The 54,140-nt window shown below is 62.0% G+C and carries 58 protein-coding genes and 1 pseudogene (2 of these 59 running past the window's edge); 30 read left to right on the forward strand and 29 right to left on the reverse strand.

Annotated elements, in window-relative coordinates:
• From V3W39_RS12710 to V3W39_RS12720, 3 genes are all read left to right on the forward strand, one after another.
• Positions 1-515, forward strand: partial view of a diguanylate cyclase gene (locus tag V3W39_RS12710; RefSeq protein WP_177078630.1) — the 3' end only. It extends 544 nt beyond the left edge of the window; 515 of the gene's 1,059 nt are visible here — the last part of the coding sequence; the start codon falls outside the window, past its left edge; the stop codon is at positions 513-515.
• Positions 516-754: 239 nt separating this feature from the next.
• Positions 755-2,074, forward strand: coding sequence for a methyl-accepting chemotaxis protein (locus tag V3W39_RS12715; protein WP_177042879.1), 1,320 nt, complete (start codon positions 755-757; stop codon positions 2,072-2,074).
• An 80-nt stretch (positions 2,075-2,154) separates the two neighbouring features.
• Positions 2,155-2,670: a DUF1003 domain-containing protein gene (locus V3W39_RS12720; RefSeq protein ID WP_177078631.1), complete on the forward strand. Its 516-nt coding sequence runs from the start codon at positions 2,155-2,157 to the stop codon at positions 2,668-2,670.
• A 101-nt stretch (positions 2,671-2,771) separates the two neighbouring features.
• Here the strand turns inward: V3W39_RS12720 and V3W39_RS12725 are convergent, their stop codons facing one another.
• Positions 2,772-3,662 (reverse strand): LysR family transcriptional regulator, encoded by an 891-nt coding sequence (locus V3W39_RS12725; RefSeq protein ID WP_177042877.1) that lies wholly within the window; start codon positions 3,660-3,662, stop codon positions 2,772-2,774.
• Positions 3,663-3,741: 79 nt separating this feature from the next.
• On the opposite strand from V3W39_RS12725, the gene V3W39_RS12730 reads away from it, so the two are divergent.
• Positions 3,742-4,437 carry a CTP synthase C-terminal region-related (seleno)protein gene (locus V3W39_RS12730; RefSeq protein ID WP_330212711.1) on the forward strand — a complete coding sequence of 232 codons (696 nt, stop codon included), beginning with the start codon at positions 3,742-3,744 and terminating at the stop codon, positions 4,435-4,437.
• Entirely contained in the window at positions 4,434-4,757 is a 324-nt protein-coding gene (locus tag V3W39_RS12735) for an antibiotic biosynthesis monooxygenase family protein (protein WP_177042875.1), read from the forward strand. The genes V3W39_RS12730 and V3W39_RS12735 overlap by 4 nt, the downstream gene beginning before the upstream one ends.
• Before the next feature lie 282 nt (positions 4,758-5,039).
• On the opposite strand, the gene V3W39_RS12740 is transcribed toward V3W39_RS12735, so the two are convergent.
• Positions 5,040-5,363, reverse strand: coding sequence for a DUF2025 family protein (locus tag V3W39_RS12740; protein ID WP_177042874.1), 324 nt, complete (start codon positions 5,361-5,363; stop codon positions 5,040-5,042).
• 232 nt (positions 5,364-5,595) lie between these two features.
• Between V3W39_RS12740 and V3W39_RS12745 the strand changes: the two genes are divergently transcribed.
• Positions 5,596-6,723, forward strand: a complete 1,128-nt coding sequence (locus tag V3W39_RS12745) for a glycerophosphodiester phosphodiesterase (RefSeq protein ID WP_177042873.1) — start codon at positions 5,596-5,598, stop codon at positions 6,721-6,723.
• Positions 6,724-7,401: an AraC family transcriptional regulator gene (locus V3W39_RS12750; RefSeq protein ID WP_330212712.1), complete on the forward strand. Its 678-nt coding sequence runs from the start codon at positions 6,724-6,726 to the stop codon at positions 7,399-7,401.
• Here V3W39_RS12750 and V3W39_RS12755 read toward each other — a convergent pair.
• Complete coding sequence (locus tag V3W39_RS12755) at positions 7,342-8,271, reverse strand: sterol desaturase family protein (protein WP_330212713.1); 930 nt, start codon at positions 8,269-8,271, stop codon at positions 7,342-7,344. The two genes, V3W39_RS12750 and V3W39_RS12755, sit on opposite strands and share 60 nt — an antisense overlap.
• Before the next feature lie 139 nt (positions 8,272-8,410).
• Here V3W39_RS12755 and V3W39_RS12760 point away from each other — a divergent pair, with 139 nt between their 5' ends.
• The 4 genes from V3W39_RS12760 (at position 8,411) to V3W39_RS12775 (ending at position 12,991) form a co-directional block, all read left to right on the forward strand.
• Complete coding sequence (locus tag V3W39_RS12760) at positions 8,411-8,716, forward strand: PepSY domain-containing protein (RefSeq protein WP_177042870.1); 306 nt, start codon at positions 8,411-8,413, stop codon at positions 8,714-8,716.
• Between the two features lie 186 nt (positions 8,717-8,902).
• Entirely contained in the window at positions 8,903-10,078 is a 1,176-nt protein-coding gene (locus tag V3W39_RS12765) for a GAF domain-containing sensor histidine kinase (RefSeq protein ID WP_330212714.1), read from the forward strand.
• Positions 10,079-10,178: 100 nt separating this feature from the next.
• Positions 10,179-11,201, forward strand: coding sequence for a transporter (locus tag V3W39_RS12770; protein WP_177113739.1), 1,023 nt, complete (start codon positions 10,179-10,181; stop codon positions 11,199-11,201).
• A 173-nt stretch (positions 11,202-11,374) separates the two neighbouring features.
• On the forward strand, positions 11,375-12,991 hold the full coding sequence (locus V3W39_RS12775) for an inorganic phosphate transporter (RefSeq protein ID WP_177078638.1): 1,617 nt from the start codon (positions 11,375-11,377) through the stop codon (positions 12,989-12,991).
• 154 nt (positions 12,992-13,145) lie between these two features.
• Here the strand turns inward: V3W39_RS12775 and V3W39_RS12780 are convergent, their stop codons facing one another.
• The 3 genes from V3W39_RS12780 to V3W39_RS12790 form a co-directional block, all read right to left on the reverse strand.
• Complete coding sequence (locus V3W39_RS12780; RefSeq protein ID WP_177113741.1) at positions 13,146-14,120, reverse strand: biotin-dependent carboxyltransferase family protein; 975 nt, start codon at positions 14,118-14,120, stop codon at positions 13,146-13,148.
• Positions 14,117-14,995, reverse strand: coding sequence for a 5-oxoprolinase subunit B family protein (locus V3W39_RS12785; protein WP_010169810.1), 879 nt, complete (start codon positions 14,993-14,995; stop codon positions 14,117-14,119). The genes V3W39_RS12780 and V3W39_RS12785 overlap by 4 nt, the downstream gene beginning before the upstream one ends.
• A gap of 76 nt (positions 14,996-15,071) precedes the next feature.
• Positions 15,072-15,830 (reverse strand): 5-oxoprolinase subunit PxpA, encoded by a 759-nt coding sequence (locus tag V3W39_RS12790; protein ID WP_177042864.1) that lies wholly within the window; start codon positions 15,828-15,830, stop codon positions 15,072-15,074.
• 106 nt (positions 15,831-15,936) lie between these two features.
• Between V3W39_RS12790 and V3W39_RS12795 the strand changes: the two genes are divergently transcribed.
• A complete protein-coding gene (locus V3W39_RS12795) occupies positions 15,937-16,854 on the forward strand; it encodes a LysR family transcriptional regulator (protein ID WP_177042863.1) in 918 nt (305 codons plus the stop codon).
• Here the strand turns inward: V3W39_RS12795 and V3W39_RS12800 are convergent.
• Positions 16,775-17,746: a LysR family transcriptional regulator gene (locus tag V3W39_RS12800; RefSeq protein ID WP_177042862.1), complete on the reverse strand. Its 972-nt coding sequence runs from the start codon at positions 17,744-17,746 to the stop codon at positions 16,775-16,777. The genes V3W39_RS12795 and V3W39_RS12800 overlap by 80 nt on opposite strands.
• Before the next feature lie 112 nt (positions 17,747-17,858).
• Here V3W39_RS12800 and V3W39_RS12805 point away from each other — a divergent pair, with 112 nt between their 5' ends.
• Complete coding sequence (locus tag V3W39_RS12805) at positions 17,859-18,617, forward strand: SDR family NAD(P)-dependent oxidoreductase (RefSeq protein WP_330212715.1); 759 nt, start codon at positions 17,859-17,861, stop codon at positions 18,615-18,617.
• 57 nt (positions 18,618-18,674) lie between these two features.
• Positions 18,675-19,583 carry a LysR family transcriptional regulator gene (locus V3W39_RS12810; protein WP_330212716.1) on the forward strand — a complete coding sequence of 303 codons (909 nt, stop codon included), beginning with the start codon at positions 18,675-18,677 and terminating at the stop codon, positions 19,581-19,583.
• A 146-nt stretch (positions 19,584-19,729) separates the two neighbouring features.
• Here V3W39_RS12810 and V3W39_RS12815 read toward each other — a convergent pair whose 3' ends face one another.
• Entirely contained in the window at positions 19,730-20,173 is a 444-nt protein-coding gene (locus V3W39_RS12815) for a multidrug/biocide efflux PACE transporter (RefSeq protein ID WP_177042859.1), read from the reverse strand.
• Positions 20,174-20,262: 89 nt separating this feature from the next.
• Here V3W39_RS12815 and V3W39_RS12820 point away from each other — a divergent pair, with 89 nt between their 5' ends.
• The gene (locus tag V3W39_RS12820; protein WP_177042858.1) at positions 20,263-21,117 is read left to right on the forward strand and encodes a LysR family transcriptional regulator; all 855 of its coding nucleotides are present in this window, start codon (positions 20,263-20,265) and stop codon (positions 21,115-21,117) included.
• Between the two features lie 137 nt (positions 21,118-21,254).
• Here V3W39_RS12820 and V3W39_RS12825 read toward each other — a convergent pair whose 3' ends face one another.
• Positions 21,255-22,097 (reverse strand): LysR family transcriptional regulator, encoded by an 843-nt coding sequence (locus V3W39_RS12825; RefSeq protein WP_177131121.1) that lies wholly within the window; start codon positions 22,095-22,097, stop codon positions 21,255-21,257.
• Positions 22,098-22,208: 111 nt separating this feature from the next.
• Here V3W39_RS12825 and V3W39_RS12830 point away from each other — a divergent pair, with 111 nt between their 5' ends.
• Positions 22,209-22,934 carry an SDR family oxidoreductase gene (locus tag V3W39_RS12830; protein WP_330212717.1) on the forward strand — a complete coding sequence of 242 codons (726 nt, stop codon included), beginning with the start codon at positions 22,209-22,211 and terminating at the stop codon, positions 22,932-22,934.
• Here the strand turns inward: V3W39_RS12830 and V3W39_RS12835 are convergent.
• From V3W39_RS12835 to V3W39_RS12850, 4 genes are read right to left on the reverse strand one after another with little or no spacing between them, the layout of a single operon-like run.
• Entirely contained in the window at positions 22,922-24,178 is a 1,257-nt protein-coding gene (locus tag V3W39_RS12835; protein WP_330212718.1) for an RNA polymerase sigma factor, read from the reverse strand. The two genes, V3W39_RS12830 and V3W39_RS12835, sit on opposite strands and share 13 nt — an antisense overlap.
• The gene (locus tag V3W39_RS12840; RefSeq protein ID WP_177042854.1) at positions 24,175-24,657 is read right to left on the reverse strand and encodes an SRPBCC family protein; all 483 of its coding nucleotides are present in this window, start codon (positions 24,655-24,657) and stop codon (positions 24,175-24,177) included. Before V3W39_RS12840 ends, V3W39_RS12835 begins: the two co-directional genes overlap by 4 nt.
• A 29-nt stretch (positions 24,658-24,686) precedes the next feature.
• Positions 24,687-25,031, reverse strand: a complete 345-nt coding sequence (locus V3W39_RS12845; protein ID WP_177042853.1) for a YciI family protein — start codon at positions 25,029-25,031, stop codon at positions 24,687-24,689.
• 42 nt (positions 25,032-25,073) lie between these two features.
• A complete protein-coding gene (locus tag V3W39_RS12850; RefSeq protein WP_330212719.1) occupies positions 25,074-25,505 on the reverse strand; it encodes a YybH family protein in 432 nt (143 codons plus the stop codon).
• A 146-nt stretch (positions 25,506-25,651) separates the two neighbouring features.
• Between V3W39_RS12850 and V3W39_RS12855 the strand changes: the two genes are divergently transcribed.
• Genes V3W39_RS12855 through V3W39_RS12870 form a run of 4 tightly spaced genes read left to right on the forward strand, consistent with a single transcriptional unit; the run spans position 25,652 to position 28,304 of the window.
• Positions 25,652-26,167, forward strand: a complete 516-nt coding sequence (locus V3W39_RS12855; protein ID WP_330212720.1) for a GNAT family N-acetyltransferase — start codon at positions 25,652-25,654, stop codon at positions 26,165-26,167.
• A gap of 42 nt (positions 26,168-26,209) precedes the next feature.
• On the forward strand, positions 26,210-26,464 hold the full coding sequence (locus V3W39_RS12860) for a helix-turn-helix domain-containing protein (protein WP_259200662.1): 255 nt from the start codon (positions 26,210-26,212) through the stop codon (positions 26,462-26,464).
• Positions 26,457-27,665 (forward strand): type II toxin-antitoxin system HipA family toxin, encoded by a 1,209-nt coding sequence (locus V3W39_RS12865; RefSeq protein ID WP_330212721.1) that lies wholly within the window; start codon positions 26,457-26,459, stop codon positions 27,663-27,665. The genes V3W39_RS12860 and V3W39_RS12865 overlap by 8 nt, the downstream gene beginning before the upstream one ends.
• Positions 27,666-27,698: 33 nt before the next feature.
• Positions 27,699-28,304, forward strand: coding sequence for a pyridoxamine 5'-phosphate oxidase family protein (locus tag V3W39_RS12870; protein WP_330212722.1), 606 nt, complete (start codon positions 27,699-27,701; stop codon positions 28,302-28,304).
• 46 nt (positions 28,305-28,350) lie between these two features.
• On the opposite strand, the gene V3W39_RS12875 is transcribed toward V3W39_RS12870, so the two are convergent.
• Complete coding sequence (locus V3W39_RS12875; protein ID WP_177078646.1) at positions 28,351-28,836, reverse strand: GyrI-like domain-containing protein; 486 nt, start codon at positions 28,834-28,836, stop codon at positions 28,351-28,353.
• A 196-nt stretch (positions 28,837-29,032) separates the two neighbouring features.
• Here V3W39_RS12875 and alaC point away from each other — a divergent pair, with 196 nt between their 5' ends.
• A complete protein-coding gene (gene alaC / locus V3W39_RS12880; protein WP_177042846.1) occupies positions 29,033-30,259 on the forward strand; it encodes an alanine transaminase in 1,227 nt (408 codons plus the stop codon).
• A gap of 110 nt (positions 30,260-30,369) precedes the next feature.
• Here alaC and V3W39_RS12885 read toward each other — a convergent pair whose 3' ends face one another.
• Together V3W39_RS12885 and V3W39_RS12890 are read right to left on the reverse strand one after the other, a co-directional pair.
• The gene (locus V3W39_RS12885; protein WP_177042845.1) at positions 30,370-31,725 is read right to left on the reverse strand and encodes a GntP family permease; all 1,356 of its coding nucleotides are present in this window, start codon (positions 31,723-31,725) and stop codon (positions 30,370-30,372) included.
• A gap of 84 nt (positions 31,726-31,809) precedes the next feature.
• Positions 31,810-32,343, reverse strand: coding sequence for a gluconokinase (locus V3W39_RS12890; protein WP_177042844.1), 534 nt, complete (start codon positions 32,341-32,343; stop codon positions 31,810-31,812).
• 212 nt (positions 32,344-32,555) lie between these two features.
• Between V3W39_RS12890 and V3W39_RS12895 the strand changes: the two genes are divergently transcribed.
• The 6 genes from V3W39_RS12895 (at position 32,556) to V3W39_RS12920 (ending at position 37,784) form a co-directional block, all read left to right on the forward strand.
• Positions 32,556-33,587, forward strand: coding sequence for a LacI family DNA-binding transcriptional regulator (locus V3W39_RS12895; protein WP_177043103.1), 1,032 nt, complete (start codon positions 32,556-32,558; stop codon positions 33,585-33,587).
• Positions 33,588-33,928: 341 nt separating this feature from the next.
• Positions 33,929-34,165, forward strand: a complete 237-nt coding sequence (locus V3W39_RS12900) for a DUF6124 family protein (protein WP_330212723.1) — start codon at positions 33,929-33,931, stop codon at positions 34,163-34,165.
• 176 nt (positions 34,166-34,341) lie between these two features.
• The gene (locus tag V3W39_RS12905; RefSeq protein ID WP_330212724.1) at positions 34,342-34,974 is read left to right on the forward strand and encodes a glutathione S-transferase family protein; all 633 of its coding nucleotides are present in this window, start codon (positions 34,342-34,344) and stop codon (positions 34,972-34,974) included.
• Between the two features lie 9 nt (positions 34,975-34,983).
• The gene (locus V3W39_RS12910; RefSeq protein WP_177113771.1) at positions 34,984-35,721 is read left to right on the forward strand and encodes an NAD-dependent epimerase/dehydratase family protein; all 738 of its coding nucleotides are present in this window, start codon (positions 34,984-34,986) and stop codon (positions 35,719-35,721) included.
• A gap of 11 nt (positions 35,722-35,732) precedes the next feature.
• Complete coding sequence (locus V3W39_RS12915; RefSeq protein ID WP_294739781.1) at positions 35,733-37,142, forward strand: MFS transporter; 1,410 nt, start codon at positions 35,733-35,735, stop codon at positions 37,140-37,142.
• 135 nt (positions 37,143-37,277) lie between these two features.
• Positions 37,278-37,784, forward strand: coding sequence for a hypothetical protein (locus tag V3W39_RS12920; protein ID WP_177042839.1), 507 nt, complete (start codon positions 37,278-37,280; stop codon positions 37,782-37,784).
• Positions 37,785-37,958: 174 nt separating this feature from the next.
• Here the strand turns inward: V3W39_RS12920 and V3W39_RS33780 are convergent, their stop codons facing one another.
• From V3W39_RS33780 to V3W39_RS12930, 3 genes and pseudogenes are all read right to left on the reverse strand, one after another.
• Positions 37,959-38,531 carry a methyl-accepting chemotaxis protein gene (locus V3W39_RS33780; protein WP_371131994.1) on the reverse strand — a complete coding sequence of 191 codons (573 nt, stop codon included), beginning with the start codon at positions 38,529-38,531 and terminating at the stop codon, positions 37,959-37,961.
• A gap of 18 nt (positions 38,532-38,549) precedes the next feature.
• Positions 38,550-39,278: pseudogene (locus V3W39_RS33785) on the reverse strand (PAS domain-containing protein); the annotation flags it as partial.
• Between the two features lie 167 nt (positions 39,279-39,445).
• Positions 39,446-40,315, reverse strand: a complete 870-nt coding sequence (locus V3W39_RS12930; protein WP_177042837.1) for a LysR family transcriptional regulator — start codon at positions 40,313-40,315, stop codon at positions 39,446-39,448.
• A gap of 98 nt (positions 40,316-40,413) precedes the next feature.
• On the opposite strand from V3W39_RS12930, the gene gstA reads away from it, so the two are divergent.
• The gene (gene gstA / locus V3W39_RS12935) at positions 40,414-41,016 is read left to right on the forward strand and encodes a glutathione transferase GstA (RefSeq protein WP_177131144.1); all 603 of its coding nucleotides are present in this window, start codon (positions 40,414-40,416) and stop codon (positions 41,014-41,016) included.
• 107 nt (positions 41,017-41,123) lie between these two features.
• Here gstA and V3W39_RS12940 read toward each other — a convergent pair whose 3' ends face one another.
• From V3W39_RS12940 to V3W39_RS12980, 9 genes are all read right to left on the reverse strand, one after another.
• Entirely contained in the window at positions 41,124-42,518 is a 1,395-nt protein-coding gene (locus V3W39_RS12940; protein ID WP_330212726.1) for an aromatic amino acid lyase, read from the reverse strand.
• A complete protein-coding gene (locus V3W39_RS12945) occupies positions 42,515-43,519 on the reverse strand; it encodes an ornithine cyclodeaminase family protein (RefSeq protein WP_294739323.1) in 1,005 nt (334 codons plus the stop codon). The genes V3W39_RS12940 and V3W39_RS12945 overlap by 4 nt, the downstream gene beginning before the upstream one ends.
• Before the next feature lie 203 nt (positions 43,520-43,722).
• Positions 43,723-44,649, reverse strand: coding sequence for an aliphatic sulfonate ABC transporter substrate-binding protein (locus tag V3W39_RS12950; RefSeq protein WP_177042833.1), 927 nt, complete (start codon positions 44,647-44,649; stop codon positions 43,723-43,725).
• Positions 44,649-45,662, reverse strand: a complete 1,014-nt coding sequence (locus V3W39_RS12955; RefSeq protein ID WP_330212727.1) for an ABC transporter substrate-binding protein — start codon at positions 45,660-45,662, stop codon at positions 44,649-44,651. The genes V3W39_RS12950 and V3W39_RS12955 overlap by 1 nt, the downstream gene beginning before the upstream one ends.
• Positions 45,663-45,742: 80 nt before the next feature.
• On the reverse strand, positions 45,743-48,382 hold the full coding sequence (locus V3W39_RS12960) for a TonB-dependent receptor (RefSeq protein ID WP_330212728.1): 2,640 nt from the start codon (positions 48,380-48,382) through the stop codon (positions 45,743-45,745).
• Positions 48,383-48,635: 253 nt separating this feature from the next.
• Complete coding sequence (locus V3W39_RS12965; RefSeq protein ID WP_259201274.1) at positions 48,636-49,571, reverse strand: FecR domain-containing protein; 936 nt, start codon at positions 49,569-49,571, stop codon at positions 48,636-48,638.
• Positions 49,568-50,077, reverse strand: coding sequence for a sigma-70 family RNA polymerase sigma factor (locus V3W39_RS12970; protein ID WP_177042829.1), 510 nt, complete (start codon positions 50,075-50,077; stop codon positions 49,568-49,570). Before V3W39_RS12970 ends, V3W39_RS12965 begins: the two co-directional genes overlap by 4 nt.
• A gap of 108 nt (positions 50,078-50,185) precedes the next feature.
• Positions 50,186-50,965 (reverse strand): phosphate/phosphite/phosphonate ABC transporter substrate-binding protein, encoded by a 780-nt coding sequence (locus V3W39_RS12975; RefSeq protein WP_177078660.1) that lies wholly within the window; start codon positions 50,963-50,965, stop codon positions 50,186-50,188.
• 9 nt (positions 50,966-50,974) lie between these two features.
• Complete coding sequence (locus tag V3W39_RS12980) at positions 50,975-51,916, reverse strand: fatty acid desaturase (RefSeq protein WP_259201276.1); 942 nt, start codon at positions 51,914-51,916, stop codon at positions 50,975-50,977.
• 334 nt (positions 51,917-52,250) lie between these two features.
• On the opposite strand from V3W39_RS12980, the gene V3W39_RS12985 reads away from it, so the two are divergent.
• Both V3W39_RS12985 and V3W39_RS12990 read left to right on the forward strand, forming a co-directional pair.
• Positions 52,251-52,688, forward strand: coding sequence for a GNAT family N-acetyltransferase (locus V3W39_RS12985; protein ID WP_259201282.1), 438 nt, complete (start codon positions 52,251-52,253; stop codon positions 52,686-52,688).
• A gap of 60 nt (positions 52,689-52,748) precedes the next feature.
• Positions 52,749-53,567, forward strand: coding sequence for a class I SAM-dependent methyltransferase (locus V3W39_RS12990; RefSeq protein WP_177078662.1), 819 nt, complete (start codon positions 52,749-52,751; stop codon positions 53,565-53,567).
• Positions 53,568-53,825: 258 nt separating this feature from the next.
• On the opposite strand, the gene def is transcribed toward V3W39_RS12990, so the two are convergent.
• Positions 53,826-54,140 carry the 3' portion of a peptide deformylase gene (gene def, locus V3W39_RS12995; protein ID WP_003213049.1) on the reverse strand. 225 nt of this gene lie beyond the right edge of the window, so only the last 315 of its 540 coding nucleotides appear in the window; its start codon lies beyond the right edge, outside the window; the stop codon is at positions 53,826-53,828.

A 54,140-nucleotide genomic window follows, 5' to 3' on the forward strand; every position in this document is an offset into this window, starting at 1 on the left:
CCCTGAGCCGCACCGACAGCCTCACCGGGCTGCTCAACCACGGTTCGTGGAAAGACCTGCTGCACCTGAAGTTTCACAAGTGCCAGCAACAGCAGGTCCACGCCACCATCGCGCTGATCGACATCGACCACTTCAAGCAGATCAACGACAGCTACGGGCACATCATCGGTGACCAGGTATTGCGCCAACTGAGCCTGGAGCTACGACGCAACCTGCGGGAAAACGACCTGGCAGGGCGTTATGGCGGCGATGAGTTCTGTGTGATTCTTCCGGACATGCCCCTGGAACAGGCTGCGCAGGTCATGGAGCGCATGCGCGAAGTGTTCAGCAACTACCGTAGTCCGGAAATCCCCGAGCTGCGGGTCAGCCTGAGCATTGGCCTGGCTTCGTTCCAGCCCGCCTTCAGCGACGCGGCCATGTGGCTCAACGCAGCGGATCGGGCCCTGTATGCCGCCAAAGACACCGGTCGTAACCGGGTCAATATCAGCGACTACGTGGTCGCCCACACCGCCTGAATCCCGCCCGCTACAACTCGTCTGAATTAAACGCAGCCGTCACCGACCGATAGCATAATGCCGCCATTGGTCGGCCGTCGTAGAACTTCTTGCCGGCCATACGACTCTGAATCCGCTGTTCCACCCTTCTGCCCGCACAAGGAAGCTGGCAATGAGCACGTTTGCCGTAGGCTTGAGCCCTACGGTGGCAGGCGCCCCCATGGAAATCCCTGACGCTTGCTTCCCCCGAGCACACGACCATGCTATTCAACGCCCATAAAAAAACCATCAGTACCTTGCAAGCCACGATCACCCAGCAAGCCGGCCTTCTCGACGCCATCGACCGCTCCATGGCCGTGATCGAATTCGACCTGCAAGGCACTGTCCTTCGGGCCAACGAAAATTTCCTCAAGGCCATGGGCTACACCGCCGACCAGGTCGTGGGCCAGTCCCATCGCCTGTTCTGCACCCCGGCCTTTGCCCGCAGCGCCGAGTACGGCCAGCTGTGGACGCACCTGCGCAATGGCCAGTTCCAGTCGGGCACCTTCGAACGAGTGACCGGCGCCGGCCAGCCGATCTGGCTGGAGGCCAGCTACAACCCGGTGCGCGACGCATCCGGCAACGTGGTGAAAGTGGTGAAGTACGCCATGGACGTCACCCCGAAAATGCAGGCCGAGAGCGAAGCCAACGCCAAGTTGCAGGCCATCGACCGCGCCATGGCGGTGATCGAGTTCAACCTCGACGGCACCATCATCAGCGCCAACCAGAACTTCCTGCATCGCATGGGCTACACCCTGGCGCAGGTCCAGGGCAAACATCACCGCATGTTCTGCAAACCCGAACTGGCCAACAGCAGTGCCTACAGCGATTTCTGGCAGCGGCTGAACCAGGGTGAGCTGTTCAACGGCCAGTTCGAACGTATCGACAAAAACGGCCAGGTCCTGTGGCTCGAAGCCAACTACAACCCGGTGTACGACGCCAGCGGGCGCCTGTGCAAGGTGGTGAAATACGCCTCCGACGTCACGGCCATGGTGGAGAAACACGCCGCTGATGCGCACAGCGCGACCCAGGCCTATCACATCTCGCTGCAAACCCGGGACATCGCCGAAAAAGGCGCCGAAGTGATCCAGCAGACCGCCACGGGCATGCGCGAGATTGCCGCCAATATCGACGGTTCTTCCGCGCTGATCGCCAAGCTGGGCGAGCGTTCACAACAGATCACCGCCATCGTCAACACCATTCGCGGGATTGCCGACCAGACCAACCTGCTGGCGTTGAACGCGGCCATCGAAGCCGCGCGGGCCGGTGAGCAAGGCCGCGGGTTTGCGGTGGTGGCCGACGAAGTGCGGCAACTGGCGGCGCGCACCAGCGGTTCAACGGCGGAGATTTCCTCGATGATCGAGATGATCCAGAGCGAAACCCGCCAGGCCATCGACAGCATGGACGGCACCCGGGACCGCGCCGCACAGGGCGTAGAGCTGGCCAACCAGGCCGGCACGGTGATCCTGCAGATTCGCGAAGGCACCAGCGAGGCCGTGCAGGCCGTCAGTGCGTTTGCCAATGAACGGGGCAACAGGTAAGCGACAGGCTTCTTCATGTGCCGGGTGGAGGGCTCGGTCTATAGTGGTGGCTTGTCTTACGCCACGGATTCGAGCCCGCCATGACCCAAGAGAAAACAGAAGCCAAGGTTGATCACCTGCGCTTTCACCGCAAACACGCCCACCTCGCGCCGACCTTTGGCAACGATACGTTTGCGCTGAAAGCCGAAGCCTTTGCGCGCTTCTTTGGCACCCCGACCTTCCTCGGGGCGCAAACGGCGATTGTGGTTCTGTGGGTGGTGCTCAACATAACCGGCGTCACGCATTTTGACGTGTACCCATTCATCCTCTTGAACCTGGCGTTCAGCCTGCAATCGGCCTACGCCGCGCCGTTGATCCTGCTGGCCCAGACCCGCCAGGCCGCAAGGGACAAGGCCCAGTCCGACGCCGACGCCCAGCACCGTGAAGCCCTGGCTGTGGCCAACACCGAACGCCAGGCCCAGGCGGCGCAGACCACCAAGCAACTGCTGGAACTGCTGGAGCAGAACACCAAGCTCACCGAGATGACCAAGCAACTGACCGAACGCATCGAAGGGCTGACCAGCGAAATGCATGACCACTTCGTCCGCAAGACCTGACCCTGCCACCTATCCACTGTAGGAGCTGGCTTGCCTGCGATAGCGGTGGGTCAGCCAGTACATGGGTGGCTGATACACCGCTATCGCAGGCAAGCCAGCTCCTACAGTGGGTGCGCCGGCAATCGCACATGCTGGCCCAACTGATCAAACAACGTCACCACCGAGCGCAACGCCCGGCAGTCGGGGCGTGTCAGCAACCACAGGGCCGTGTCGTGCCCCACCAATGGCGGGCTCAGCGGGTGCAGGCCCGCGCCCAGCAGGTAATCCGGCAACGCCGCTACGCCGAGCCCCGCGCGCACCAGTTCGGTCACCGACACCATGCTGTTGCAGCGATAGGCAGGCATCACCCCCGGCAAGTGCTGGCGCCGCCAGGTGACGGTGGGGTGATCCGGCAGGAAGTCATCCGGCGCAATCCAGCTCAGGGCATCCAGCTCCGCGCCTGCATGCTGGCGGGCATAATCGGCACTGGCACACACCCGATACGACACCGTGCCCAGGCAACGTCCTACCAGATGTTCGGGCGGTGCCTTGGTCAGGCGCAAAGCGATATCCGCATCGCGGCGGCTGAGGTTGGCAAAGTCATTGGAGGTGCTCAGCTCCAGGGTCAGCGCCGGGTAACCGGGCATGAACTGCGCCAGGGCCGGCAATAACAGTGACTGCAACACCGAATCCGTACACGTCAGGCGCACCGTGCCGCTGATCACTTCACCGCCCTGCTCCACGCCCACGCGCGCGGCCTCCAGCGCCTGTTCGGCACGTTCGGCCTGCCCGGCGAGGGTGGTGGCCAAGGTGGTGGGCAGGTAGCCAGCGCGGCTTTTTTCAAACAGTGTCTGGCCCAGCGCCTTCTCCAGCCGTCGCACCGCGCGAAACACCGTAGACACATCCACCCGCAACAACGCCGCCGCCCGGGCGAGCGTGCCGCCACGCACCAGCGCGAGGATCAGCGAAAGGTCGGGGTAATCAATTTGATAGTGCGTTGCTGCATTGAGCATGTGTATTAACGCCAATATTGATTGCGTGAGCGCCAATCTATAGTGCGCGCCAGGACTCAACAAGCCACGGATACCCGCAATGAATAAAACCACCCTGCACCTGGCCTTGATCGGCGACTACGATGCCCAAGTCACGGCCCATCAGGCCATTCCCCTGGCGTTGCAACAGGCCGGCGAGGCGCTGGGCCTGACGGTGCGGTTCGACTGGCTGGCCACCGACACGATCAAATCCACCGAACAATTGCAGCATTACGACGGCTTCTGGTGTGTCCCCGCCAGCCCCTACCGCGACCTCGACGGCGCCCTGCTGGCCATCCGTTATGCCCGCGAACAACGTCGTCCTTTCCTCGGCACCTGCGGCGGATTTCAACACGCGGTGCTGGAATATGCCCGCAACGTGCTGGGCTGGGCCGACGCCGAACATGGCGAACTGGCCCCCGACTCGCCACGCGCGGTGCTCACGCCCCTGACCTGTGCCCTGGTGGAAGCGACAAACAACATCCGATTGATGGCCTTTACCCGCATCGCCGAGGCCTACGGCACCCTCGATATCCATGAAGGCTACCGGTGCCGTTATGGCATCAACCCTGACTTCGAAAGCGCATTGCTGGAGGCGGACCTGATCGCCAGCGGCCATGACTCGGCGGGCGACCTGCGGGCAGTGGAATTGCTGGACCATCCGTTTTTTGTCGCCACCCTGTTCCAGCCGGAACGTGCGGCACTCAAGGGCGTTACTCCGCCACTGGCCATTGCGTTGCTGAGGGCGTGCGCATGATCGCCAAGACGCCTGCGCCACCGTATTACGCCGTGGTGTTCAGTTCGTTGCGCACTGAAGGCGACAACGGTTACGGGCAAGCGGCCGACCGCATGCTGGAGCTGGCCCGGCAACAGCCCGGATTTCTCGGCGTGGAATCGGCGCGCGGGGACGATGGGCTGGGCATCACCGTGTCCTACTGGAGCAACGAAGCCGCGATCCTGGCCTGGAAGCAACACGCCGAACACACCCAGGTGCGCGAACAGGGGCGCTCCACCTGGTACTCGGCGTGCCATACACGGGTGTGCAAGGTGGAGCGGTCCTACGCGTTCGAGCGCTGAAACATCCACCTGTGTAAAACACCCAATTTGGACAAGCGAGCTTCTGTGGGGAGAGAGCTTGCTGTAGTGAGGGAGCTTGCTGTGGCAGGGAGCTTCTGTGGCGAGGGAGCTTCTGTGGCGAGGGAGCTTGCTCCCGCTGGAGTGCGCAGCGCTCCCAAGATTTTGGGGCCGCTTCGCAGCCCAGCGGGAGCAAGCTCCCTCGCCACAGAAGCTCTCTCGCCACACTGCCACAGCAAGCTCCCTAGCCACAAAAAGCGCTCCAGCCGCTGGGCTATGCGCCACTCAACTGACCAGACTGCGCACCGCACTGATCTGTGGAATTTCCACCCGGCGCATGTACACCCGCAGCGGCTCCGTGATGTTGATGCGGTCGTCGATATTCTGGTCCAGCAACAATTGGACCCGCTCGCGGGACAAGGTCATGGCCTGCGCGTCAACCGGCTGCCAGACAAATTCGGCGGTGGGGATGATGCCGTCATCAGCCACGTCCATGCCGAAGGAGTCTTCGCTGAAACGTACGATGTACTGGCCGGTCTTGCGGTTCAGGCCGACAAAACCGTGGAGTTGGTCGGCGGCCTGGCAGATAAGCTCGGAGGTGATGCGCATGGTAAACCTCACTGAAAAGTCCTACTTGGACTGGAAAGATGGTTTACACGCGTGGCAGAAAAATCTGCCCTCTGATGGGGCAGCTGAGGGCAAGAGTACTGCATAGCACAGCACAAAAGCGCAGAAAAATGGCCCGTGAACACGTTAATGTCGGTTTGGTGATAGCGCCATTCGCATGCAATTGTTAAAAAGGAGCCCTTCTCAAAGTTACCTCCACGAAAGGACTTCGCATATGCCTGTCACGTTTACCAAGAGTGCCCTGCTGCTGGCCCTGATGCTGGGCCTTGGCCAGGCGCAGGCGGCAAGCCCGATCAGCCCTACCGAACTCGCGACCAACGAAGGCATCCCGCACCCTGCCGTGATTGCCCACCGTGGCGCGTCCTACGACGCTCCGGAATCCACCGCAGCCGCCTACAAAGTCGCGCGCGACCTGGGTGCCGACTACCTGGAAATGGACCTGCAACGCAGCAAGGACGGCGTGCTCTTCGCCCTGCATGACAACAACCTGCAGCGCACCACCGACGTCGCCACCAAGTTCCCCGAGCGCAAGGACAGCCCGGCCAACGAATTCACCTGGGCCGAGCTTAAAACCCTGGACGCCGGCAGCTGGTTCAACGCCGCCTACCCGGACCGCGCCCGCCCTGGCTTCGTCGGCTTGAAAATCCTGAGCCTGGACGAAATCATCAAGATCGCCGAAGGCAACCCGCAGCACAAACCCGGCCTGTACATCGAAACCAAAGAGCCGAAGCAGTTCCCGGGTATCGAAGCCGACCTCAAGAACAAGCTGCTGGATAAAGGCTGGCTGAGCTCCACCGGATCCAACCAGGCCCAGAAAAACATCGGCGTCGGCCAGGGCAAGGGCCGCGTGGTGCTGCAAACCTTTGAGAAGGACAGCCTGAAAGAACTGCAAAAAGAGATGCCCAACACCCCGAAAATCCTGCTGTTGTGGGTGGGTGAAGGCAGTATCGAGCCGAAATCCAAGGTGACCTTCGCCGAATCCGGCGAGCCGAGCAAAGCCGCCTACTACGCCAAGCAAGAACCGAAAGACGCCGCCGAGTTCGAAAAATGGATCGACGAGGCCAAGAGCCTGGGCGCCATCGGTACCGGCCCATCGGCACAGTTGACCAACCTGGGCGACCAGAGCTATTCCGACCTGGTCAAACCCGAGATGAACCAGTTGACCCACGACAAGGGCCTGCTGGTGCACGTGTACACCGTGGATGAGCCGGTGGACTTCGACAAGGTGATGAAGGCCGGCGTCGATGGCATCTTCACCAACCGCGCCGCCGAACTGCTGAAGTACTACAAGCGCTGGCCGTCCTCGAGTGTGGCCGACCTGCTGCAGGACAACGGTTACTGAGTGAAGCCCGAATGGTCAGGTCGCCTGTGGCTGGGGCCTGACTACGGGCTGATCCAGGGCATGGCGGGGCATACCGCGCCCCATGCACACTATGCCCATCAGCTGATGCTCTCCCCAGGCGGGCCGATCAAGGCCAGCCTCGATGGCCGTGTCACCACGGCCCATCGCCTGTTTATCCCCTCAAGAATGCCCCACGCCATCCTCCACACCGACGGTGAGGTGTTGATGGTGTATGCCGAGCCCGGCGCGTTTGATTTTGCCTCTTTGCAAACCGCCCTGGCCGACAGCGAACTGTCCCTTGAAGCACTCGACCGCACATTGCGGCAGTTGCCCAGACGCGCCCAGGAAGATGCCCGCGTGGAACGCGCATTGCTGGCGCTGGACCAGCAACTGAGCGGCAAGGTCTCGGCCCACGCCCTGGCCCAGGCCGCACACGTTTCGTTGAGCCAGCTGGAGCGTTTGTTCGCCAACCAGTTGGGCCTGCCGGTACGTCGCCTGGTGCTGTGGCGACGTTTGCGTGTGGCATTGGGGCTGGCACTCGGCGGCGGCACCTTGACCGAGGCCGCCCATGGCGCCGGGTTTGCCGATTCGGCGCATTTTTCCCGGACCATGAAGCAACTATTCGGCGTCACCGCCGGGGCATCGTTGCGCAACCTGCATGTGCGCATCCTGGACTAGCTCGACGGGAACCGGCGGCTCCTTGCTCAACCGCACCGTTTTGAATGGATCACACAACTGCGCCACATAATCCCGCGGAAAGTCCGGCCGGCTGCCAATCCCCAAATCGCCCTGGCCCATTCGATAGTCCTGGCGGTAAAACGCGGTGCCCAACAGCCAATCCCACAGGTTGAAAAACAAGCCGAAATTCACATCCCCTGCCCGGCCATACTTCATGTGATGAAAACGGTGCACCGGCGCCCAGGCAAACACCCAGCGCAGCGGCCCAAGGCGCATGTCGACATTGGAGTGCTGCAACAGCAGTTGAATGGCAATCGCCAGGGCCAACAGCAGCGCCACATCCGTGGGAATGCCCAGCAGGATCAACGGCGCCAACCCGGCCGTGGCTTCCAGCATCTGGTGCAACGGGTGCTTCATCAAACCATTGAAGCCGTACAGCCGTTGCACGCTGTGATGCACCGCATGCAGGCGCCACAAGGCGGCGACCCGGTGACTGGCGTAATGCATCAGGGTGATGCCCGCATCGGCAATAAAGATCGCCAGCAGCAACTGCTCCCAGAGTGGCAAGGCGCGCGGCCATACACCGTCGAAAGCCAGTAGCGCGGTCAACACGGGCAAGCTCAACAGGCCCACCGCATTGAGGCTTTCATTGACCAGTGCATGAATCATGTCCCGCCGACGATCCCCCTGGTTACGATTCCATTGAGGCTCATAAGGCATCCACCCTTCAGCGATAAACGACACCACCACCGCCGTGACGAACACCAGCCCCAGCCATTGCGGCGCGTCCACCTGCACCAGCCAAAGCGCCCAACCGATAAACCCCACCCAGAACACGGGCCCATAGACCCAGGTCATTAACCGTTTCATCTGTGTCTCCCATAATTGAGACGCCAGCATGAAACCCCGCCTTCGCGGTCGATTGAACAAACGGCGCAATTTAAGGGTGAATTAAGTTGCGCCGGTTAACCTGATCCCACTTAAACAGCTCACCCCAAAGGATCACACCATGAAAACCATCACTGCCCTGTTCGCCGCTGCCGCCCTGACCCTCACCGCTGGTTTGGCCCAGGCAGACGTTCGCCCGGACCAGATTCCAAGCCTGCTCAAATCCGGCGCCATCATGGATTTCGAAAAACTCAACGCCAAGGCCGTGGCCCAGCACCCGGGCGCCACCATTGTCGATACCGAACTGGAAGACAAAGCCGGCCGCCTGGTCTACGAGACCGAACTGCGTGACACCAGCAACGTGAAGTGGGACGTGAAGCTGGATGCCAAGACCGGCGAAGTGCTGGAAAACAAGCAAGACAAATAAGTTGAATCACCCAAAAGCCGCGCCGCCCCAAGGGCCGCGCGGCTTTTTCATGCGCGCTCGTCGCCCGGAAGAGCAAATAGTCTAATTACCGTGAACGAATTTGTACCTTGTGCCGCCAAGCTCGCTAGAATCCCAACCATCAGCCAAGGCACAACGCCAGCAGCATCAGGATCGAGACCGTTCGCCATGGGGCAAAAAGCCGCCGACATTGCCACCATTGGCCGAATCAGTGCTGTACCGGCAATTCTCCAGGTGGTCAGCGAAATGACCGGCCTGCGGTTTGCTGCCGTGGCACGCGTGACCGATGACACATGGACCGCCTGCGCCGTACTCGACCGCCTGGACTTCGGCTTGCCCGTGGGCGGCGAGCTGGACCTGACCACCACCCTGTGCCACGAAATTCGCGGCTCCCACGTCTCGATCGTGATCGACAAGGCCAGCGAAGACCCGCTGTACCGCGACCACCACACACCGCGCATCTACCACTTTGAAAGCTACATCTCGGTACCGGTGTTCCGCACCGACGGGCGTTTCTTCGGCACCATCTGCGCCCTGGACCCAAACCCGGCACAACTGCGCAGCAGCACCATCCAGTCCACCATGGAGTCGTTCGCCCGGGTGCTGTCGCTGCAAATCGAAGCCGAGGAAAGCCTGCAACAAACCGAGGCCGACTTGCAGCAGGAGCGCGAAACCGCCGAACTGCGGGAACAGTTCATCGCCGTGCTTGGCCACGACCTGCGCAACCCGCTGTTCGCGATCAACGTCGGTGCCGAGCGCCTGTTGCGCAAACACCCGGACCCGGCCACCGACGTCCTGGTACGGCACATGCTCGCCAGCGGCCGCCGGGCCTCGCAGTTGGTGGAAGATGTACTGGACTTTGCCCGTGGGCGCATGGGCAGCGGCATCCCGGTGAACATCGGTGAATGCTCCGGGCTGGAAGACACCTTGCAGCACGTGGTGGACGAGGTGCAGCACGTGCACCCGACACGGCTGATCCACGCCCGCATCGGCAACCTCGACGGTGTACGCGGCGACCGCGAACGGCTGGCGCAATTGCTCTCCAACCTGGTGGCCAATGCCATCAGCCACGGCAACCCCGAAGGGCCGGTGGAAGTCAGCGCCCAGGTCAACGCCGGCACCTTCGAACTGACGGTGAAAAACCGTGGGCTGATCAGTGACCAGGCCATGCCACTGCTGTTCCAACCCTACTCCCGACCGACCGGCGCCCTGCCCCAGGCCGGGTTGGGCCTGGGGTTGTACATCGTCAAACAGATTGCCGATGCCCATGGCGGGCGCCTGGAAGTGTCGTCCCACGAGCAGGACGGCACGGTATTCAGCTTCAGTTTGTCGACGGGCCACTGACGCCTGCCTCAAACTGTCACAAAACCGTCAAATCCAGTTGCCATGATGCACGCAAGTGAACCTGTGAAATTTCCTACAGGCACTTTCCCTGCGAGCCTCCATGAACCACAGCATCGACCACGGCCACCAGGACTCTGACCTGTTTGGCTTGCTTTACGGTTTTCGTTTTCGCCCCGGTGAAAAGGGCGAGCAGATTGACTCAGCCACCGCCCTGGCGGCCTTGCAGCAACCCGGTGACCCCGAAGAATTCCTCTGGCTGCATTTGAACCTGGCCCACGCCGCCTGCGAGCGCTGGATGCAGGCGCACCTGGAACTGCCGGCCGAGTTCTTCGAAGCCTTGCACGAAGGCTCGCGCTCCACCCGTATCGAACACGTGGACTCGGCCTTGCTGGCGGTGGTCAACGACGTGGTGTTCAACTTCAGCAGCATGGTGTCTTCCGACATCTCCACCTTGTGGGTCTGCGCCCGCAGCCGGCTGCTGGTCAGCGCCCGCCTGCAACCGCTGCACTCGGTGGACAAGCTGCGCTCGTCGGTCAAGGCCGGTGAGCAGTTTCGTTCGCCTCTGGAATTGCTGGTGCATTTGCTGCGGGACCAGGGCGAGGTGCTGACGCAGATCGTGCGCAAGACCAGCCTCAGCGTCGACCAGATCGAAGATCAGTTGCTGTCGTCGCGGCTGTCCACCAACCGTGCCGAACTGGGCGCCGCGCGCCGGGTGCTGGTGCGCCTGCAACGGCTGCTGGCACTGGAGCCCGGCTCGTTGCTGCGGCTGCTCAACCGCCCACCGCAATGGTTGCAGAAGGAAGACGTTAAGGAATTGCGCAAATCCACCGAGGAATTTGCGCTGATCATCAACGACCTGACGGCGCTTGGGGAGCGGATCAAACTGCTGCAGGAAGAGATCGCCGCCAACCTCAACGAGCAAAGCAACCGCACACTGTTTACCCTGACGGTGGTCACGGTGCTGGCGCTGCCGATCAATATCATCGCCGGTTTTTTTGGCATGAACGTGGGTGGCGTGCCGCTTTCTACGGACCCCGAGGGCTTCTGGATTCTGGTGGCGCTGGTGGCCACGTTCACGTTGATTGCCGGGCGCTGGGCGTTTCGCAAGCGCGGGGATTACTAGAGCTGAAATGCAATCAAATGTGGGAGCTGGCTTGCCTGCTCCCACATTTGATATGCGGTGTTTTGTGGACCGGCGGCCATCCCAATTCCTTAAACACTGATTTACCGCAGCATCTCTGTAACATTTTGCAATGATCATGACGGATATCCTTCCTCAACACTGGATGCTCCGGCATGGCCACCCCTTCCCTGACCGCCTCCACCTCCTCCGCCACCACCGACCCCAAACCGCGCCTGGACAAGAAACCCGGCCTTGTGACGGTGATCATTTTCTTCGCCGTACTCGCCATGGGCCTGCTGTTCACCGCCTACAGCCTGATGCACGACATGCACGAACTGGGCACCGTGGTCACCACCTGGACCCCGTTCCTGCTGCTGGGTGTGGCGCTGTTGATCGCCCTGGGTTTCGAGTTCGTCAACGGCTTCCACGACACCGCCAACGCCGTGGCCACGGTGATCTACACCAACTCGCTGCCGCCGCATTTCGCGGTGGTGTGGTCGGGCTTTTTCAACTTCCTCGGGGTGCTGCTGTCCAGCGGCGCGGTGGCGTTCGGCATCATCGCGCTGCTGCCGGTGGAGTTGATTTTGCAGGTCGGCTCCTCCGCCGGTTTTGCGATGATCTTCGCGCTGTTGATCGCCGCAATCCTGTGGAACCTCGGCACCTGGTGGCTGGGTTTGCCGGCGTCGTCGTCCCACACCCTGATCGGTTCGATCATCGGCGTCGGCGTGGCCAACGCACTGATGCACGGGCGTGACGGCACCAGCGGCGTCGACTGGGGCCAGGCGATCAAGATTGGTTATGCACTGCTGCTGTCGCCGCTGATCGGCTTCGCCTTCGCCGCCCTGCTGTTGCTGGCGTTGCGGGCCTTCGTGAAAAACCGTGCACTGTACAAGGCGCCAAAAGGCGACACCCCGCCGCCTTGGTGGATTCGTGGCATGTTGATCGCCACCTGCACCGGTGTGTCGTTCGCCCACGGTTCCAACGACGGGCAGAAAGGCATGGGCCTGATCATGTTGATCCTGGTGGGCACCCTGCCGATGGCCTACGCGCTGAACCGCACCATGCCGGCCGGTGAGTCCTTGCAGTTCGCCGCCGTGGCTGAAGTCACCCAGGCGGCCCTGGTGAAAAGCGCCCCGCAACTGGCACCGGCCGATTCCCGTGCCACCTTGTCGACCTATGTGCGCACCAAGGAAGCCACGCCGGAACTGGTGCCCGCCCTCGCCGCCATCACCGGGCATATCGGCGAAGAAGTGAAGAGCTACGGCTCCCTCGCTGCCGTACCGGTGGAGGCCGTTGGCAACGTGCGTAACGACATGTACCTGACCAGCGAAACCATTCGCCTGATGGACAAGGGCAAGGTCGGTAACTTTGACGCCGACACCCAGAACAAGCTGCAACTGTTCAAGCAACAGATTGACAGCGCCACGCGGTTTATCCCGTTGTGGGTCAAGATCGCCGTGGCCATCGCCCTCGGCCTTGGGACCATGGTCGGCTGGAAACGCATCGTGGTGACGGTGGGCGAGAAGATCGGCAAGACCCACCTGACCTACGCCCAGGGCGCATCGGCGGAGATGGTGGCGATGCTGACCATCGGCGCGGCGGACATGTATGGCTTGCCGGTGTCCACCACCCATGTGCTGTCGTCGGGCGTGGCCGGGACCATGGTGGCGAACGGGGCGGGTTTGCAGATGAAGACCATCCGCAATTTGCTGATGGCCTGGGTGCTGACGTTGCCGGCGGCGATTTTGCTGTCGGGTAGCTTGTACTGGTTGTTTACCAAGCTGTTCTGACACAACCCGATGAAAATGTGGGAGCTGGCTTGTGTGGGAGCCGGGCTTGCCCGCGATGCAGGCGCCGCGGTGTATCAGTTACACCAAGGTGATGCTATCGCAGGCAAGCCAGCTCCCACACAAGCCAGTTCTCACAGTGGGTTCGGCGGTGTTTTCAGCTATTGAACAACCCGCCCATCAGCTTCAGCCGCTTCTTGTACACCCGCCGCGCCTCCAGCGCTTGCTCCAGCGTCACCGCCACAAACCCCGCTCGCTGGTTCGGCTGCATCTGCCCGATCAGGTCCAGATCGGCACTGATCACCGTGCCAATCATCGCGTAGCCGCCACCCGACACCGCGTCCCGATGCAGCACGATCGGCTCCAGCCCGGCCGGCACCTGGATCGAGCCGATGGGGTAGCAACTGTCGACGATGTTCGACGGATCCGAGCCAGCCCCAAACGGCTGCTCCCGTGGCTGAAAACTCAAGGCACTGCCGCCCTTGAATCGATAGCCGATGCGGTCCGCTTCCGAACCGACTGTCCAGGGCTCGGCAAAGAAACTGGTTTTTGCTCCGGGCGTCAGTCGCTCGTAATACAACCCCGGCACCACCCGTAGCGTCACGTCGCCGCCCACCGATTGGCGCAACGCCATGGGCAAGCTATTGCCCGCCCGGCCTTTGCCGCTGGCCTCGCCCACAGGCAGCTCATCACCCTCCACCAACCGCCGGCCCTGAAAACCGCCCAAGGCGCCAAGGGTGTAAGTAGAGCGGCTGCCCAACACCAGCGGCACATCAATGCCACCGGCCACCGCCAGGTAAGTCCGCGCACCGGCCTTGGGAAATTCGAAGCGCAACACTTGCCCGGCACGCACTTGAAACGCGGTGTCCTGATGCACCACTACCCCGTCCAGGCGCGGCGACATCAAGGCGCCGCACAACGCCACCAGGGCGTCCTGCTGAAACTCCAGCTCAGGCCCGATCAACGTGCATTCCAGCCCGGCGGCGCCGGCCGGGTTGCCCACCAGGTGGTTGGCCGCGCTCAACGCGTATTGGTCCAGCGCGCCGGACGGCGGGATGCCCAGGTGGTAATAACCTTCACGGCCAAGGTCCTGCACCGAGGTGGCGAGGCCGGGTTTGAGTACCTTGATCATGCCAGCGCCTCCTGCAGGGTTTTCGGATAACCGATGGGGTCGGCGAGAAAAGCATCGAGGGAAAATTCCACCGGGCGGATGCGCAGGTCGAAACGCCCCGCGTCCACTTCTGCCACGGCCAGGTCATAGGCGTCGCGGTCCATGGGTTTGAATTGCACGATGTCGCCCGGGCGGAAGAACACCATGTGTTCCTTGAGGTACGCCAACTGCTGCTGAGGGTCGTAGATCGGTGCCGGGGTGACGCCGAACATCTGGTAACCGCCGGCGCCGCGTACCGAGTAGATACAGCCGAAGCAACCACCGTGGCCGAGGGTCAGTTTTGGCGTGTCGGTGCGCGGGCGCAGGTACTTGGGCACCTGCAACTGCCGCTCGCGCTCCACCATCTGGAACATGAACGGCAGGCCCGCCACAAACCCCACCATCGAGACAAACCACGGCGCGCCACTGTGGGCCGCAATAAACGCCTCCACATCCGCCAGGCCGTTGATCCGCGCTGCGTACTCCAGGTCGGTACCGGTGGGGTCTTGATGACGGTCGCGAAAGCGCATCAAGGTTTCATGGGTCCAGGGGTCGTTGTACAGCACCGGGATTTCGATGATGCGGGTGTGCAAGGTGCGTTCGGCCACGGCCAGAGCTTCGGCGCTTTGCACCGCGTCGAGCAGCACATGGGGCGCGATGCGGTCCGGGTCGAAGCGGATCTGGAACGAGGCATTCGCCAGGCACACGTCCAGCACACCGTCCAGGGCCAGGCGTTCCACCGCGCGGGTGACGGCCATGCCCTTGAAGAAAGCCTCCAGGGACATGCTCTCGCTGACCTCGGCAAACAGGTGTTCATCACCGCCAAAGCTGTAGCGGATCGGGGAAGATTCGGCCATGTCTGTTCCTCTTGGAATCATTGTAGAAAGGCAGGCAAAAAATCAGTCAGACCCGGTGTCTCGGCACCGGTGTCGGTCAGCGAGGTGTGTGCACTTCAATCCCCGCCTGGTCCAGCGCTTCACGGGTGGCTTCCACCAATTCAAGGGCGCCGGGGGTGTCGCTGTGCAGGCAGATGGAATCGAATTCGATAAACAGGTCCTCGCCTTCGACGGTACGCACCAGCCCGGTCTGACACGCCCGCAGCACCCGCGCCGCCACCGTCGCAGGGTCCAGCGCCCGCACATTGCGGGTAAACACGATGGAGCCCGACAGATCGTACTCACGGTCGGCGTAAAACTCCCGCACCACCGGCTGGCCCAGTTCCTTGGCGATCCGCCAGATCACCGAATTGGGCATGCAATACAGCAACAACGTGGGCTCCAGCCGTTGCAGGTTTTCCACCAGCAAGCGCGCCGCTTCTTCGTCCCGGGCCAAGTGCATGTAGAGCGCGCCGTGGGGCTTGATGTGTTGCAGCGTCAGGCCCTGGGCCCGGGCGATTTCCCGCAGGGCACCCAGCTGATAGAGCATGTCGTCCACCAGTTCCTGGGCCGGGGCATTGATGTGGCGACGGCCAAAACCCACCAGGTCACGAAAGCCCGGGTGTGCACCAATCGCCACGCCCAACTGCTTGGCGCGCTCGACGGTACGACGCATGGTGCCCGGGTCGCCGGCGTGGAAGCCGGTGGCGATATTGGCCGAGCTGATGTAGGCCATCAGTTCACTGTCGACGCCGTCGCCGATGGTCCAGGGGCCGAAGCCTTCGCCCATGTCTGAGTTGAAATCCACTGCCTGCATCGGGGTCGCTCCGTTGAAGTTCATGCCATGGAAATTAGGCTGCGGCTTGACCCCTTGGGAAGATCTATTATCAGATGGGTCATCTTCTGAAAATCAGATACCCGACATGTCCCTGACCCTGCGCCAAATCCGTTACTTCGTCGCCACCGCCGAAATCGGCCAGATCTCCCAGGCGGCGATTCACCTGAACATCTCCCAATCGGCGGTGACCACCGCGATCAAGGAGCTGGAAGCGATGCTCGGCGCGCAGTTGTTTGTGCGCTCGGCCCAAGGCATGAGCCTGACCGACGCCGGGCGACATTTTCTGAACCGCGCCTATGTGATTGTGCGCAGCGTCGACGATGCCCTGAACAGCCCGTTGCCCGACTACCGCGCCAGCGGCGTACTGCGGGTGGCGGCCAGCTACACCGTGCTCGGCTACTTCCTGCCGCACCACTTGCAGCGCATGGAACACTGGCACCCGGACGTGACCATCGAGGTGTTCGAACAGGAACGCCAGGCCATCGAACACGGCCTGCTCAACGGCCAGTTCGACATGGCCGTGGTGCTCACCGCCAACCTCACTCACCCGGATATCGTCTCGGAAATCCTCTTCAACTCCGAGCGCCGCCTGTGGCTGCCCAGCCATCACCCGTTGTGCGAACGCCCGGCCGTCAGCCTCGCGGACGTGGCCCGGGAGCCGTACATTTTCCTCACTGTCGATGAAGCCGAACAAAGCGCCATGCGCTATTGGGAACAGGCCGGGCAAACGCCCAGGGTGCGGCTGCGCACCAGTTCGGTGGAGGCGGTGCGCAGCATGGTCGCCAACGGCAGCGGCGTGGCGATTTTGTCGGACCTGGTGCATCGCCCCTGGTCACTGGAAGGCAAGCGCATCGAAACCGTGAGCGTGACGGACAAGGTCACGCCCATGAGCGTCGGCCTGGCCTGGCACCGCGAGCGTGACTTCACCCCGGCGATGCAGGCGTTTCGGGATTACTTCCACGATGCGTTCCTGGCGCCGCAGCAGTTGTCTGCCCGGCGTTAAGCGCGGCCTGCAAGGTGGCGGCCAGCCAGTCCATGAACACTCGCACCCGCAGCGGCAAATGCCGTTGGCCCGCGTACAGCAGGGACACGTCCAGTGCCGGCGCCGGATAGTCCGGCAGTACCGCCACCAACTCGCCGCTGGCCAGTTGATCGTGAATGCCCAGGGCCGGCACCTGGGTCAGGCCAAAGCCACCGATGCACGCCGCCCGGTAAGCGTCGGTGCTGTTGACCGTGACGCGCCCGGCCATGGGAAGCCGGTGCACCTTGTTGCCTTGCACGTATTCAAACCCTGGCGAACGTGAGCCCAGCGGCCGTACGTAATGCACCAGTTGATGGTGAGCCAAATCAGCGAGCGTCTTGGGTACCCCATGGCGCTTCAGGTACGCAGCACTGGCGCAGTTGATCATCGGCATGCTGCACAACAACCGGGCTACCACCGACTGGTCCGGCTGTGCACCCACGCGCAATACGCAGTCGAAGCCCTCCGCCAGCAGATCAACCTGGCGGTCGGTGCTGCTGATTTCCAGCTCGATCAGCGGGTGCAGGTCCATGAATTCCGGTAGGCGCGGCAGGATCAGTTCGCGGGCCATGACGTTGGGCATGTCCACCCGGATTCGCCCCGCCAACTGCGCCTCATCCTGGCGAAACAAGCCTTCCAGCTCTTCCATATGGGACAGCAAATCCTTGCTGCGCTCGTACAGCACGCGGCCATCCTGGGTCGCCTGGACCTTGCGCGTGGTGCGCTGCAACAGGCGCGCCCCCAGCAGTTCTTCCAGCGCCTGTACATGCTCCGACACCGTCGAGCGCGGCAGGCCCAGGCTCTCGCCCGCCTGGGTGAAGCTCGACAGTTCGGTGACGCGCACGAAGGTGCGCAGCAGCTCAAGTTTGTTCATGGGATTGTTCGCCTTATCCGGCCAGTGATTCCGGTATAGCGCTGTTTATCACGTTATGGGCGGACAAATACACTCAGTCCCACGAACACTCACACGCTCCGAGGACTCAACCATGACCCGTAAAATCGCACTCATTACCGGCGCCAGCCGCGGCCTGGGCAAAAGCGCTGCGCTGCACCTGGCGGCACAAGGCGTCGACATCATCGGCACCTACCACAGCGCGGCGGACGAAGCCCAGGCGGTGGTCGCCCAAGTCGAGGCACTGGGCGGCAAGGCCGCGATGCTGCAACTGGATGTCAGCCAGAGCTCGACCTTCGATGCCTTCACCACCCAGGTCGGTTCGGTGTTGCAGGAAGTGTTCGCCCAGGCGCACTTCAACTTCCTGATCAACAACGCCGGGATCGGCGCCCACGCCAGCTTCGCCGAAACCACCGAAGCGCAGTTCGACCAACTGGTAGCGATCCACTTCAAGGGCCCGTTTTTCCTGACCCAGAAACTGCTGCCGCTGATCAGCGACGGTGGCCGCATCATCAACATCTCCAGTGGCCTGGCGCGCTTCAGCCTGCCGGGATACTCGGCCTACGCTTCGATGAAAGGCGCGGTGGAAGTGCTGACCCGCTACCAGGCCAAGGAATTGGGCGCCCGTGGCATCACCGTCAACACCCTGGCTCCCGGCGCCATTGCCACCGACTTCAGCGGCGGCGCGGTGCGCGACAACCCGGACGTGAACGCCATGGTTGCCAACAACACTGCCCTGGGTCGCGCAGGCTTGCCGGATGACATTGGCGGGGCGATCTCCACCCTGCTGGCCGATGGCAGCAACTGGATCACCGGGCAGCGGGTCGAGGCGTCGGGCGGGATGTTTCTGTAACGGGCTCGGATTCTCCGCTAGCATCAATGCTTTCGGATACCTGACAGGCAATCACCCATGAGTTTTGATCCAGGACTGGCCGGTGGCATGGGCGTACTGGCCGCCGTGGTCGACAGCGGCAGCTTTGCCCGCGCCGCCGACAGCCTGGAGATGACGCCTTCGGGGGTCAGCCGGGCGATTTCGCGGTTGGAAAAACGCCTGGGGATTCGCCTGTTCGACCGTACCACCCGCTCGGTGCAATTGACCGACGAGGGCCGGCGTTTCTACCAGCAAATCGCCCCGCTGCTGGCCGGCCTGGAAGAGGCCGCCAGCTCCGCGGCCGACAGCGCCCTGACCGTGCGCGGACGGCTACGGGTCAATATCGACCCGTACTTTTCGCGGCTGGTGCTGGGGCCGGTGCTCGGTGAATTCATGAGTCAATACCCGCAGCTGCAGCTGGACCTGCACACCCGGGATCAACTCGGGGACCTGGTGGCGGATGGCTTTGACCTGGCGATTCGTTTTGGCATTCCGCAATCCTCCTCATTGATCGCCCGCCAGCTGATGGAAGTGCGGGTGCTGACCCTGGCCTCGCCGGCCTATCTCGAGCGCCATGGCCGCCCTTCACACCCGCTGGACCTGGAAGACGGCCAGCACGTATGCATCGACTTTCGCGACTCCCAGACCGGCCGACCGTTTGGCTGGGAATTCCACCGGCCCGGGGAACAGATCAACGTCGCCACCAACGGGCGGCTGGTGGTCAACGATGCCGGGACCTTGTACAGCGTGTGCGAACATGGGCATGCAGTGGCGCAGATGCTCGACCTCGGGCTTATGCCTGCGCTCGAATCCGGCGCGTTGGTGGAGCTGTTTCCCGACTGGCCCGACGAGCGCTTCCCGTTGTATGCCTTCTACCCGTCGCGGCATTTGCCGGCGGCCAAGGTGCGGGCGTTCCTCGATTTTGTCAGCGCGTTAAAACTCACCTGACTTCCCCCCCGTAGCAGCTGTCGAGCCTTCGCGAGGCTGCGTAGGCCGCACCGCCGATCCCGATGGCTGGCTCAGAACCGAGTCGCTCCCGACGCAGCCTCGCCCAGGCTCGACAGCTGCTACGCAAGTTGTTTACCCGGGTTTGTTTAGGCGAGTTGTTTCGTCTCGCGTTTCTGCATGATCCGCTCCCGCACCGCGTCATACGCCCAGTGATACACATAGGTGTACGGCAGGAAAAACAGCAGCACGCCAATGTCGAGGATAAACGCCTGCATCAGGCTGATGTTCAGCCACCAGGCAATCAAGGGTACGCAGATCGCCACCAGGCCGCCTTCAAACATCAACGCATGCAGCACGCGGGTCCATACCCCGCCGGACAGTTGCAGGCGCGCCTTGAGACGGTCGAACAGGCCGTTGAAAATCACGTTCCAGGCCAGCGCCATAAGGCTGATGGCCAAGGTCACCATGCCCATCTCCAGGGCCGGTTTATCCATAATCCACGCCAGCAGCGGCGTACAGATCAACAAGGCCAGGCCTTCAAAACCAATGGCCTGCCAAACGCGTTCAGTAATCGACTTGGTGGGTGTCATGCCCCGTTCTCCGTGAGTGACGATGGTTGCCATCATTACCCCTTGAGCCGATACTTCATAACCAATAACCATCGATCAAGGCGATAGTCATGGCCTCCCATGAAGTGCTTCAGGCGTTTGTCCAGGCGGCGACCCAGGGTTCGTTTTCAGCGGCGGCGCGCAAATTGGGCAAGAGCCAGTCCACCGTCAGCGCGGCGGTGGCCAGCCTGGAGATTGACCTGGACGTGGTGCTGTTTGATCGCAGCAGCCGCAAGCCGACACTGACCCCGGCCGGGCACGTGCTGCTGCAACGCGCCGAGCAGGTGCTGGAGGCCAGCAGCCGCCTGGAGTTGGCGGCCAGCCAGTTGTCCCAGGGGTTGGAGCCCAAGCTGAGTATCGCCATGTCCGATACCTATCAGTCGGACCGCTTCGAAACCGCCCTCAGCGCGTTCGAGCAGCGCTACCCGGACCTGGAACTGGAATGCCTGATCGCCGAATGCGAAGACTTGATCGCCCTGGTACAAAGCGGCCGGGCGCAGATTGCGTTTATCGAGATGCAGGAAGTCTACCCGCCGGATCTCACCAGCACCGCCGTGGAAGAGCGTACGGAAATTGCGCTGTTTGTCTCACCCAAACATCCACTGGCGAACCTTGCGGACATCGACCAGCAGACCCTGGAAAAACACCGCGAACTGCGCCTGGCGAGCATCATCAACCCGAATGAAACCCGTGGGCTGGGCCGTGTGTGGTCGGCGCCGAGTTACCTGATGCTGATGGAAATGGCGCAACTGGGCTTTGGCTGGGCACCGCTGCCACGCTGGTTGGTGGAGCGGTTTGGCGGCGGCCACCTGTGTGAAATCAAGGCCCGGGGCTGGCCAAGGTCGGTGGCGGTGGATGCGTTGTGGTCACGCCAGCACCCGCCGGGCCCGGCGGGCAGTTGGTTGCTGGGCAAGATGCTGGAATAACGCCGGACCACCCTGTTCGGAACAATGAAGATCCAATGTGGGAGCTGGCTTGCCTGCGATAGCGGTGTGTCAGTCACCACCGCTATCGCAGGCAAGCCAGCTCCCACATTGGATTTGCGGTGCATTCAAAGGCGTTGTCAGGCCGCTGCAATCTGCGGCGGGCGGTTGTTCTGGAAATATTCATGCAGCGCCCGCAACGCCGGCAACTCCAGAGCCTGGGCGGCAAAACACAACCCCACCCGGCGCGTCGGGGCCGGCAGGTGCCAGGGGCGAATCACTACCCCGGCCCGTTCCGCCGCCAGCGACTGCGGCAACATTGCCACGCCCACACCGGCCGCCACCATGTGCAGCGCCTGGGTCAACGAACCCGCATGCCCGGCCACCGCCTGGGGCGAGCGACCATACAACGCCATCAGGCGCTGGTGGGAATCATGCTGCGGGCAGGTGATCCAGTCTTCAATCGGCGCCCACGCCTGGTCTTTTCCACCCGCCGCCATCGGGTGCGCAACCGGCAGTGCCATGACGTAGGACTCTTCCCAAAGCGGCAGGAACAATTCGTCCTCGCAGCACATTTCCTCCACCGCCAGGCGCCCTTCGCCTTCGCAGCCTTCCTGCAAGGTCAACAGCAAACCGGGCAGGCCCTGGTGCGCCATGCGCAGGAAGGTTTCGATCTGGCTGTCGGCAATGTCGCCTTCCACCCCCAATTCCAGGGCGATGCGATTTTCGCGCCCGCGAAACAGCCGGCTCAATGCATCGGCCTCGGCCACCATGCGCCGCGCCTGCGGGTATAGCACCCGCGCTTCATCACTCACCTCAACCCCGCGGGGCTGGCGCAGAAACAGCGCCACGCCCAACTCTTCTTCCAGTTGCTTGATGGTCACCGACAACGTCGGCTGGCTGATGAACAGGCGCTGGGCGGCGGCGGTGATATTGCGCTCTTCGAACACCGCAAGAAACGCCTTGAGATGACGCACATCCATAGTTAATACCGATGACAGACAGAGGAATAAGGCATTTTTCAGCCAACCAAGGGCTAAATATACTGCGGCCCACGTTCAGTTATTTGTTTTTCTTATTTCAGGAGTTCCACCATGAGCAAGCCATTGATCATCATCACCGGCGCCAGTTCGGGCATTGGCGAAGCCACCGCGCGCTTGCTGTCGGCCGCCGGCCACCCGCTGTTGCTGCTGGCCCGTCGCATCGACCGGCTGAATGCCCTGGAGCTGCCGAACACCTTGAGTCGTGGCGTCGACATCACCGACCGCGCCGCGCTGGTGGCGGCGGTGAAAGAAGCTGAAGCCCAGTACGGCCCGGCCGATGCGCTGATCAACAATGCCGGCGTGATGCTGCTGGGCGCCGTCAGCGAACAGGACCCAGCACAGTGGGACCAGATGCTCGACGTCAACGTGAAAGGCCTGCTGAACGGCATTCATGCGGTGGCCGCCAGCATGGTCGAGCGCAAGGGCGGCACCATCATCAACGTCAGCTCGGTGGCCGGGCGCAAGACCTTCCCCAACCACGTTGCGTATGTGGGCACCAAGTTTGCGGTGCATGGGATTTCGGAAAACCTGCGGGAAGAATTGTCGCCGCACAATGTGCGCGTGATCACCATTGCCCCGGGCGCGGTGGAAACCGAACTGCTGAGCCACACCACTGATAAAGCGATCAAGACCGGCTACCAGGCTTGGAAACAGGACATGGGCGGCACCGTGCTGAGCGCGGATGATGTGGCCTCGGCGATTGCCTATGCCTACCAGCAACCGCAGCATGTGTGCATTCGCGAGATCGTGTTGGCGGCGACGCGTCAGCAGCCATAAGAAGCCAAGCCAGACGACACAAATCCACTGTAGGAGCTGGCCAAACGCCGCTCGATGAAGCGCTGTTCGGGCGCTTGCCGGGTCAATGCCAGCGCCCGCTCAAAGGCCAGTCGCGCCTCGTCCACCCGCCCCAACCGCCGACAGAATTCACCCCGCGCCGAGTACGCCAGGTGATAGTCCACCAACTCCCCCCGCGCCAGAATCCCGTCCACCAACTGCAATCCCGCCTGCACCCCATCGCGCATCGCGACGGCCACCGCGCGATTCAGCTCGATCACCGGCGACGGCACCGCCCGTAACAACACGTCGTAAAGCCCGACAATCTGCGGCCAATCGGTCTCAGCAGCGCTCACGGCTTCAGCATGCACCGCCGCAATCGCCGCCTGCAGGCTGTAGGGCCCGAAACGCCGAGAGGTCAGGGATTTTTCCACCAGGGAACATCCTTCAGCGATCAACGAAGCGTCCCACAGCGAACGGTCCTGCTCATCCAACAGCACCAGCTCACCGCCGGCCGAGGTGCGCGCCGGGCGCCGGGATTCGTGGAGCAGCATCAACGCCAGCAAGCCCATCACTTCCGGCTCCGGCAATAACTCCATCAGCAAGCGGCCCAGGCGAATCGCTTCGCGGGTCAGGTCTTCACGGGTCAAATCAGCGCCCATGGACGCCGAATACCCTTCGTTGAACACCAGGTAAATCACCCGCAGCACGCTGTCCAGGCGCTCGGGCAACTCCGCCAGGGCGGGCACTTGATAGGGGATTTTCGCTTCACGGATCTTGCCCTTGGCCCGCACGATGCGCTGGGCGATGGTGGCCGGCGTGGCGAGAAACGCCCGGGCGATTTCTTCGGTGGTGAGGTCGCAGATCTCACGTAAGGTCAGCGCAGCCTGGGCGTCCGCCGCCAGTGCCGGGTGGCAACAGGTGAAGATCAGGCGCAGGCGGTCGTCTTCCACGTCTTCAACGCTCCAGTCGGCGGCTTCCAGCGCATCGGCCTGCGCCTGCAACAACGGGGTAAAACGCGCCTGGCGACGTAAACGGTCAATCGCCTTGAAGCGCCCGGTGGAGACCAGCCAGGCCCGGGGATTGTCGGGCACGCCGTCCTGCTCCCAGCGTTCGACCGCGACGAAGAACGCCTCGTGCAAGGCTTCTTCGGCGAGGTCGAAATCGCCAAGCAGGCGAATCAGGGTCGCCAGGATGCGCCGCGATTCGCTGCGATAAACCGCTTCTACCCGGGCTTGAACCGTCAATCGCGCAGGCCTTCGGTCACCAGCGTCACCAGGCGGTCCAGGCTCTGGCCCCAGCCTTCGTGAAAGCCCATGGCTTCGTGGGCCTGCTTGGTTTCGGCGCTCCAGTGCATGGCGCGGGCGGTGTAGAGGGTCTTGCCGTCGACGTCTTCAAAGGTCACTTCGGCGGTCATGAACGGCTGGCCCGAAGGGATCCAGCCAGGCGTGAAGGCGTCGGTAAACACCAGCCGACTGGGTGCGGTAATTTCGAGAAACACACCTTGCGTCGGGTACTCGCTGCCGTCGGGCGCGCGCATCAGCGTACGAAACTGCCCACCCACCCATAAGTCCATTTCGCACTCGGGCGTGGTCATGCCGTGCGGGCCCCACCATTGCTGCAACAACGCAGGCTCGGTCCAGGCGCGGAACACACGGCTGCGAGGGGCATCGATCAAGCGGCTGATAGACAGTTCAAATTCGGCGGGTCTGGGTTGATTGCTCATGGGAAACCTCCTGAGTTTTATTGTTGTGATCAGAGATTCAATTCGCGCACGGGGCGTACTTCCACACTGCCGACCCGGGCAGCCGGTATGCCGCCGGCCACCTGGATCGCTTCATTCAAGTCACGGGCTTCGATCAGGTAAAACCCGGCGAGCTGCTCCTTGGTTTCGGCAAACGGCCCGTCGGTGATCGACAGCTTGCCGTTGCGCATGCGCACGGTGGTGGCGGTCGTCACCGACTCCAGCGGCTCGGCGGCGAGCATGCGCCCGCTGGCCATCACGGACTCGGCATAGGCAAAACATTCCGGGTCCTTGGGGCTGTCTGGCGAATCGTGCAGCACCTGTTCGTTGCTATAGATCAGGCAGAGGTATTTCATGGGATTCTCCGTTTTCGGACACTCAACTATAGTCCCCGGCGTTCAGGGTTCCAGCTCGAACAAGGTGGTGCCGGTGTGCATATCGAACGGCGCCGACCAGTGTTCATGCACCACCTGCCATTGGCCGTTGATGCGCTGGTAGCCGGCGGTCACCCGCATCCAGCACGCTTTCACCACCCCGTCCGGCCCGGCGCCGCCGCAACGGGCCAGCCAGAAGGCAAACGCACTCTCGGCGGCCGGCACGATATGCAGTTCATGAAACTCGAAAATACCGGGGCCGGGGCACACCTTCATGCACGCCTCCCAATGGGCCCGGTAGGCGGCCTTGCCTTTGAATTGCAGGGCGCCAACGGCGTCGAACGAGACGACATCATCGGCGTAAAAGCTGACAATACGCTCGATATCCTTGGCCATCACGGCTTGCTGCCATTGTTCGATCAAACGGCTGATATCGGTTTTAACCTGGGCGTTCATGGCGATACTCCTTGCGGGAAAAATCACTGAAGACACCCTTGGTCGAATGCGATACCGGCCAATCGACAGTCCCGCAAAAAATAATTGCGACTACCGCAAACCCGCTAGAATCCGCGCTTCTTTGTAGGATTTCGGATGCTACGCCGATGGAAACCCGCCTCGTCGCCTATGAGACGTTGACTGCTCTGCAACAACAGCAACTCAACGCCCTGGAAGTGCATCCCGAACAACTGGCGTTTTCCGGCGATATCTACTGTGCGCTGAACACCCTGCTGGTCAATCCGAGCCCCGGTGTGGCGGGCTTTGCGCTCCTCGCCGACGAGACTCCCGTGGCCTTCCTGCTGCTCAAACGCCCGCCGTGCCTGCCCCACTGGGCCGATGAACACAGCGCCACCCTTCACGCCCTGCAAGTCGACCGCCATCAACAAGGCCTGGGATTCGGCAAAGCCTGCCTGCAAGCCCTGCCCGCCGCCGCGCGCCTGGTCTGGCCGCAGATCAAGGCGCTGGAGCTGTCGGTGGACACGGACAATGTGGCGGCGATGGGGTTGTATCTGCAGCAGGGCTGGGTGGACAGCGGGGAGGCGTATAAGGGGCGCATTGGGTATGAGCGCCGGTTGGCGTGGGTGTTTGGACTCAAGAATCTTGACAACGTCAAAATGTAACGTATACATAACTTATCAATGCATATGTAATGGTTACGAGACATGGACCCTTCTGTCATCATCAAAAGAATCGGCAGCCAATTGCGCACGATGCGGCTCAATCGAGGCTATAAACAAGCGGAATTGGCCCGTTTAGCGGGCGTCACTCGGCAAAAACTGATTGAAATCGAGCAGGGCAGCCCGACGGTCTCCATGCACGCCTACGCTCGCGTGATTGCCGCCTTGGGCAGTGAAGTAAAGCTGGTACCTGCCGCCATGCCGACACTGGAAGAAGTGGAGGACTTGTTTAATGAATAGCCCGAAGCTTCAAGTTCATACCCCTCAGGGTGCCAGCGGCAGCGTATTCACCAGTGCTGGCGACTATCTTTTCCGCTACGGCGATAACGCGCCGCCTCATAGCGCACTCAGCCTGGTAATGCCCGTTCGCGCGGATGAATACCGCCGACGAGAGTTGCACCCGATCTTCCAGATGAACCTGCCAGAAGGCTTCGTGCTGGAACAGCTTCGCAATCGCCTCGCCAAGACAGTCAGGGTAGACCCTATGCTACTGCTGGCATTGTCCGGTAGCAGTGCGCCTATCGGCCGGGTCTTCGTTTCCTCGGACCAAGTCAATGAGTTGATTCAGCGCAACGGCGCTCCGTCGACGGGAGAAAACCTCGACGAAATTCTCGCCTGGGACGGGGCGGAAGATCTTTTTGCCGACTTGGTGGACCGATACATCCTGCGAGCAGGGATTTCTGGCGTGCAGCCCAAGGTACTGGTGCCCGAAAAGCCACAAACATCGGAGCAGAAATTCACCTCGAAAACTAATGATCTGATTATCAAAAGCGGACGCGACGAGTTTCCGGGATTGGCCATTAACGAATACTTGTGCATGTCCATTGCCAGAGACGCAGGCATACCCGTGCCGCCGTTCTACCTGTCGCAGAATCATAAGCTCTTCATCATGCGGCGCTTTGATCGGGATGAGCACCTCAACCCTCTGGGCTTTGAAGACATGACCACCCTGATGGGCCTGTCTGCCGAGCAGAAATACAGCAAGAGTTACAACATGATTGCCAAGGCCGTGCGTCTTTACTGTGCGATAGAGCATGAACGCAGCTCTCTCGACCAGCTGTTCGACAGCGTGGCCTTGAGCTGCATCGTGGGCAACGGCGACGCCCACCTGAAGAATTTCGGCCTGCTGTATAGCAACCCAATCAACAGCGATGCCAGGCTTGCACCGGCTTACGACATCGCAAATACCACCGCCTACATCCCCGAGGATGCGCTCGCCTTGGACCTTGCCGGCAACAAGTCATTTTTTGCCTCACGCCTGGGCATCCTTGAGTTCGCCAGAACCTGTGAGGTGGAAAAACCCGAGGAGCGAATTCGGGCACTGCTCCAAACTCTTGAAGTTGTTCTCAAGCGCGAAGACGATTATTGCCGCCAGGCCCCTAACGTTGTGCAGGCCATACGACAATCAGCGCAAGGCTATCACCGCAGCTTCGGTGGCTGAACACATCCCCTGACCGATCGATAAGGAGTCCCAATGCTGACCACGCTGGAACAACTCGAATCCCTCTACGGCCTCCCCCACGAGCGGGCCGTGCGCAAGGAAATCCCGTTTCTCAACGAGGATTACCAGGCCATGGTCCGCGCCTCTCCCCTGATGGTGGTCAGTTCGTCCGGCCCGGACGGCATTGATGGCTCGCCCCGTGGCGATGTGCCTGGGTTTGTACGAATCATCGATGAGCGCACGTTGGCCATTCCGGATCGGCCGGGGAATAACCGCCTCGACACCTTGCGTAACCTGGTGGTGGACCCGCGTATTGCGTTGCTGTTCATCATCCCGGGAATTGGCGAGACCTTGCGGGTCAACGGTCGCGCGCAGATTTCCATCGAGCCCGAGTTACTGGAGAGCTTTGCGGTGAATGGCAAAGCGGCCCGCTCGGTGATTCTGGTGCAGGTGGAGGCGGCGTATTTCCATTGCTCCAAAGCGTTTGTGCGCTCCGATTGCTGGAACCCGGAAAAGCATCTGGATCGCTCGGCGCTGCCCAGCGCCGGGGCGTTTCACAAGCGCTTGAATGACGGGGCATTTGACGCCGAAGCCTATGACCGGGAAATGCCGGAGCGGGTCAAGGCCACGCTGTATTGAGGAGCTGTTGCAGGAGCGAACGTGCTCGCTCCTGCCAGCAGTGGGATCAGGCGGACTCGGCTTCGATCGGAATCCAGATTTCCACCGACCCCGTGCCCTTATCCACATCGAAGTCGGCGCTGTAACGCTCAAAATCAGCCCCGACCACCTTGTACCCTGAACCCGGCAGCCACTCGAACATGATGCGTTCGTAGGTCTGCGCCAGCGCCTGCACCGGGCCGTAGTGCGGGAACACGGCATAGCGATGGGCGGGTATTTCAATCGACTGGAAGTTGCTCGGCACATCGCCCTTGGTCGGGACTTCAACGCCGGCCAGGTAGTCGAATTCATCGTGCCTGGCGTTGTAGCACACGCCGTAAGTCACGCCGCCCACGCGCTTCTTGATCTCTCTGAAGCAGCTGTCAAACAACTCCCATAACTTGGGAATATCGCCAATCGTGGCTTTCGAGTAACGCCCTTGCACACCCGCGATCACCAGGGCCTTGCCCTCTTCCATGCGCGGCTGTAACGGCAGTTTTGTCTGTTGATCCATCTGAACAGTCTCCTTCTTATGAGGGAACAAACCCGCGTCGAGTATAGGGGCATATCCCGGCCGTACTCCAAGCAGAAATTTTTACAGCAGCATCTGGACAATTGGCCATCATCGACCGTATTGTCTGCCCCGCAGGCCACCGCAGTGGCCGACGTCGCTCGGACGGTTCCGGGCGCTTACGTATTTCGAGGCAACAATGGCCGAACCAAGTTCGCCGCGCCGCTTTGCGCGCATAGATCGACTCCCCCCTTACGTTTTCAATATCACTGCCGAGCTGAAGATGGCTGCGCGTCGGCGCGGCGAAGACATCATCGACTTGAGCATGGGTAACCCGGACGGCGCCACTCCACCGCACATCGTGGAAAAAATGGTCACCGTCGCCCAGCGTGAAGACACCCACGGTTACTCCACTTCCAAAGGCATCCCGCGGCTGCGCCGGGCGATTTCCCGCTGGTACAAAGACCGCTACGAAGTGGACATCGACCCGGAAACCGAAGCCATCGTGACCATCGGTTCCAAGGAAGGCCTGGCGCACTTGATGCTAGCCACCCTGGACCAGGGCGACACGGTGCTGGTGCCCAACCCCAGCTACCCGATTCACATCTACGGTGCCGTGATTGCCGGTGCCCAGGTGCGTTCGGTGCCGCTGATTCCCGGCGTGGATTTCTTCGCTGAACTGGAACGCGCTATCCGTGGCTCGATTCCCAAGCCGAAGATGATGATCCTCGGTTTCCCGTCCAACCCCACCGCGCAGTGCGTGGAGCTGGACTTCTTCGAACGGGTGATCGCCCTGGCCAAGCAGTACGACGTGCTGGTGGTGCATGACCTGGCCTACGCCGACATCGTCTACGACGGCTGGAAAGCCCCCTCGATCATGCAAGTGCCGGGCGCCAAGGACATTGCGGTGGAGTTTTTCACCCTGTCCAAGAGCTACAACATGGCCGGCTGGCGCATTGGTTTCATGGTGGGCAACCCGGAACTGGTCAACGCCCTCGCGCGGATCAAGAGTTACCACGACTACGGCACCTTCACCCCGCTGCAAGTGGCGGCGATTGCCGCGCTGGAAGGCGATCAGCAGTGCGTGAAAGACATTGCCGAGCAGTACCGCCAGCGGCGTAACGTACTGGTCAAAGGCCTGCATGAGCTGGGCTGGATGGTCGAGAACCCGAAGGCGTCGATGTACGTCTGGGCGAAGATTCCCGAGGCGTATGCCGCGATGGGGTCGCTGGAGTTTGCCAAGAAGTTGCTGCTTGAGGCGAAGGTGTGTGTGTCGCCGGGGATTGGCTTTGGTGAATATGGCGACGACCATGTGCGATTTGCGCTGATCGAAAACCAGGACCGGATTCGCCAGGCAGTGCGGGGCATCCGGGCGATGTTCCGGGCGGATGGGCTGGTTAAAAAGCTGACGCCTGACCCAATCTAACGGTAGAAACCCAATCTATGTAGGAGCTGGCTTGCCTGCGATAGCGGTGTTGAATTCACCATCGCCATCGCAGGCAAGCCAGCTCCCACATTTGTTTTGCGGTGTGCCTGTTAGACCACCAACGACAGCAACATGATAAAGCCCAACGCCACCACCGACAGGATGGTCTCCATCGCCGTCCAGGTCTTGAACGTCTCGGCCACGGTCATGTTGAAGTACTGCTTCACCAGCCAGAACCCCGCATCGTTGACGTGAGACAGCACCAACGAGCCCGCCCCCGTCGCCAATACGAGCAACTCGCGGTTCACGCCAGGAATCATCCCCACCACCGGCACCACAATGCCGGCGCCGGTAATGGTCGCCACGGTCGCGGAGCCAGTGGCCACACGAATCACCGCCGCCACCAGCCAGGCCAGCAGGATCGGGTTGATCTGCGCGGTCACCGCCATATGGCCGATCACATCACCCACGCCGCTGGTCACCAGCATCTGCTTGAAACCACCACCGGCACCGATGATCAGGATGATCGCCGCAGTCGGCGCCAGGCTGGCGTCGAGCAGCTTGAGGATTTGCTTGGAACCGATGCCCTGGCGATGGCCAAAGGTGTACAGCGACAGCAGCAAGGCCAGCAGCAAGGCGGTGATCGGGTGACCGATCATGTCCATCCAGTTGCGGATCACGTGGCCGTCCGGCAGGGCGACGTCGGCAAAGGTTTTCAGCAGCATCAGGAACACCGGCAGCAGCACGGTGATCAGGGTGATGCTGAAGCTCGGCAGGGTCTTGGACTCCGGCTGCTCACTGGCCAGTTGGTCCACCAGCTCCTGGGACGGGTTGCCCGGGATGTACTTGGCGATAAACGAACCGTAGAGCGGGCCAGCGATGATGGCTGTAGGCAGCGCGACAATCAGGCCGTAGAGAATGGTCTTGCCGATGTCGGCACCGAACACGCCGATCGCCAGCAACGGGCCCGGGTGCGGTGGCACCAGGCCGTGCACCGCCGACAGGCCGGCCAGCAGCGGGATGCCGATCTTGATCAGCGACACGCCGGTGCGGCGCGCCACGATAAACACCAGCGGGATCAGCAGTACGAAACCAATCTCGAAGAACAGCGGAATGCCCACCAGGAACGCGGCGAACATCATGGCCCACTGCACCTTCTCCTTGCCGAAGGCCCGCACCAGGGTTTGGGCGATCTGATCGGCACCGCCGGAATCGGCCATCATCTTGCCGAGCATCGTACCCAGCGCGAGGATAATCCCGACAAAGCCGAGCACCCCGCCAAAGCCGTCCTGGAAGGCCTTGATGATCTTGTCCACGGGCATGCCCGAGGTCAGGCCGAGGAAGCCAGCGGCGATGATCAGCGCCAGGAACGGGTGGACTTTGAACCGGGTGATCAACACGATCAGGCCGATAATGGTGACCACTGCATCGAGTAGCAGGTAGGTATCGTGGGACAAGCCAAACATGGGGGTCTCTCCTGTTTGTTGTTGTTATTAAAGCGGGTAAACAATTCAGTGCAGGCGGACAGCGCTATCTTGTCCGGCAAAAAATTATTGGGTTGGTTCAAAGCCGTGTTCGAGCCACCAGGCATTGGTTTGCTCGGCCAACTCTTCGACGCTGTCTACGCTGGCGTTGAGGGCCAGGGTCAATGGCTCGCCCACCGGCGATTCAAGGGTGGCGAACTGGCTGTCGATCAGGCTTGCCGGCATGAAATGGCCGGGGCGATGGGACACACGGTCGGCGGCGACTTCGCGGGTCAGCTCCAGAAACACAAACCCCAGGCCCGGCGCGGCTTCGCGCAGGTGGTCGCGGTATTTCTTCTTCAGGGCCGAACAGGTGAGCACCGGATGCTCGCCGGCTTTGAGCGAGCGGCGCAGTTCATCGCACAGGATGTCGAGCCAGCCGGCGCGGTCGTCGTCGTTAAGGGGATGGCCGGCACTCATCTTCTCGATGTTCGCGGCGGGGTGAAAGCTGTCGCCTTCGATGGCAGTGGCGCCGTTCAGCAGGCACAACGCCTCGCTGACGCTGGACTTGCCACAGCCGGAAACACCCATGATCACGAGGGCAGTAACAGGTTGACTCATGAAACACCTCAAGACGCAGATAGCGCTACCTTTGCACGCTGTAAGGCTAGTGCAAAAACAGGCTTTTCCCGCGCCGTCTTGTCATTTTTATGGAGTGACGCGTGCATCTGCTCCAAAGGTTTGAACGGGAACAGGCATCCCGACGTTCAAGAATTTGCAGGGTCTTGGAGACAGCGCTACCTTAGTGCCTCGATTTTTGTTTGGCAAGCCGCCTGATGACTCCCAAGAACGATAAAAATACCCGCACCACGGGCCGCCCTACCCTCAATGAAGTCGCGCGCCTGGCCGGCGTAAGCCCGATTACCGCCTCCCGGGCCTTGCGCGGCATCAGCACCGTGGCCACCGAACTGGTGGAAAAAGTGCAAAAAGCTGCCGCCGAACTGAGCTACGTGGTCAACCCGGCCGCCCGCGCCCTGGCGTCGGCCCAGAGCCAGTCGGTGGTGGTGCTCGTGCCGTCGCTGTCCAACCTGCTGTTTATCGAAACCCTGGAAGCCATCCACCAGGTGCTGCGGCCCAAGGGCTTCGAAGTGCTGATCGGCAACACCCATTATTCCCGCGATGAAGAAGAAGACCTGCTGCGCAACTACATGGCCTATCAGCCACGGGGTTTGCTGCTGACCGGGTTTGACCGTACGGAAAGTGCCCGGCGCATGGTGGAATCGAGCAATGTGCCGTGTGTGTACATGATGGATCTGGACCCGAATGCCGGCCTGAACTGCGTAGGCTTTTCGCAGTTGAACGCCGGGGAAACGGCGGCGGCGCATCTTATCTCACGGGGTCGCAAGCGCCTGGCCTACATCGGTGCGCAACTGGACCAGCGCACGTTGTTACGCGGTGAAGGCTTTCGTCGGGCGTTGCAACAGGCGGGGTTATACGACCCGGCACTGGAAGTACTGACGCCACGGCCGTCGTCGCTGGGCCTGGGCGGCGAGTTGTTCCTGCAACTGCTGGCCAGCCATCCGGACGTGGACGCGATCTTCTTTGGTAACGACGACCTGGCTCAGGGCGCGTTGCTGGAAGCGCTGCGTCATGGCATCAAGATACCGGAGCAGATCTCGGTGCTGGGCTTCAACGACCTGCCCTCTTCCTCGTTCATGGTGCCGCGTTTAAGCAGCATCAGTACGCCGCGTGAAGCTATTGGCCGGCGTGCGGCGGAGCATTTGTTGACGGTGATGGCGGGCAACAAGATCGCCCGGCCGGTGGTGGACATGGGGTTTGAGCTGAAGGTGCGCGAGAGCACCTAGGCGGTAGCTGTAGGAAGTGACTGATGTTGATGGCAGCGCCTTGTTCCATTGCCTACAGGTACGTCAGAATCCGCCGGCTTGTGCGCCTGTGTGGGGCTCTCTAAGGTTGCTCGGTCGCTGAATTTCTCAGTGATCGGGTTTAGTAGCCTGAGTACCCCCTCACAAATGTGCATGAGCTTCATCTGTCGGACTTACCTGTCTGTGCTTGATGGTGGCTGTGCGCAGGGCGCCCTCGTGGCGCGCCGGGTTTTGTGAGGGTCTACCGGTCTACTAACCTGCGTGCAGCCGCCACCCTTTCGTTTAGTAGCGATCAGGTGGTAGCCCAGTTGGAGAACTCACCTATGTACAAAGCAACTCCAAATCCCCCCGCCTTATTTACTGTCCGCACCGACGTCAGCAGCGAAAGCCTGATCGTCAACAGCTACGAGACGTTTTCCTCGGTCAGCACGTTATTGCTCGACCTGTCTGATGAACTCACCGGCAAAGACCGCGACGCGGCATTGGCCATTCACCAGTTGAGTGAGTTGGGTGTATTGCTGATGGGCAAGCTGATGGACCAGGAATCACCGCGCTGCTAAGGGCCCGGACGCGGTCAATGTGGGAGCTGGCTTGCCTGCGATGCAGGCACCTCGGTGTATCAGCCATACCGAGGTGATGCTATCGCAGGCAAGCCAGCTCCCACATTTTTAATCGTCGTCGCTCCATACCCCTGCTAAATTGCCCCCTGCCTTCTCACCCTCGTCAGGAAAGCACCATGGGCCATTCGCTGAAAATCCTGGGTCGCACTTCTTCCATCAACGTGCGAAAAGTCCTGTGGACCTGCCAGGAACTGGGCATCTCCTACGACCGCGAAGACTGGGGCATCGGCTTCACCCCCACCCAATCCCCCGAATTCCTGGCCCTGAACCCCAACGCCCAAGTCCCGGTGCTCATCGACGCCAACGGCGTACTGTGGGAATCCAACACCCTCTGCCGCTACCTCGCAGGCCTGCACCAACGCCACGACCTGCTGCCCGCCGAACCCGCCGCCCGGGCCAGGGTCGAGCAGTGGATGGACTGGCAAGCCACCGAACTCAACCCGTCCTGGGGCTACGCCTTCCACGCCTTGGTGCGCAAAAACCCTGACTACCAGGACCCGCAGCGCATCAAAGCCGGCGTAAAAGGCTGGAACGACAAGATGGGCCTGCTGGAACAGCAACTGATCAAGACCGGCGCCTACGTGGCCGGTAAAGATTTCACCCTGGCCGATATCCTGATTGGCCTGTCGGTACACCGCTGGCGGATGACACCCATGGAGCATTCGTCCTACCCTGCTGTCAGCACTTACTACGAACTCCTCAGCCAACGCCCTGGCTTCCAGGCCTTCGCCCTTGATGGTCACAACTAAGGATAAAAAATGAAAGGACTCAACGTACTGCTCACCGGCGCCTGCGGTCGCATCGGCAAGACGTTTTTCGAAGCCTCGAAAGACCGCTACCGCTTCACCCTCACCGACCGCATCGAGCCGGACTTCGCCCTCGGCGAACACCGTTTCATCCACGCCGACCTGAGCGACAAAACCGCCCTCGCCGCGCTGCTCGACGGCATTGACGTGATCGTGCACCTGTCCGGCATCCCCCACGCCAGCGCCACTTTCGACGAGTTGCTGCCCAACAACATCCTGGCCACCACCTACCTGTTCGAAGCCGCCGTGGCCGCCGGGGTAAAACGCCTCGTGTTCGCCAGCAGCGCGCAAACCATCGAAGGCTACCCGGTAGACCGGCAAATCACCCCCGGCATGCCCGTACTGCCCGCCAACCTGTACGGCGTGAGCAAATGCTACGGCGAAGCCCTGTGCGGTTATTACGCCGCCAAGACCCCGCTCTCCACCATCGCCCTGCGCATTGGCGCATTTGAATTCCCCGAAACCCACGACCTTAACAACGCTCGCGACCTCAGCGCCTGGCTCAGCCCGCGGGACGCCGTGCAGTTGCTGCAACGCTCGGTGGAAACCGTCGGGGTGAAACACCTGATCGCCCACGGCATTTCCAATAACCGCTTCAAACGCCTGGACCTCAGCGAAACCACCCGTGTGCTGGGTTACCAACCGGTGGATGATGCGTTCCAGGAATTCGAGATCCCGATCACTTACTGAGTTTTCTGCCCATGTCTTCCCCTTCTACCGCAGACGGCATCGACCCGATCCGCGCCGCCCACATCAGCGCGCGCATCGACCGGCTGCCCGCCGTCGCCACTGTGTGGCGCCTGGTGGCATTGCTGTCGATTGGCGGTTTTTTCGAGCTGTACGACCTGTTCCAGACCGCCTACATCAGCCCGGGCTTGATCAGTGACGGGATTTTCCACACCGGCAGCCAAGGCGTATTCGGCTTCTCCGACCAGGCGGCCTTTGCCTCGGCGACCTTCCTCGGCCTGTTCCTCGGCGCCAGCCTGCTCAGCCCGATTGCCGACCGCTACGGGCGCCGGGCGATCTTCACCTTTGCGTTGATCTGGTACACCGTCGCCACCGTGTTGATGGGCATCCAGACCTCAGCCTTGGGGATCATCTGCATGCGCTTCCTGGTAGGCATCGGCCTGGGCATCGAGTTGGTGACCATCGACGCCTACCTCTCGGAACTGGTGCCCAAGCGCATGCGCAGTTCGGCGTTTGCCTTTGCGTTTTTCATCCAGTTCCTGTCGGTGCCGGCGGTGGCGCTGATGTCGTGGTGGCTGGTGCCCCAGGCGCCGTTCGGGGTTTCCGGCTGGCGCTGGGTGGTGCTGAGCAGTGCGGTGTTTGCGCTGTTTATCTGGCAACTGCGCAAGCGCCTGCCGGAATCACCGCGCTGGCTCGCGCAAAAAGGTCGTTTCGACGAAGCCGGGCAGATCATGGACAACCTGGAGGCACGCTGCCAGAAGGACCACGGCAAGCCACTGGACGAGCCGGAACCGGAGGCCGTCAGCGTGCAGGGCAACGGGCGCTTCGCCGATATCTGGCAACCGCCGTACCGGCGTCGGGCGTTGATGCTGATTGTGTTCCATGTGTTCCAGGCCATCGGCTTTTTCGGCTTCGGCAATTGGTTGCCGGCGCTGCTGTCGGGCCAGGGTGTGAGCGTGACTCACAGTCTGGGCTACGCCTTCATCATCACCCTCGCCTACCCGCTGGGGCCGCTGCTGTTTGTGAAGGTGGCGAACCGGTTTGAGAACAAATGGCAGATCGTCGGCTCGGCACTAGGCGCGGTGATCTTCGGCAGTTTGTTTGCCCTGCAAACCACCGCCGTGGGGCTGGTGTTCTGCGGGGTGATGATCACCTTCTGCAACGCCTGGCTGAGCTTCAGTTATCACTCCTACCAGAGCGAACTGTTCCCCACCAATATCCGCGCCCGAGCCGTGGGGTTCTGCTATTCCTTCAGCCGGTTGTCGACGGTGTTCAGCAGCCTGTTGATCGGGGTGATCCTCGAGCACCTCGGCACGCCGGGCGTATTGGCGTTTATCGCCAGCAGCATGTTGATCGTGATGATCACCATCAGTTGGTTCGGCCCGCGCACCCGCAACCTGGCGCTGGAGAACATTGCCCACTAGCGGCAAACAATGGCCGTCGGCACGCCAAGCCTTGCCGACGGTAGCGGCCAAAAGCCCCGTAAACACGGGGCCATATCATTGGGCACGCTAATTGCTGCACCTGTGGCACCGCTCACATCCACAGGTGTCCTGATCATGCTGATCAACAACAATCCCCAGGCTCAGTCGACGATCCAACGCATCAAACGCGCCGACATGGACCCGGCCAACGCCGCGGCCAGCGCGCTGTACAGCGGCGCCGCGCAAAACGTCCAGGGTGCCACCGGCGTGTCCACCACCCAGGCCGCCGCCGACGCCACTGCAGACAACATCAATGCGGCCTTCGCCAAGACCCGCGTGCAGTTGCAGGCCACCACTGCCACCACGTCGACCACCGATGTGCCCAAGACCGACTCCACCTCGTCGGCCCGCAGTGACTTCACCGACTACATGAAGAAAAGCCCGGCCGAGCGCATCCGCGAGCAACTGCTCAAGGAACAGGGTTTGACCGAAGATGATGTTAAGAACATGCCGCAGGACAAGCAGGACGCGATTTCCAAGGAAGTGGCAGAGCGCGTGAAAGAGCAGCAGGCGCAGCAGGTAGCGGCGAAGACGGCTGACCCGCAGGCGCAGAACGTGAAAGCGACCCTGGCTGCGATCTAAGCCCTGACCATATAAGCCCTGTGGCTGGGGAGCTGCTGTGGCTAGGGAGCTTGCTGTGGCGAGGGAGCTTGCTCCCGCTGGAGTGCGCAGCGCTCCCAAGATTTTGGGGCCGCTTCGCAGCCCAGCGGGAGCAAGCTCCCTCGCCACAGGTTATCCCTCGGCCATAACGGTGTGTTACTGCAGTTGAAGTGTCGAATTGAACTGACTGATCGCATCCACCACATGCCGTGACCCTTCCTGAATCTCCAGGATCACCTGCCCCGCCTCATTCGCCAGTTCCACCCCAAGCCCCGTGCGGCTCAAGCTCGACTGCATGCTCGATACCGCGCTGATCGACAGGTCGTGGTTCTTGCGCACCACATCCACAATCTCGATCGTCGCCTGGCTGGTGCGCGCCGCCAGACTGCGCACCTCGTCCGCCACCACCGCAAACCCTCGCCCATGCTCACCCGCCCGGGCCGCTTCGATTGCGGCGTTCAGCGCCAGCAGGTTGGTCTGGTCGGCAATGCCACGGATCGTCTGGACGATGCTGCCGATGATGTCCGACTGTTTGCTCACCGCATCGATACTCACGGCGGCTTCGTTCAGGTCGCGGGAAATTTCTTCGATGATCTGTACGGTCTGCTGCACCACTTCCGAACCCTTGCGGGCACAGGCGTCGTTCTGCACCGAGGTGGCGTGGGCCGAGTCGGCAGCGGTGCGCAAGGTGGTGACCTGGTCGGTGATGTCACTGGCGAACTTCACCACTTTGTACAGGCGCCCGTTGGTATCGAAGATCGGATTGTAGGAAGCTTCCAAAAACAGCGTCTGACCGTATTTGTTTTTGCGCTCGAAACGATGAGAGTGGTACTCGCCGCGATTGAGGGAAGCCCAAAACGCCTTGTAGGTCGGCGACTCGGTTTCCTGGCGATGGCAGAACATGCTGTGGTGCTGGCCGACGATCTCGCCGAGGGAATAGCCCACGGTCTTCAGGAAGTTGTCGTTGGCATTCAGGATCTGGCCCTGTGGCGTGAATTCGATCACCGCCATTGAGCGGCCGATGGCGTCGATCAGGCTCTGGTTTTCATGCTCGCGGTGAATCCGTGCGGAGATGTCCGAGGCGACCTTGATCACGCTCTGCACCTGGTTGTCGGCACCGAGCACCGGCATGTAGCTGGCTTCCAGCCACACTTCCTGGCCATGCTTGTTCAAGCGCATGAAGGTGCCGCTGAGGGGCTCGCCCCGCGCCAGGTCGCGCCAGAGCTTGGAGTAGGCGTCGGTGTGGGTGTAGGCCTCTTCGCAGAAAATCCGGTGATGCTTGCCGCGAATTTCCTCGGCGCTGTAGCCCATGGTCTTGCAGAAGTTTTCATTGGCATCCAGCACGATGCCGTCGCGATCAAACTCGATCATTGCCATGGAACGGCTGATGGCGGCCAATTTGGCTTTGGCTTCGGTAAGGGCACAGGAGAAGCGTTCGATTTCCAGCAGGTCGGATTTGTGTTGGCGGTTGAACATGTCAGATCACCCTTTATTATCCCGACGCCCACGCGGGCGCATTCCATTCACGGTTTGAATCTTGATCGCAGACCTTTATGGGGAAACCTATCCGAAACGCTTTATATGCCGAGCGTCATCAACGGTTCTGGGTGAGCATAGACAGGCGTTGGCGCTATGCAAGGCCACTAGTCAGCCAGCATTTGCAACAAAGCATTTACCACTGCGGAAGGCGGCTGGTGGCGTGATGTCACCAACGCAAACTCGCGGTGCACCGGCTCCGCCAGCGGCATGATGCGCAAGCCGTGACGCTGGGCAGGCAGGGTCATCTCGGGCACCAGGGTTACGCCCACGCCTTCGCGCACCAGGCTGAAGGCGCTGTTCCATTCCCGCACCTCCACCCGCACCTCGCGCAACACCAGGCCGGCTTCCTGGGCCAGGCTGCGGGCGTTGACGGTGCAGCCGCCGGTGGCCAGCACGAACGGTTGCTCCACCAGCTCTTCCAGGGTGACCGTGGCCTGGGCCGGGCGCCGGGAAAACACATGGGCCATCGGCAGCACGGCCACCCAGTTATCGCGCCCCAGCACCGCCGCACTGCGCTCCGACGGTGGGTTGAGCACCACGCCCAAGTCGATCAGGTTCGCGTCGAGCAAGGTGTTCACTTCATCGTCCGTGACTTCCAGGGCCGTGACCTCGATGCCCGGGTAAAGCTGGTTGAACCGGCGCAGCAGCGGCGGCAGAAACACCGCCAGCACCATGGGGAAACTCGCGATGCGAATCGTCCCACGCAGCATCGGCCGCGCTTCATCCACCGTGGTGCGAATCGCCTGCAAGGCCCCCAGCATTACCCGCGCCTGCTCAATCACCTGCAAGCCCAGAGCGGTGGGCACGGTCTGGCGCGCCTCGCGGGTGAACAACTGCGCCCCGAGATTGGCTTCGATAGCGGCCATCGCCTGGCTGGCAGCGGACTGGGTCATGCCCACCCGTTCAGAGGCGGCGGTGATACTGCCGTTGTCCGCCACCGCCACCAGCAGGCGCCAGTGCATCAGGTTCATCATGACAGTAGCTGTCCTTATGGCAGGATTCTGAAAGATTAATTTTACGCAAGGTGCCACGCCCGTGAGACTGAAGGCAACTGTCCTGCGGAGTTACCTTGATGAAGCTGTATTTTTCCCCGAATGCCTGTTCCCTCGCCTCCCACATCGTGTTGCGGGAACTGGCCCTGCCGTTTGAATTGATTCGCGTCGACAACCAGAAAAAGCTCACGGCTGACGGTGATGATTTCTTGCAGATCAACCCCAAGGGTTATGTCGCCGCGCTGCAACTGGACAATGGCGAGGTGCTGACCGAAGGCGCCGCCATCCTGCAATACCTGGCCGACCAGGTGCCGGCGGCGGGCCTGGCGCCGGTCAATGGCAGTTGGGAGCGGGTGCGTTTGCAGGAGTGGCTGAACTTTGTCTCCAGCGAGATTCATGGCGGGCTGGGGGTGTTGTTCAAGGACGCGATTCCAGATGACGTGAAGGCCCTGTTCAAGGCCACGCTGTTCAAGCGGTTTGCGATTCTGGTGCAGACACTGGAGCGCCAGGATTACCTGCTGGGCGCGCAGTACTCGGTGGCGGATGCGTACCTGTTTGTGGTGCTGCGTTGGGCGGGGTTCTTTGATATCGACTTGCAGCAGTGGCCGGCGTTGGCGAAGTTTCAACAGCGGATCGGTGAACGCCCGGCAGTGATTGCCGCCCTGGCCGCTGAAAACCCATGACCTGAAATGCAGTCAAAAATGTGGGAGCTGGCTTGCCTGCGATAGCGATGGTGAATCCAACACCGCTATCGCAGGCAAGCCAGCTCCCACAGTTGAGCTTCTTTGATTTAGAGAATGGGGTTCAAGCCTGCGTTCTCGATGAAGGCGGCCAGGGCCAACACATCCACTGACCCGGAGCGATCCTGATCCAGGTATGCCACCTGGCTGCGCACCGCCTGATGAATACGCCGGGTGCCCTCGCCCAGTTCAACGTTGCCGCGCAGGTCCACCGCCTGCGCCGCCACGATCAATTCGATACTGCCCAGCCACACCACACGCTGCACCAGTTGCCGGGTTTTCTCGATCACCGCCAGCGCCTGCCCCGCATAATCTTCCACGCGATCCGCCACCGGCACACTCACCGCCGGGATCGGATTGGCCAAGTGCCCGATCTCCGCCACCAACGCCGAACTGGTGCGCTGCAACGCGGCCATGCCCACGTGCCCGGGCTGGTTGATCAGAAAGCGCGGCAGTTCACTGGACGCCGGTGACAACAGCTTGGCAATCCGTTCGGCGCTGCACACCGCCACGCGACTCAAGGCCAGGCCCAAGCCTTCGGCCGCCAGCGCCAAATGTGTGCTGTCGAAATTCGCCGTGGCGAGCACCAGCGCCTCTTCGCTGATCAACGCCGGATTGTCCGCACCGCTGGCCAGTTCCAGTTCGATCAACTCGCGCAACGCCTGCACTGCCTGTTGCGCCACGCCCTGAACCACCGTGGCACAACGAAAGCTCAACGGGTCCTGGAGCCGGCGTGGGTTATCGGCCAATTCGCCGCCCGCCAGCAATGCCAACAAGGCCGCTGATTGCCCACTTTGCCCCGGCGCCGGACGCAACCGCGAAGCCCATGGCTGGAACGGACTGAGGTTGGCCCGATAGCCTTCACACGACAACGCCAGCCCCGCCAACACGGCCTGCAATGCCTGTTCGGCCTCGGCCACCAGCAACGCGCCGAGGCCGATACTCGCGGCGTTGGCCGACACCAGCGCCAGGCCATCCTTGCCCGTCAGAGGCACATTCAGCGCCAGGCTCAAATGCGCCAACGGCGCCAGGTCGCTCTCGCCCAACGAACCGAGCAACGGCACCTCGGGCTCGACGCCGGAGTTGAGTAACGCCAACAGCGCCTGCGCTGCACCCGGTGAAATACCCGAACGCCCTTGGGCCAATCCGGCCAGGCGAGCTGCGGTGATTGCCCGTAGTTCCTGTCGATTGGCCAGGCGCCCCACTCCCACCGCACGCCCCAGTGGAATGCTGGCCTGCACCGGCGCGACCTGCGTATCCACTGCCGCACCAAGGCCAGTGGTGACGCCGTAAATCGGCGTGCCTGCCGCCACCAGACGCAGCAACAGTTGATGGCCTTCGTCGATGCGCTGGCGGGCCGCTTCGCTGAAGTCAGCCGGCGCGTCTTGCCGGGCAATTGACAGCAAATCCTCAATCGCCAAACCCGCGGGATCGAAGTGAATCATGCCCAGCGCAGCCGCTGGCCGATCCCCAGGCGTTTGGATTTTTCCAGCAACGCATGGCCCAACGCGATATCGCTTAGGCTCAACCCACGGTGCCAGAACAGGATGGTTTCCTCGGGGGATTCCCGACCGGTTTTCAAGCCGGCCACGATCTGCCCCAACTCGGCATGCAAGGTCTCGGCGCTGAGTTTTCCCGCGTCGACATGCGCGCGCAAGGCGCCAAACATCCCGCCTTTGCACTGGCCCCAATCGTCCACCACCAGCTTGTGCATGATGTCGGTCAACGACAGTTCCACCGCGCTCATGGTGCCGTAGGGCACCACGAACGCACCGGGTTTGATCCATTCGGTGTGCAGCAAGGGTTGCGGCTGGTCCAGGCGTGAGGCCTCCACCACGATGTCGGCGCCGCGCACCGTGGACTCCCAATCGTCGGTGACAATCACCGGCTTGCCGAGGTCGCGGCGCAGGCGTTCGGCGAAGGCTTCGCGGCTTTCGCTGCGGCGCGAGTGCACGCGGATTTCGTCGAAGTCGAACAGGTGGTCCAGCAGCCGCACGTTCCAGTAGGCGGTGCCACGGGCGCCGATGTGCGCGAGGATTTTACTGTCGGGCCGGGCCAGGTATTTGGCGCCGATGGCGGTAACTGCGCCGGTGCGCATGTCGGTGATTGCCGAGGCGTCGAGGATGGCCTTGGGGATGCCGGTGGCTGGGTCCAGCAGGTTGAGAATCGCCAGTTCCGAGGGCAGGCCCTTGCGGTAGTTGTCGACAAAATCCCCCACCACCTTGACCCCGGCGTAGCCGATCGCGCCGCCCAATACGCCGCGCAGCACGTTGAAGTGGCCGTTGATTGCGCCGCCGGGAATCAGGTGCATGCGCGGCTCGATCACCGCCTCGCTGCGACCCTGGATGGCCAGGCTGGATTCGATGGCGTTGAGGATTTCGTCGTTGGTCAGGGCCAGTTCGTCGATGTCCAGGCCGTTGAGAAAGTCGATGTAGATCGGTTGCATGGTCTGCTCACTGATGGGTTACGAAGGGACCTTGAGAAACTTTTTTTGTGGCCGGAAGGCTCTTTGTGGCGAGGGAGCTTGCTGTGGGGAGGGAGCTTGCTGTGGCGAGGGAGCTTGCTCCCGCTGGAGTGCGAAGCGCTCCCAGGATTTTGGGGCCGCTGCGCAGCCCAGCGGGAGCAAGCTCCCTCGCCACAGGGATAACGTTACGGAGCCTTGAACACCACTTGCTGCACATCGACCTTTTTCGGGATCAGGCCGTTGGCAAAAAAAGCATCCGCCGTGCCTTGCTGGGTGGCGATGTCCGTCGCGTTCAGTGGCCGGCTTGGCGTCGGCGAGCGATGCTGGAAGTAACTCTCCACCACCGCCGGCTGCAGGCCCAGGGTCTTGGCCATCAGCGCGACGCTTTGGTCATGCTGGTCCAGGGACAACCGCTGCGCCTGGGCAAACACCTTGAGGATCGCCGCAATCGCCTGTGGGTGCTGCCTGGCAAACGGGCCGCTGGCGATGAAAAAACTGCCCGCCGGGTTCAGCCCCTGGCCATCCCCCAGCACCTTCGCCGAACCGTCTACCACGGCCGCCGAGTAGTACGGGTCCCACACCACCCAGGCGTCGACCTTGCCTTGTTCAAACGCCGCGCGACCGTCGGACGGTGACAGGTACACCACGTTCACGTCCTTCCATTGCAAGCCGGCACGCAGCAGGCTTTTGAGGAACAGGTTGTGGGCGCTGGAGCCCTTGAGCAGCGCCACGCGCTTGCCCTTGAGTTCGGCCACGCTTTTTACCGTGCTGTCCTTGGGCAGCAGGATGGCTTCGGTGCGACCGTCATTGGGCTCGACGCCGATGTACTGCATGTCGATCCCGGCCGCCTGGGCGAAGATCGGCGGGATGTCGCCGATGTTGCCGATGTCGATGCTGCCGCCGTTCAAGGCTTCGATCAGCGGCGGGCCGCCGAGGAATTCGATCCACTCGACCTTGGTGCCCGGCAGCCCCTGTTCGAACAGGTGATGCTCACGGGCGAGCACCATGCTCACCGAGCTTTTCTGGTAGCCGACACGCAGGGTGGCCGGCTCTGCCGCCAGCAGAGGCCCGGCGCACAACGCCAACAGTGTGGCTGCGATGAGTTTGCGCATCAGAGACTCTCCTTGACCTTGGCCGCGACGTCCGCCGGCACCCATTGCTGCCAGACCTGTGGTTGTTCTTTGAGGAACGCTTCGGCCACCAGGCGTGGCGCGGTGCGTTTCTCGGCCATGTGCGCGAGGATGCCGTTGAGCAGGTCGATCGGCAGGTCGACCTTTTCAAAGAACTTCACCAGTTGCGGGTACTGCGCCTTGAACGGCGCCGACACGCCAATCGCCAGGTGCGCCGGCATCGAGCGGGTGCCGATGGGGTGCGGGTTGTTGGCGTCGGCCAGGGTCTTCCAGGCTTCGGCGTTGAACGGTGGCTCTTCCAGTTTGATCAGCTTGAAACGGCCCAACAGCGGCGTGGGCGACCAGTAGTAGAACAGCACCGGCTTGCCGCGGCGGATCGACGAAGCCACCTCGGCATCCAGCGCCGCGCCGGAGCCGGTGCGGAAGTTGACGAAGCTGTCGGTCAGGCCATAGGCCTTGATTTTCTGGCTGTTGACGATCTCCGAGGTCCAGCCGGTGGGGCTGTTGAGAAAGCGCCCACGGGTCGGGTCTTCTGGGTCGCGGAACACGTCTTTGTAGCGGGCCAGGTCGGCCACGGATTTAAGCTCCGGAGCCAGGGGCTTGATGCCGCGTTCGGCGTCGCCCTTGATCACGTACTCCGGCACCCACCAGCCTTCGGTGGCGCCTTTGACCGTGTCGCCCAGGCCGAAGACCTTGCCTTCGCTTTCGGCCTTGACCCACGCCGGACTGCGCCCGGCCCATTCTTCGCCGATCACCTGGATATCGTCCTTGGCCAGGGCGGCCTCCAGGCTCACGGTGCTGCCGGGCAAGGTATCGGTGGGCAGGCCGTAGCCTTTCTCGACGATCAGGCGCAGCACTTCGGTGATCAGGCTGCCGCTTTCCCAGGTGATGTCACCGAAGTGGATCGGTTTGACGGGTTCGGCGGCCGTGGCGGACTGGGCCAGGACGGTGAGTGCCAATAGCGAGCCACCGAGCAGGTTTTTTAGTGTTCTCATGAGTAGCCTCTTGGAGATTCAAAACAGGTCCAAAGTGGGCAGCTCCCACATTTGACCTCCACACCCTTCAAGATCAGGGTTTAAAAGTCATAACTGAGCCGCGTGTAGTAAAACGCCCCTTCCGGCGCCGTCGGCGACAGGTAGCTGTATTGCTGGCCCGGGGTCTGGCGCAAACGGGTGTTGTAGTCGTCAGGCTTGCTGTCGAACAGGTTGTTGACGCCCACCGACACCCGCAGTTGTTTGGTGAAGGCGTAGTTCACGTCCAGGTCGGTGGTCCATTGCGCGCCGAAGGTCTGGTCGTACTGGGCGTTGGCTTCGCTGGACGCATATTTGCGGTACTTGCCGTAACGGGTTTCGTTGAGGGCGATGGTCCATTGGTTGAGCTTGTGCACCGCGCCAAACACCAGTTTGTCTTCCGGGTAGCCGTGCTCCAGGAAGCCTCGGGATTCGCGGGTCAGCACTTCAAAGCCGTTGGGGTTTTCGTGAACCTTCTCGATGGTGGTACGGGCCTTGGTGTAGCCCGCCGACAGGTTCAGGTTGCCGAACTGTTCAAGGTCCAGGTTGTACTTGCCCACGATGTCGACGCCGCGGGTGCGGGTGTCGGCGGCGTTGGTCATGAACTGCGCCCAGGAGTACTGGCCGTAGCCGGCATCCTTGAGGATCTGCTCGGCCAGCGGCCCGGAAATGCCGCCGCTGAACAGCAGGCGGTCACGAATCGAAATCTGATAGGCGTCGATGGTCAGCGACGCCTGGTCGGTCGGGCGCAGCACCAGGCCCAGGGAGAGGTTGGTGGATTTCTCGGGCTTCAGCGGCTGGGCGCCCAGGGCGCGGGCGGCCGGGTTGTCGGCCGGCAGCATGCGGGTCAGCACCGGGTTGCCGTTGGCGTCGAGGTTGGTGGTGGTGGTCCAGGAGGTGCCGATCTGGCCCAGGCTGGGCGCGTGGTAGGCGTTGTTGACCGTGGCCCGCAGGCCGACTTTCGGGGTGAAGTCATAGCGCGCCGAGAGCTTGCCGGTGGTGGCCGAACCGAAGTCCGAGTAGTGCTCGGTACGCCCGGCGATGCCCACCTGAAGCTTGTCGGTGACCTGGTTTTCCAGGCCGAAGTACACGCCGCCCACATCACGCTTGAAGGTGCCGGCGTCGTCCGGGGTCAGGCCCGAAGCCTGCACGGCACCCACCTGCACGCCGTCGATGCCGCCATAGGAGTAGGAATCGTAGTCGCCCGCCTCCAGCCGATATTGTTCATGCCGGTAGGCCACGCCCGCCGACACGGTGAGCGGATGGCTCGACCAGTCGACGTCCAGGTCCTTGGCGTAATCCAGGGTGATGTTGGTCTGGTCGTTGACCAGCGTGGCGACGTTGAACTTGGTCGGGCTGTTCAGGCCATAGCTCGGGTTGACCGTATTGAAGGCCAGTTCATCGTGCTCGTCGCGGCCATAGGTGGCGCTCAAATCGAAGCGGCCGATGCTCTCGTCTTCGTAGCGGGTGCCGACGGTGATTGCGCCGTCCTCATAGCGGTAGCGGTATTTCGGGATGGTGCCGTTGGGGTAGATCCCGGCGACGTTGTTCGGGCTGCTGGCCAGCAGCGGTGGCGTGTTGTTCACCGAGGTGTCCTGGCCGAACGTGGCGAAACTGTAGAGGCGCCACTGGTCGTTCAGGCCGATTTCGGCGTTGGCCGCCAGGTTGTATTTGTCGCGCCCGGCACCGCCCCAGCGCGGGTCTTGTACCTGGCCGTCGGCGACGTATTTGTCGCCGATGTCATCGGGTTTGTTGTTCAGGGTGTTGAAGCTCAGGGTCAGGAAACCGTCCCCCGGCAAGCCGATGCCGTACCAGCCGTCGGTGGTTTTGCTGAAGCCGTCGCCCTGGGCGTACTTGCCCAGCTGGGTGTTGATGCCGCCACCGCTGTCGCGCTCCTTGAGCACGATGTTGACCACCCCGGCTACCGCGTCAGACCCGTATTGCGCCGAGGCACCATCGCGCAGCACTTCGACGTGGTCGATGGCGCTGATGGGGATCATGTCCAGGTCCACCGGCTGCGCGCCAATGAACGGCACGCCGCCGGAAATGTTCACCACCGCCGAGGTGTGCCGGCGCTTGCCGTTGATCAGCACCAGGGTCTGGTCGGGCGACAGGCCGCGCAGGGACGCGCCTTTGGGGTCTTGCCCGCGGGTGGCGCTGTTGTTCTGTGGAAAGTTGAACGAGGGCAGCAACTGGAACAGCGCCTGGTTAAGGCTGGTGGCGCCGGTTTGCTTGAGTTCTTCGGCGTTGATCACATCCACCGGGGCGCTGCTGGTGAGGGCCGTGGCGTCGCTGCGCCGGGTGCCGATGGCAACCACGCGATCGAGGGTCGGCGCCTGGGCTTCGGCGGTTTGCGCCTTGATGTTGTTGCTGGCAGGCAGCGCTTTGGCGCCTTCCTTGATGATGAACGCCCCGTCCGGGCTGACCTGCACTTGCAGGCCGGTGCCCTTGAGCGCGGCGTCTACCGCCTGTTGCGCCGACAGCGAACCGTCGACACGGGCGGAGGAATAGTTGCCCAACTGCGGCGTGAAGGAAATCACCTGGCCGCTCTGACGGCTGATGTTCAGCAGCACTTCATCCAGCGGGCCGGGTGCAATGTGGTAGACCTGCCGCGCGTCTTCGGCGCTGGCAGCGAACGACAGGAACAGGCTGGCCAACGGCACCAGGGCAAAGGCTCGAAGCGGTGTACGGTTGAATGGGTTCATGTTGGCTCCCCCCAATGAAACTCCTGGGCGCTGCTCCCCGCAGCGCCTACGGGAGTGATGTGGGATGGCCGGGGCAAAACTTGCAGATCGTTTGGTTATGTCGTTAGAACCGACCTTTGGACGCGACTCGATCAAATGTGGGAGCTGTCGAGCTTTAGCGAGGCTGCGATGGGATCGACTCGGTGCAACTGCGGCACCGAGGTGTCTGCATCGCAGGCAAGCCAGCTCCCACATTGACCGAGGCGAACCGTTTTTATGTGGCACTGACAGTCACCCACAAGCCGGTCCGGCGGGTGATATGGATCGGCAGGGTGCGAGCCAGGGTGTCGAGGATCTGGTCGGGGTTGTCGAGGCGATACAGGCCGCTGACCCGCAAACCCGCCACCGCCGGATCGAGGCGCAGCACACCATTGTGGTAAGGGCGCAACGCATCGATCACCTCCACCAGCGGGCGATCGCGCACTTGCAGGAAACCGTCGATCCACGCCGTCGCACCCGAGGAACTGGCGAGCACCGGGCCGAAGCCGAAGCGGTCGTAAGTCACCTCGTGCCCGGCCTCCAGTTGCAGGCGCTCGCCGTTCTGGCCGTCGATCTCCAGGGCGCCGTTGAGCGCAACAATGTGGCCCTGCCCTTCGCGCTCGCGCAGCAACAGGCGATTGCCCAAGGCATGCAGCCGGGCTTGATCGGTCTGGATGAAAAACGGTCGGTTGCTGTCCCTGGCAATCTTCACCAGCAACTCGCCGTCACGCAGGCGGACGACGCGGCGTTGCGGGTCGAATTGAATGTCGGCGGCGCTGCGGGCGTTGAGCAGCAACTCACTGCCATCGGCCAATTCCACGGTGCGCCGCTCGCCGGTGCCGGTGCGGATATCGGCGGTCAGATCCTCCACCATCGGCCGGGCCAGCCAGCCGGCGCCGAGCATCAGACCGGCGCCCACCAGGGCACCGCGCAACACGGTGCGACGGCTGGAAGGCGCGTCGAGTGCCTGCTGCAACACCTTGCCGCTGACACCTTGGGCCTGGGGAATCTGAAACACGCCGAGGCGGGTTTCCAGTTGTTGGCACAAGGCTTCGTGGCGCGGGTCTGCGGCGCGCCATTGGTGGTAGCGCTGCCAGTCGGCCGCACTCGCCTCGCCGGAGCGCAGCAACACCACCCAGCGGGTGGCGCTGTCGATAAGTTCGTCGCTCATTCCAGGCACAGCCGCAGGCAGCGATTGACGGCGCGGGTCATGTAGTCGCTGACCGAGCGTTGGGAGATGCCCAGCTCGGCCGCGATTTGCGGGTAGGTCAGGCCATTGAGTTGCGACAGCAGGAAGGTCGCCTTGACCTTGGCCGGCAAGCCGTCGAGCAACTGGTCGATGGCCTGCAGGGCTTCGAGCATTTGCGCCAGATCCTCAGGGGATGGCGCGGGCGAGGTTTCGTCCTGGTCGAGGGCGTCGAGGTAGGCACGCTCCAGGTCACGCCGGCGCCACAGTTGGTACATCAGGCGCTGGGCGATGGTGGTGAGCAAGGCGCGAGGCTGGCGAATCGGCGCCACACCCGGGGAACTCAGGAGTTGGACGAAGGTGTCGGCGGCGATGTCTTCGGCGTGGGCACGGGAATCGAGATGGCGGTGCAAACGGCTGCACAGCCAGTCGTAATGACTGCGGAATAATCCGCCCACGTAGTCGCTGTGAGAAGTGTCGGCGCCGGACATAGTGGCTCCATCTGAGTAGGTTGCGCGTTATGTCCGGTGTTCCGGTGGAGCGATCCTAGCAAGGCTGCTTATTCTTTAATAATATTTAAAAGGTATTTTTATATAACCTTATTCAAGCTTCGGATAACCCAGGACTTCGGCCTGCTGCCGGTAATCCAGCAGCACCTGGTAATCGGCTTCGGTGGCGGGCAGCACTTCGTGTACGCCGAGGGTTTGCACCACGTCGGGCAAGTCCTGCAAGGCCAGGTTCATGGCTTCGCGCAGGGCTTCACTTGAGCCGAGCACGCTGATGTAAGGCAACGTTGGACTGGGCGCACTGCGGCTGACGATCCGCAGCCCGGCCACTTCCTCTGGCGCAAAGCGGGCGAGGTAGTCGAAGGTCACGCTGTCGATGGCGGCCAGGTCCGCACGGTCTTCCCGCAGCCAGCGCAGGCTTTCGCGATGGGCGCCGCTGATGCCCACCTCGGCAAAGAACCGGCCGCCCTGCTGCAACGGCGCCAGGCGTTCGCGCAGCAGGTTCATGCCGCTGTTGGAGTCGTGGCCGTTGATCACGCCGCGACTGTCGTAGAAGTCGGCCAAGGCGGTGCGCGGGTTGTCGTCGCGGGTCAGCAGCAGGCTGCAATGCTCGCCGGCGCTGCTGTGGGCCAGCTCGTAGCGCGGGCGGCCGATCACCTGGACTTGCCCGCGCAGCTCGGTCATCAGCGGGTAGCCGCAGGTTTGCGTCAGCAGCAATTCGGGGGCGCGCCACAGGCTGCGCAGGTCGAGGTGATCGGCATGGCGGCGGGTCGCGCCCAGGCGTTCAAGAATGCGCGAAAGCCAACGTTCGTTGGCCTGTCGCACCTGCTGCGGCGCCACGTACATCAGCAGTTCGGCGTAGCGGTCACTCATGGTCGTCTCTCAAGCAAAGGGGTGCCGTGGGCTGTCGATGGCCTTGAGCCCGTGGCGGCCGATCAACTGGCCGTAACCTTGCACCAGGAACCCGCCGCTGCGCGCCACCCATTGTTCGCGGCGCGCGCGGTAGACGGTGGGCAGCAAATACCACGGCAGCTTGGGCAAGTCGTGATGCACCAGGTGCAGGTTGTTATTGAGGAACAGCCAGGTCCACGGCCAGGCGGCTTCGTTAAGCACCGTGCGCTGTTCCGGTTGTGGGTGCGGACGGTGTTCATAGTAGGAACGGATCGCCGCCACCGACAAGGCCGGCACGCTGACCAGCGCCACGTAGTGCCACACCGGCAGCACGCTGTACTGGGCGATGAAGGCCAGCATCAACGCGGTCACCGCGCCATGGCTCAACCACATCAACCACGCCTGGCGCTGGCCCTGGCGCAGGCGCCTGAACTCGTTGCGCGCCAGCTTCCACAGCGCCAGCGGCGAACCCAGCAGGAAGCGCCCGACCACGGTCTTGGTCAGCCAGTGCAAGGTGCGCTCGAACAGCGAACTGGCGTCCCACTGCTGCTGTTTCAGGTAGCGGCTTTCCGGATCGACGCCGGGCACCGTCAGGTCTTCGTCGTTGTGGTGCACCAGGTGGCAGTTGCGGTACAGGGTGTAGGGGTACCAGACGGCAAACGGCGCGTAGCCGAGGACTTTGTTCAGGGCGTTGAAGCGGGTGGGATGGCCGTGCAGGAGTTCGTGTTGCAGAGACATCCACAGCGCCACCAGCGGGATCAACAAGGCGGTGCTCAACCAAAGGCCAAGCCAGTGGCTGCCGAGGATCACGGCAAACCAGCCGGCATACACGCCGATCAACAGCAGCCAGGTCGGCCACTCGGTGCGGGCAGTCAAGGTACGGCCCAGGGCTTCGATTTCGAGGCTGTGGGTTTCATCAAGGTAGTTGGACATCGGCAGCTCAGGGCAGGCGTGGCCGACGAAAAAGTCGGCTTCATCCTGCTCTGTGCAATGGGGCGGGAAAATCTTGCAGATCGTTTGGTGCTGAGCTTAGAACTTAATGACCGAACAGATTGCTGTCGGTTTTCTTGGCCTTTTTGTCGGCGCGTTTTTCATCGGCGGTCTTTGCCGGTTTCTTCTTGTCAGCTTTCTTGGAATTCAGACCTTTGGCCATGATGCGTGCTCCACTTACAGGGGATGTAACACTGGGTATAACACCTATTGACCAGCAGAAGGCGCTTTGCCCGACTTATAATCCGCAGCCCCGGAACCTGTGTGTTTGAAAACCATGCCCGAGTTGCACATCGATCGACTGGCAGAGCCATTGTGGCCGCTGCTGAACAAGTTTTACCGCAGCCACAACTCACCGATGAAAGCCCTCAAGGGCGGCCAGTTGTGGGTGGCCAAGGGCAGCGAGATCGTCGCGGGCCTGTGCCTCACGCCAGTGGTGGGCGGGCAATGGTTGACCGGCTTGTTTGTCGACCCGGCGTTGCGTGGCCAGGGGCTGGCAACGCGGCTGATACAGGGCGCCGCTGCCGGCGTCGAGGGCACGCTGTGGCTGCTGTGCCATCCGGAGCTGGAAGGCTTTTACCAGCGCCTCGGTTTTACCCAGGACACCGTGCTCCCGCAGTCCTTGTCGGAGCGCCTGGTACGTTACAAACGCAACAAGCCCATGATCGCCATGGGCTTAGAACCGTTGGTGAGGTCGACCTTCAATAAAGTGTGATCAGCGGTCGCGGGCCCCATGCTAGCCTCGGCGGCACCAGCGGCCCATTACAGGATGATCATGAAAGCGACCCTTGCAGCCTTATCCCTTGCAGCCCTCCTCGCCCCGGCCTTGAGCCAGGCAGCCCAAACCCCGGTTTCCGCCGAGCAATATGCAACCGTGCTCGCCGGCAGCTGGCGTGTACCGGCCAACAGCGCGCGGGATGTTTATCGTCATCCCCAGCAGACGTTGGAATTCTTTGGCCTGCGGGCTAACCAGACGCTGATCGAAATCACCCCGGGTGGCGGCTGGTACAGCGAAGTGCTGGCGCCGCTGCTCAAGGACAACGGCCATTACATCGCCGCCGTTCAGGCGCCGAGCAGCAGTGCTTATGCGCGTACGTCAGAGGAAAACCTGAAGAAGAAATTCGCCGCAGACCCGGTGCATTATTCCAAGGCCGGCTTTGCCGAGTTCGACCCCAAGGCGCCGGTGCTGGGCAAGCCAGGCTCGGCGGACACCGTGCTGACCTTTCGCAACGTGCATAACTGGGTGATGGCGGATACGGCGCCGGCGATGTTCCAGGCATTCTTCAAGGTGTTGAAACCGGGCGGCGTGCTGGGGGTGGTGGATCACCGGGCCAAGGACGGGGCGTCACTGGAAGACATCAAGCACAGCGGGTACCTGACCACCGCGTATGTGGTGAAACTGGCGACTGATGCGGGGTTCAAGCTTGAGGGGCAGAGCGAGGTGAATGCCAACCCGAAAGACACCAAGGATTACCCGGATGGCGTCTGGACCTTGCCGCCGGCGTTGACGTTGGGGGAGAAGGACAAAGCGAAGTATGTGGCGATTGGTGAGTCGGACCGGATGACGTTGCGGTTTGTGAAGCCCGCAAAATAAACCACACCGTCTGTGATGAGAGAGCTTGCTGTGGCAAGGGAGCTTGCTGTGTGGAGGGAGCTGCTGTGGCGAGGGAGCTTGCTCCCGCTGGAGTGCGAAGCGCTCCCAAAAATCTTGGGGCCGCTACGCAGCCCAGCGGGAGCAAGCTCCCTCGCCACAGCAAGCTCCCTCGCCACAGCAGTTCCCTCGCCACACCAAGCTCCCTCACCACAGCAACTCCCTCCACACAGCAAGCTCCCTTGCCACAGGGATCGCCGGTTATTCGTCTGCCGTCGGATCCATGTCCGGGAACATCACTTCGATAAACCCGAACTTGCTGAAATCAGTAATCCGCGACGGGTACAGCCGGCCGATCAGGTGATCGCATTCGTGCTGTACCACACGCGCATGGAAGCCCTCGGCAATCCGCACAATCGGCTCGCCCTTGGGGTCAAACCCTTCGTAGCGAATCTGCTGGTAACGGTCCACCGCACCACGCAAGCCAGGCACCGACAGGCAACCTTCATAGCCCTCTTCCAACACCGGGCTGAGGGGCGTGATCAGCGGGTTGATCAGGATGGTCTGGGGCACGGC

It is taken from the genome of Pseudomonas sp. Z18(2022) (genome assembly GCF_036346535.1).
In the GTDB taxonomy this organism is placed as follows: domain Bacteria; phylum Pseudomonadota; class Gammaproteobacteria; order Pseudomonadales; family Pseudomonadaceae; genus Aquipseudomonas; species Aquipseudomonas yamanorum_A.

Excerpts from the sequence above, each read along its gene's own strand:
- V3W39_RS12900 (WP_330212723.1), top strand. The coding sequence starts at position 33,929 with ATGTACAAAGCAACTCCAAATCCCCCCGCCTTATTTACTGTCCGCACC.
- V3W39_RS12820 (WP_177042858.1), top strand. The coding sequence starts at position 20,263 with ATGGCCTCCCATGAAGTGCTTCAGGCGTTTGTCCAGGCGGCGACCCAG.
- V3W39_RS12975 (WP_177078660.1), bottom strand. The coding sequence starts at position 50,965 with ATGAGTGACCGCTACGCCGAACTGCTGATGTACGTGGCGCCGCAGCAG.
- V3W39_RS12945 (WP_294739323.1), bottom strand. The coding sequence starts at position 43,519 with ATGCAACCGATCTACATCGACTTTCTCAACGGCCTGGACATCGACGAA.
- V3W39_RS12950 (WP_177042833.1), bottom strand. The coding sequence starts at position 44,649 with ATGCGCAAACTCATCGCAGCCACACTGTTGGCGTTGTGCGCCGGGCCT.
- V3W39_RS12885 (WP_177042845.1), bottom strand. The coding sequence starts at position 31,725 with ATGTTTGGCTTGTCCCACGATACCTACCTGCTACTCGATGCAGTGGTC.
- V3W39_RS12770 (WP_177113739.1), top strand. The coding sequence starts at position 10,179 with ATGAACCACAGCATCGACCACGGCCACCAGGACTCTGACCTGTTTGGC.
- V3W39_RS12780 (WP_177113741.1), bottom strand. The coding sequence starts at position 14,120 with ATGATCAAGGTACTCAAACCCGGCCTCGCCACCTCGGTGCAGGACCTT.
- V3W39_RS12920 (WP_177042839.1), top strand. The coding sequence starts at position 37,278 with ATGCTGATCAACAACAATCCCCAGGCTCAGTCGACGATCCAACGCATC.
- V3W39_RS12775 (WP_177078638.1), top strand. The coding sequence starts at position 11,375 with ATGGCCACCCCTTCCCTGACCGCCTCCACCTCCTCCGCCACCACCGAC.
- V3W39_RS12955 (WP_330212727.1), bottom strand. The coding sequence starts at position 45,662 with ATGAGAACACTAAAAAACCTGCTCGGTGGCTCGCTATTGGCACTCACC.
- V3W39_RS12915 (WP_294739781.1), top strand. The coding sequence starts at position 35,733 with ATGTCTTCCCCTTCTACCGCAGACGGCATCGACCCGATCCGCGCCGCC.
- V3W39_RS12970 (WP_177042829.1), bottom strand. The coding sequence starts at position 50,077 with ATGTCCGGCGCCGACACTTCTCACAGCGACTACGTGGGCGGATTATTC.
- V3W39_RS12910 (WP_177113771.1), top strand. The coding sequence starts at position 34,984 with ATGAAAGGACTCAACGTACTGCTCACCGGCGCCTGCGGTCGCATCGGC.
- V3W39_RS12850 (WP_330212719.1), bottom strand. The coding sequence starts at position 25,505 with ATGAACGCCCAGGTTAAAACCGATATCAGCCGTTTGATCGAACAATGG.
- V3W39_RS12725 (WP_177042877.1), bottom strand. The coding sequence starts at position 3,662 with ATGCTCAATGCAGCAACGCACTATCAAATTGATTACCCCGACCTTTCG.
- V3W39_RS12735 (WP_177042875.1), top strand. The coding sequence starts at position 4,434 with ATGATCGCCAAGACGCCTGCGCCACCGTATTACGCCGTGGTGTTCAGT.
- V3W39_RS12790 (WP_177042864.1), bottom strand. The coding sequence starts at position 15,830 with ATGCAGGCAGTGGATTTCAACTCAGACATGGGCGAAGGCTTCGGCCCC.
- V3W39_RS12960 (WP_330212728.1), bottom strand. The coding sequence starts at position 48,382 with ATGAACCCATTCAACCGTACACCGCTTCGAGCCTTTGCCCTGGTGCCG.
- V3W39_RS12765 (WP_330212714.1), top strand. The coding sequence starts at position 8,903 with ATGGGGCAAAAAGCCGCCGACATTGCCACCATTGGCCGAATCAGTGCT.
- V3W39_RS12795 (WP_177042863.1), top strand. The coding sequence starts at position 15,937 with ATGTCCCTGACCCTGCGCCAAATCCGTTACTTCGTCGCCACCGCCGAA.
- gstA (WP_177131144.1), top strand. The coding sequence starts at position 40,414 with ATGAAGCTGTATTTTTCCCCGAATGCCTGTTCCCTCGCCTCCCACATC.
- V3W39_RS12805 (WP_330212715.1), top strand. The coding sequence starts at position 17,859 with ATGACCCGTAAAATCGCACTCATTACCGGCGCCAGCCGCGGCCTGGGC.
- V3W39_RS12715 (WP_177042879.1), top strand. The coding sequence starts at position 755 with ATGCTATTCAACGCCCATAAAAAAACCATCAGTACCTTGCAAGCCACG.
- V3W39_RS12890 (WP_177042844.1), bottom strand. The coding sequence starts at position 32,343 with ATGAGTCAACCTGTTACTGCCCTCGTGATCATGGGTGTTTCCGGCTGT.
- V3W39_RS12870 (WP_330212722.1), top strand. The coding sequence starts at position 27,699 with ATGCTGACCACGCTGGAACAACTCGAATCCCTCTACGGCCTCCCCCAC.
- V3W39_RS12730 (WP_330212711.1), top strand. The coding sequence starts at position 3,742 with ATGAATAAAACCACCCTGCACCTGGCCTTGATCGGCGACTACGATGCC.
- V3W39_RS12815 (WP_177042859.1), bottom strand. The coding sequence starts at position 20,173 with ATGACACCCACCAAGTCGATTACTGAACGCGTTTGGCAGGCCATTGGT.
- V3W39_RS12985 (WP_259201282.1), top strand. The coding sequence starts at position 52,251 with ATGCCCGAGTTGCACATCGATCGACTGGCAGAGCCATTGTGGCCGCTG.
- V3W39_RS12800 (WP_177042862.1), bottom strand. The coding sequence starts at position 17,746 with ATGAACAAACTTGAGCTGCTGCGCACCTTCGTGCGCGTCACCGAACTG.
- V3W39_RS12930 (WP_177042837.1), bottom strand. The coding sequence starts at position 40,315 with ATGATGAACCTGATGCACTGGCGCCTGCTGGTGGCGGTGGCGGACAAC.
- V3W39_RS12785 (WP_010169810.1), bottom strand. The coding sequence starts at position 14,995 with ATGGCCGAATCTTCCCCGATCCGCTACAGCTTTGGCGGTGATGAACAC.
- V3W39_RS12745 (WP_177042873.1), top strand. The coding sequence starts at position 5,596 with ATGCCTGTCACGTTTACCAAGAGTGCCCTGCTGCTGGCCCTGATGCTG.
- V3W39_RS12720 (WP_177078631.1), top strand. The coding sequence starts at position 2,155 with ATGACCCAAGAGAAAACAGAAGCCAAGGTTGATCACCTGCGCTTTCAC.
- V3W39_RS12980 (WP_259201276.1), bottom strand. The coding sequence starts at position 51,916 with ATGTCCAACTACCTTGATGAAACCCACAGCCTCGAAATCGAAGCCCTG.
- V3W39_RS12965 (WP_259201274.1), bottom strand. The coding sequence starts at position 49,571 with ATGAGCGACGAACTTATCGACAGCGCCACCCGCTGGGTGGTGTTGCTG.
- V3W39_RS12810 (WP_330212716.1), top strand. The coding sequence starts at position 18,675 with ATGAGTTTTGATCCAGGACTGGCCGGTGGCATGGGCGTACTGGCCGCC.
- V3W39_RS12860 (WP_259200662.1), top strand. The coding sequence starts at position 26,210 with ATGGACCCTTCTGTCATCATCAAAAGAATCGGCAGCCAATTGCGCACG.
- V3W39_RS12830 (WP_330212717.1), top strand. The coding sequence starts at position 22,209 with ATGAGCAAGCCATTGATCATCATCACCGGCGCCAGTTCGGGCATTGGC.
- V3W39_RS12855 (WP_330212720.1), top strand. The coding sequence starts at position 25,652 with ATGGAAACCCGCCTCGTCGCCTATGAGACGTTGACTGCTCTGCAACAA.
- V3W39_RS12755 (WP_330212713.1), bottom strand. The coding sequence starts at position 8,271 with ATGAAACGGTTAATGACCTGGGTCTATGGGCCCGTGTTCTGGGTGGGG.
- V3W39_RS12865 (WP_330212721.1), top strand. The coding sequence starts at position 26,457 with ATGAATAGCCCGAAGCTTCAAGTTCATACCCCTCAGGGTGCCAGCGGC.
- V3W39_RS12740 (WP_177042874.1), bottom strand. The coding sequence starts at position 5,363 with ATGCGCATCACCTCCGAGCTTATCTGCCAGGCCGCCGACCAACTCCAC.
- V3W39_RS12760 (WP_177042870.1), top strand. The coding sequence starts at position 8,411 with ATGAAAACCATCACTGCCCTGTTCGCCGCTGCCGCCCTGACCCTCACC.
- V3W39_RS12840 (WP_177042854.1), bottom strand. The coding sequence starts at position 24,657 with ATGAGCAATCAACCCAGACCCGCCGAATTTGAACTGTCTATCAGCCGC.
- V3W39_RS12845 (WP_177042853.1), bottom strand. The coding sequence starts at position 25,031 with ATGAAATACCTCTGCCTGATCTATAGCAACGAACAGGTGCTGCACGAT.
- alaC (WP_177042846.1), top strand. The coding sequence starts at position 29,033 with ATGGCCGAACCAAGTTCGCCGCGCCGCTTTGCGCGCATAGATCGACTC.
- V3W39_RS12875 (WP_177078646.1), bottom strand. The coding sequence starts at position 28,836 with ATGGATCAACAGACAAAACTGCCGTTACAGCCGCGCATGGAAGAGGGC.
- V3W39_RS12825 (WP_177131121.1), bottom strand. The coding sequence starts at position 22,097 with ATGGATGTGCGTCATCTCAAGGCGTTTCTTGCGGTGTTCGAAGAGCGC.
- V3W39_RS12905 (WP_330212724.1), top strand. The coding sequence starts at position 34,342 with ATGGGCCATTCGCTGAAAATCCTGGGTCGCACTTCTTCCATCAACGTG.
- V3W39_RS12940 (WP_330212726.1), bottom strand. The coding sequence starts at position 42,518 with ATGATTCACTTCGATCCCGCGGGTTTGGCGATTGAGGATTTGCTGTCA.
- V3W39_RS12990 (WP_177078662.1), top strand. The coding sequence starts at position 52,749 with ATGAAAGCGACCCTTGCAGCCTTATCCCTTGCAGCCCTCCTCGCCCCG.